This is a genomic window from Streptococcus dentiloxodontae (assembly GCF_053206925.1).
The window spans coordinates 1-56,888 of the sequence record NZ_JBRUHR010000008.1 but is presented as its reverse complement, the minus strand read 5'-3'; the positions used below and the strand labels follow the sequence as shown (position 1 = coordinate 56,888).

The following is a 56,888-nucleotide window of genomic DNA, read 5'->3' as shown; positions in this document are numbered from 1 at the left end:
CCAGTCCTGACGGTCAAATTGCTCAGCCAGTGACAGAATTTCCAAGAATGTCCCAGAATCCGCCAGAATTCCAAAGGAACCCGTCCAGTAGCGTCCGACGCCGTCTTCTGACACCTTGGCATCAGCAATGGCTCCGTCAGTAATCTCTTCAGCCAAGGTCTTATAGACCTCCTTTTGGGTGAATTTGTAAAGCTCAGCTGCTGCAAAAGCAACACCTGTGTAACCTGAAGTGAAGGCCCAAGGCGAAAAAGCCAGACTCAACTCGCGCGCTTCTTTCCAGCGGTAATTGATGTAGGGAAAAGCCGCCTCTGCATCCTGCAGGTACTGCTCATTTCCTGTGACCTGATAGAAATGAAGTAAAAAGTGAATAATGCCCGCAGAGCCTGAGTAGAGCGAAATCTCATCGAAATACGGATCGGAATTAGCAGAGCCTTCTAAAGAATACTTAATGCCATGCTTGGTTTCAACACGCTTTGACTGGATATACTGATAAGCCTGCTCTGCTGTCTGCAAGAGCTGCTCTGGGGCAATAACTGCTTTCGTAAGTGTTTCTGTCATAATAACATTCCTGCTTTCTAATCTTTATTGGTAACGGACACGGCGCAGAAAGGTCTGAATCCGTGAGTTTTCGGGATGGCGGAAAATAGCTTCGGGACTGCCCGAATCAATAATCTGCCCGTCTTCCATGAAGATCACCCTGTCTGAAATATCATGGGTAAACTGCATTTCGTGGGTGACGATAACGATGGTTTTATCCTGATTTTCCCGAGCAATCTCCTGAATCAAATCTAAAATATCACCGATAGTTTCGGGGTCAAGAGCTGATGTCGGCTCGTCAAAGAGAATCAAATCTGAGTCCAAGGCCAAAGCTCTAGCAATGCCGACACGCTGCTGCTGGCCGCCCGATAAACTATGAGGATAGGCATGGCGCTTATCGTAGAGCCCAACCTTCTCCAACAGGGATCGGGCAGTTTCCTGTGCTTCTTTACGGTCAATTTTTCTGGCAATGGTCAGGCCTTCAGTGACATTTTGCAAAACCGTTTTATTGATAAAAAGGGCGTATTGCTGAAAGACCATAGCTGTATTCTGCCGAATGGCTCTCAAGTCGTCACGGCTGACCTTGGGAAACTGGATAACCTTATCACCATAAGAAATGCCGCCGCTGTCTGGGATGTTTAATAGATTCAGGCAGCGAATCAAGGTCGTCTTGCCGGCACCGCTGGGGCCGATAATTGAGATGACCTCCCCTTTTGGCAAATTCAGCGACACATCCTTGAGAATCGTATTGCCTGAGATAGTTTGATTGAGGTGGCTTAGTTTAATCATGCGAAAATCCTCCCTGAAAAGAAAGCTGGGAAAGCTGCTTGAAAATAAAAGTAATCAGCAGGCAGATACCCCAATAGACAATAGCTGCCGCAATATAAGCTTCCAGATAGTTATAATTAATCTGGCTGGCAATCAGCACCGCATTTAACAAATCAACGACAGAAACCGCCGAAACCAAGGCTGACCCCTTAATCAGCGTGGTAATAATATTGCCAAAAACGGGAATACTGGCCTTAAAAGCCTGAGGCAGAACAATTCTAAAGAGGGTTTGCCGCTGGCTGAGACCGACAGATGCTGCAGCCTCCCACTGATTTTCAGGAACGGACAGGAGGCTGGCACGGATGGCTTCTGACACATAATTAACAGCGAAAATTCCCAAAACAGCAATGGCAATCCATTCCCTTGGAAAATTCTCAAAGCTCCACTTTTGACCTAAGAGACGGCCGGCTGCAGGCACCGCCGGAATAGTCAGCAGATAAACAATCGTCAGGGTCAATAAAAGCGGAATACTATTTGACAGATTGGTCAGCCATTCAAAGAGCCTGGACCAAAAGGGCAGCCGGTAAAAGCGAATCAGGGCGATAGGCACGCCAATAAGCAATCCCAAAGCAAAGGCAGCCAGGCTGATGTAAAGCGTGATGGGCGTATACTCCAAGGCTGTCTTAATGCACTTCCACACAAATTGATAATCCATAGAGACCTCCCCTCCTTATTCTGTATAATCGCCGCCGAGGTATTTTTCAGACAGCTTTTTTAAGGTGCCGTCTTTTTTAAATTGCTTCAGAACCTTGCTGACGGCCTTATTAAGCGCAGCCTCATTTTTATCATCTTTTCGGAAAAGATAGTAGGTTGACGACTGGTTGACAGCAGCTTCTGAGGCTTTATAGTCTGAACCCAGCTGCTTGTTGGTGTAATTGACAGTGTATTTAGTAGCCAGAGTGGCATCGACTGTTCCATTTTTGAAATTTTCCAAAAGTACCTGATCCGACCAGCTGCCATAGACAATCTCAAAAGCTCCTGGGTGCTCTTTCAGATAAGCTTCCAAAAGGGCTGGCGCATTGCCCCCAGCGATAGCGTAGACTTTTTTACCCTGAAGATCGTCCAAGGATTCATAGCCTCCTGTCAGTGACTGGATATGCAGGTCATAGTTGGTATAGCCGACTTCGCTGAAGTCGTATTCGGCGCGGCGTTCGTCATTAGATTCAATCTGATTGGCAACAATGTCAATCTTGCCATTTTCAAGTGCTGGGAAAAGATTTGAAAATTCATAATGATCAATTTGAAACTTATACTGAGGCAGTTCCTTATCAATGGCCTTAAGCAAGGCTATCTCATAACCCGTATCATTGCCTTCATCATCCTGATAGACAAAGGGACGAAAATTTGACCCTGTCCCGATTACAATGGTTTTGGCATCGGCATTGTTGCTGTCATCACCGCCTGAATCACTGTTGCCTGACAAACCGTAGTAGAGACCGCCTCCAATCAGGGCCAAAACCGCAAGACCGCTCAGACTTTTCTTCCAGTTCCATTTACTCATAGCTTAGTTCTCCTTTTTTAAATCCTTTTTCCGTATTTGAATATTTACCTGCTTCAACAACTTCGGTTTCTTCTTTTTCATGATAAAACTGTGTCTTAAAAGCAAGGTGAATAGCAATGCTTAAGATAATAAAAATAATAGCTGCGTCAATATTAGCCTCAATTTGGTGAGCCGTATTGGCTCCTACCAGCTGTGCTTTTCCCATAATATCGTAAATTCCCAGATAGGTCGCCAAAGAGGAATTCTGCAAGAGCGACACGATTGACAGCTCGATGTTGGGAATCATCTCTTTAACAGCCTGAGGAATAATATAATGGCGATAGGTCTGAACCTTGGTCATTCCCAGCGAGTAAGCTGCATCAAATTGGCTCTTAGGCACATTGGCAATGCTCGAGCGGATAATCTCACCCGTATAAACGGCCGAATTCAACCCGTAGGCAATATACATAAATGTCAGCTTGCTAATTCCTGAAGTATCAAGACCAAACAGAGATAAGAGGTAAGGCACTCCATAATAGACGATAAAGAGCTGTACGATAACTGGAGTCCCTTGAACAAAAGAGGTATAAACAATAGTCAGCTGATTTAAAACAGGAACCTTCTCTAATCGGATAACAGCCAGCAGCAAACCCAAAATCAAACCGACTGCCGTTGATACGACAACGATAAAAAACGTAATGGGAAAGGCTTTGATAATTTGAGGAAACAGACTCAGCAGATAATGAAAATCGAAAAACATATCTTCTCCTTTGCAGCTTGTCAAAAGTTTCGGACTGCTCATACGCTTTGGAAATCAAAAGGATGCGCCGCTGGAACGGTTTAGCCTTACTGCTTTTGATTTTTATGGCGTATCAGCATTTGCAGGCCGACAAGTCTATCCTTTCTGTATGTATTTGGAGAAGACAAAAAGCACCTTGTCCTTCCTTTGCTTGTCAGCAGGATAAGGACGAAAGTGCTTCTTCCGCGGTACCACCTTATTTGGACAATGACAGCTGCCCCTCTTTGCGGGCACTGCTTATTTTCATACAAATACAATCGGCTTCTTTTACAGAAAATCGGCAAAAGTACTCTTTAAGAAATACCCTGACCCTGTAACGGGAGTTCCCGGATGGGCTTCGCAAAACACTTGACCCACCTCGCTTCAAGACCATATTCAATCGGCTTCTGATTGCTGCTTCTCACCTAACAGCAGCTCTCTGATAATCTTCGCCTGATTTACTCATCTTTTTATCGCGCTTCATTTTATTTTACTTGTTGGAAGCTATTATAGCCTCAAAATATTTTCCTGACAAATCTATATTTTTTATAGCCCGTCATAATTTTTCCTTATGGGATGGACAAAGCAGCTTCTTCCTTGATGGTATACAAACGATGTCTGAGAAAGAGAAAGTAAGAGGCGAAGAAGAGAATCCACATAACGACAACAATCGTAGTGGCTAAACTAGCCTGTAAGGTAATAAGCGGAAACCATTTTAAGAAGACGGTGGCTAGAAGCAGAAGGGCAATGATAAGTATAATAGACAGCCTGTTGCCAATGAGGACCCGATGTGTCTCTTGACCACTCGCTGTAATGGTAATCGTTGGACTGGTAAAGCCCAAAATATCCGTCACATAGAGTTCATGCTCTCCTTCAGGAATAGGGATTTTCCTATCTGGGATAACCGTGAGACGTCCCTTTACTTTTTTCTTATCAAGAACCAAAAAGAGCCAGCCTCTGTCATTTAAAAAGCTTATTTTACGACGAATAAGTAAGTCTGCCATGGCGGTACCACCTTTCATTTTAATCTTACCTGTATGATAGCACTAACTTATCAGAAAGAGGATTACATTTTAATGACAAAATAGACTGCTGTTTTTGTAGACGGTATCGCTGCTAGCTCCTGTTAGTAAATAACTTTTAATAAGATTCCTCCTTGATGACTAACAAGTATCTATGATGATTATAAAAACCAAAACACCATGATGAAGTATATCATGGTGCTACCAATTTACAGTATTTATTCATTTTAGGTTAGTCCTTGAGGATAAATGATTTGTTTCAACTTTTCACCAAAAAAGCGTACCACTGCTGTGGCTTCTTAGCTTACATCTTTCTTCTGCTTTGCCCAACTGTTTTAAGACGGCTATCCAATAACTTGTTAAAGAGGGAGATGGTTTGTCCAATAAAAAGAGCAGAGGCAATGGTTCCAATGCCAAAGCCGATAAGCTGGCGACTAAAAATCCAAGATATGATGAGCGAAAGGCTGACCATACTGCAATCAAAAATCAATTTGATACGGCCAAATTCTCTGTGACTGACAAAAGCAATGGTATTGACAATGCCATCTGGCGGATTGAGGACTAAATTCATGGAAACGACCAAATAAGCACCAAAGGCTGTAATCACAATAGCCAGCGCTAGATAAACAAGGGACCAGAAAAGGTTGGTTGGCGTCAGCTGCAATAGTCCATCAAACACATCAACGATAAGCCCAAAGAGAAAGGAAAAAGGGAGCTGCAAGATAATTTTGAGGGTTAGTTTTTTGAGAAGCACAACCTGTACCAGAATGTAAAGTCCGTACATGATCATGGTAGCCTGTCCTAGAGTCAAAACTGTTAGTTCACTGACGACATAAGGCACCGATGAGATGGAGGACACACCCAGCAAAGTCTTGGTATTTAAAACAATGCCAAAGGCTAAGGTTAGAACACCCAAGCAAAATATCAGAATTCTTTTAAGCATCTGATCCCTTTCTAAAATAACTTATTGTTATGCTCATCCCAAGTTTTCTCCGTTTGAAGCAATGACTTTCTTGTACCAAGCGAAAGATTTTTTAGGGATACGTTTGAGACTGCCTTGCCCATCATTATCCTTATCAACATAGACAAAGCCATAACGTTTTTTCATTTCACCTGTTGAGGCTGAAACCAAATCCATCCAACCCCAAGGGGTATAGCCAATCAAGTCAACACCATCCAGATCAACCGCCTTGATCATCTCTTCAATATGACGACGCAGATAGTCAATACGGTAATCATCGTCAATACTACCGTCCGTCTTAACCTCGTCATTAGCACCTAATCCATTTTCCACAATGAAGAGCGGTTTTTGGTAACGATCGTAAAGAGCATTCATGGTAATGCGAAGTCCAACTGGGTCAATTTGCCAACCCCACTCACTGCGCTCCAAATAAGGATTTTTCAGCGTTGGAAAAACATTGCCGCTGGTTTCTTCAGTCTCTTGATTCAAAGTACCCGTTAAACGACTCGAATAGTAAGAAAAGCCAATAAAATCGACAGTATTTTCCTTAAGAACTTGCAAATCCTCATCTGTCATCTCTGGTGTGATGCCTTTTCGCTCCATAAATTTGAGAGCATAAGCCGGATACTGACCGCGTGATTGCACATCAATGAAAAAGAAATTCTTGCGGTTTTTATCCGCCGCATCCAAGACATCATTAGGGTGGCAGGTTTGCGCATAGTATTGCCCCGCCGCAATCATGCAGCCAACTTGATTAGCAGGATCAATTTCCTTGGCCAGCTTAGTCGCACGTGCGCTGGCAACCAATTCATGATGGGCAGCCTGATAAAGAACTTTCTCCCTATTTTCTCCTTCTTCAAAAGAAATAGCTGCGCCCATAAAAGGCAGGTGCAAGAGCATATTGATTTCATTGAAAGTCAGCCAATACTTGACCTTGCCTTTAAAACGCGTGAAAATGGCTTTGCAGTAGGTGACATAGGCATCAATCATTTTCCTGCTTTTCCAGGAACCGATAGTATCCACCAGATAAAGCGGTGCATCAAAATGACAAATGGTCACGACTGGCTCAATCTGATACTTAAGCAACTCATCAATAACCTTCTCATAGAAACGTAACCCGTCTTCATTAGGCTCTTTTTCAATGCCCTTCGGGAAAATACGCGCCCAAGACATGGAAAAACGATAAGCTTTGAAGCCCATTTCTGCCATGAGCTTAATGTCTTCCTTGTAATGATGGTAGAAATCAACCGCCTCACGCGCTGGGTAGTAGCTATCCGCTGGTAAGTCTTTATAAGACATCTCACCACGCATAACGGCCTTGCGGTAGTCTCCTTTTGGAATGACATCTACCGAAGATAAACCTTTTCCGCCTTCTAAGTAACCACCTTCAACTTGATTGGCAGCTGTCGCACCACCCCATAAAAAATCATCTCTCAATCGTGCCATGAAATCATCCTTTCTTTACTCATCACTACTTAAATATCAGAAACTTGAACTAAACCAGCTCGATTTTTTACTTAAAGAGTATTAGTCTTCTTTATACAAGAATAAGGTCAATACAAATGATGTTACTAAGGAAATCACCAAACCTGCAATGGCGATATAGAAATAGTAAAGTGTATTGTCACCGATGTAGCTGGCAATAGTCAAAAGGCCTGGTGAACCGCCTGAGAAGTTACGGGCATTAAAGATTCCGAGAAAGAAACCAGCAATACCACCTGAGACCATGGTACTAATCAAGGCTGCTTTATTTTGAAGAGTAATACCGTACAAGGCTGGCTCAGTAATCCCAAAGACTGCGGTAATCCCTGCGGATGATGCCAAAGCCTTTTTGTTGGTATTTTTTGTTTTGAAGGCAATGGCTAATGCCGCACCGCCTTGAGCAACGTTTGAAGCTAACATCCCCGGCTGAACAACAGTATCATATCCCAACGTCATACGGTTGTTGATACCAATAGAAACCAAGCCATAGTGAGTACCTGTCATAACCAAGAATGGTGATACCGTACCAACAATGGTAGGCACCACCCAAGGTCCGAAGTTTTCCAACCATTTGAAGAATTCACCCAACCAAGTCCCAACGACTGAACCAATTGGTCCCAAGACAAATAAGGTAACGAGTGAGCTAATCAAAACGGCAATCAAGGGAACTGAGAAGAACTTGATTGATTTTGGTGAAATCTTATCTGCCAGACGTTCCACGTAGGACATGAACCAAACACCGAGAATAACAGGGATAACGGTTGATGAATAAGAAGCCGCATAGATTGGCAAACCAAAGAGACTAATACTTCCGCCAGATTCCTTAACCGCTGTCACCATGGTCACAAACGTTGGGTGAATCAAGATAGCCCCGACTAGCATTCCAAGATAAGGATTGGCCTTAAATTGCTTGGCAGCTGTTCCACCAAGAAAGACTGGAAGGAAATAGAAAGCTGCATCACCAATGAAATTTAGAATTTGGTAGTTTTGGTCATCTGCTGTAACGACTTTAAAGACAACCAGCAAAGACAAAACGGCCTTAATCATACCAGCAGCTGTGATAACTGGCAAGATTGGTGTGAAGATACCAGAAATGGTCGCCATGAGCTTTTCAAGCCATGTTTTATGCCCTTCCACTTCCTCAGCTGGTGTTTGATCATCCGAACCAAGTCCTGCTGCTTCCACCAAAGGTTGGTAAACATTTGGAACGTCTGGTCCGATGATGACTTGATATTGGCCGCCATTTTGAACGGCACCCATGACACCTTCTAAAGCTTTAATCTCATCAGTTTTAGCCTTGCTTTCGTCTTTCAAAACAAAGCGCAAACGTGTCGCACAATGTGTCAAACTGGTAATGTTTTCTTGGCCGCCAACTAATTCCAAAATAGTCAGCGCTAATTTTTTGTTATCCATATGATACCTCGCTAATTTTTCTCTGGGATAATCCCTGCTTAGTTGTATCATAACACAGTCAGAATCTAAATGAAACCGCATTCATATATTTGAAAACACTGTTCACAATTTGTTAAAATAAAGGCAGCATTTTTTAGAACAGCGTTTTCAAAATAGCAATCAAAAATTTTTACAGAAGGAGACTAGACATGCTCATTCAGGAAAAATTAGACATCACTCCCTTTTCAAACAGCGAGCAAATTATTGTCGATTTTATTAAAAAAGAGAAATTCAATATTGAAAAACTCTCAACCACACAGATTGCCAAAGAGACCTTTAGCTCAAAATCAACTTTGGTCAAGCTTGCAAAGCGCCTAAATTTCAAAGGCTGGACAGACTTTAAGCAAGCTTATCTTGAGGAATTACACTATCTTGAAAAATCAAAAAACCAGATTGATGCCAACCTCCCCTTCAAAAAAAATGATCATCCCTTAACCATTGCCAATAACATTGCCAAGGTCAAACAAGAAGCCATTGAAGACACATTATCACTCTTAACCAATGACACCATTCAAAAAGCAGCTGATCTGTTAAACACAGCTGAGACTATTCATGTCATTGCTGTCACTAATAACCTTCTATTGGCCAATGAATTCAAATACAATATGAATCGTATCAAAAAGCATGTCTCGGTTCATTCTTTGCATGGAGAAGGCAGTCTTGCTGCTACTATGTCAACACCGAGAGATTGCGTGTTGGTTATCAGTTACTCAGGAGAGACAGGCAGTTTGCGACCAATGGTGACAAATTTTTATCGCAATCATGTCCCCATTATTCTCATTTCCAATTTTGGTGAGAGTTCCTTCTCAAAATTAGCTGATGTTCATATCAAGATGTCAACACGTGAAAAACTCTACTCTAAAATTGCCACCTTTGCTAATGATGCTTCTATCACTTACCTGCTTGATCTCCTTTATGGTCTCATCTTCGCTAAACACTATGAGGACAATCTTGATTACCGTACCAATCACTCTGAAAGATTTGAAGCAAGTCGGCAAACGAAAGGCAGCCATCTTAAACAATAACCATTTTTTACCAGATGTCAAACAGCTGATACCTTTGAAAATGAGACAAAAAGTTTCCTCAAATGAAAAAATAGAGACCCCATTTAGTGTGAGTCTCTATTTATTTTCGAGTCATTTTAACTTTAAAAGCTCTTGCCCACAAAACCAGCCAGCAATTCAACTGTTGCAGCATCGTGATGGTCTGCAAAAACGGTTGTGTTGGTATTGATTGTGGTGATTTTTGCCATGTCCTCATCTGACAGCTCAAAATCAAAGATGTCGAAATTTTGACGGACACGCTCAGGATTGGCAGATTTAGACAGGCTGACAATACCGCGCTGCAGTTGCCAGCGAAGCATAACTTGAGCAGTTGATTTGCCATACTTAGCTGCAATTTCTGTCAAAATAGGATTGTTGAAAATGTCAAACTGGCCTTCTGCAAAAGCTCCCCAGCTTTCCATTTGAATGCCTTTTGAAGTCAGATAGATTTTTTCCTCTTCTTTTTGGTTGAAAACATGGACTTCTACTTGATTGACTGCTGGAGTGATATCATTGAAAAGAGACAGATTAGCAATCTGGTCTGGTTTGAAGTTGGAAACACCAATAGCTCTGATTTTCCCTTCTTTGTAAAGTTCTTCCAGCGCACGCCATGCCCCAAAAGTATCGCCAACAGGCTGATGCAGGAGATAAAGGTCAAGGTATGCCAAGTCAAGCTTTTTCAGAGATTCTGCGAAAGCTTCCTTAGTCCCTTCATAGCTCATATGCTGAATAAAAACCTTGGTCGTGATGAAAAGCTCCTCACGCGGGACTCCTGATGCCTTGATGGCTTTTCCGACCGCTTCTTCATTTCCGTAGGCTTCAGCCGTGTCAATGAGGCGGTAGCCTGTCTTGATGGCTTCTTCCACCACCTTTTGGCACTGATCTTGGTCAGGAATTTGAAAAACACCAAAGCCAACCATAGGCATTTTGACACCGTTGTTTAAAGTTGTGTATTGCATTTTTCTTCCTCGCTTTCTTTGATGATTTTATTATAGCCCAAAGGCTGAGACTTGAAAATAACCTTTTTTTGTATCTTGAGGCTGGGATAAAAGTCCTCAGCCTCTCAATTTTCCAGTTAGATTTACAAGACGCAGTAGTTGGGACTCAAAACGTCCAGTGGACGATCTGAGATAACCGAGACTTTAGTCAACCTAGAATTTCCCTCTGCACAGTTCATCAGGTACTTTAGTACCTGATGAACAACTGCTGAGTGTGCTCTTAGACAAAAGCTACGCTTTTTTCTATTTCCAACCTCAACTAGTCAATCCCTGACTAAATGCTGCTTACAAAGCACCGACAACCTTATGTGGAAGGTATTTTTCGTCTAGATAGTGCATATCTTCTTTGGTCAGCTTGACATCAAAGGCACCCAGATAGTCATCCAAATATTTTTCTTTAGTGACACCCACAATAGGAGCGTCAATCCCTTTCTGCCAAAGCCAGGCCAGAGCAATCTGCGTCCTGCTGACTTCGTATTTCTCAGCTAAATCAGCGACGCGCTGAACGATAATGCGGTCTTGAGCCTGCGTTTCATCATATTTAAGTTTGGAAAATGAATCTGTCTTACTGCGCGCTGTATCGGCATCCCAGTCACGAATGACACGGCCAGCGGCAAAGGGACTGTAAGGAGCCAAACCAAGGCCTGAATCCTTGCAGAAAGGAATCATTTCCCGCTCATCTTCACGGTAAAGCAGATTATAATGGTTCTGCATAACAGAAAACTTAGTCCAGCCGTTCTTTTCAGCCACATACTGGGCCTTTTGAAATTGCCAAGTATACATGGCTGATGCTCCCAGATACCTCACCTTTCCGGAGCGCACCAAATCATTAAGCGCAGCCATTGTTTCCTCAATCGGGGTTTGGTAATCCCAACGATGGATATAGAGAATATCAATATAGTCTGTACCCAACCGCTTCAGACTGGCATTAGCCTGATTGAAAATCGCTTTGCGGGACAGGCCAGTCGTATTGGGAACTGAATCAGGACTATCGCCAAAAAACAGCTTAGTGGCCAGTACCACCTCATCACGGTTGGCAAAATCACGAAGAGCCCGGCCCATAAATTCTTCACTGGAGCCATAACCATAAGCATTGGCGGTATCAAAGAAATTAATTCCCACCTCCAAAGCTTTCTTAATGATGGTACGCGTTCTTTCTTCGTCCAAAATCCAGTCTTTGTGCATACCGCCTCGGCTGCTGTCGCCGAAACTCATTCCGCCAAGACAGACTTTTGATACCTCAAGGCCTGTATTTCCAAGTTTCGTGTATTCCATAAGTAACCTCCTTTTACGTTTTGCTGCATGCAATCGTTAAGCTAATTTTTCCAAGATACGGTTAACGATATTGTCAACAGTGATGCCATTATCAGCCATAACCTGATTAGCATCATAGCGGTCATGGTAGGCCTTATCAATACCGTAGTTTTGTACTTTGAGATCAGTATCACCAAGGTAGCTGGCAATGGTTTGACCATAACCGCCTTCAAGAATACCGTCTTCAAGCGTTACAATAAGCTGATGATTTTCCTTAAGACTGTCCAGCAAGTCAGTGTCCAAACCAGTAATAAAGCGCGGATTGACAACTGTTGCCGTAATACCATGTTGGTCTTTCAAGACTGCAGCCACTTCTTCTGCCAAGCCATAGAAATTTCCAAGACCAAAGAGAGCCACTTGACTGCCTTCTTGTGTCACTTGGTTTTTATTGAGCTGACTGTAATCCGTCGTATCAGCCTGTCCTGTTTCACGAAGAGAACCTACCGGCACACGGATAGCAACTGGGTGCTGGTCTTGATTGACCGCCCAATCCAGCATGGCGAGGTGCTCTTCTTTCGATGTTGGCGCCAAATAAACTATATTGGGAAGATGCGACAGGAATGGAATATCAAAGTAGCCCAAGTGACTTTCGTCATTCATGCCACGGATAGAAGCACTGTAAACCAAGATGGTCGCTGGTTGATTGTTGAGCGCCATGTCATGCGACAGCTGGTCATAAGTCCGCTGTAAGAAGGTTGAAAAAACAGGCCAAACAGGTTTAGCGCCATTTTTGGCAAGACCTGTTGCCATAGTTGCAGCTTGCTGCTCCGCAATACCCACATCCACAAACTGTTGACCAGCTTGTTTGCGCTGCTCTTGATTAAAAATAATCATCGGCACGCCAGCACTGAGAGTAATAACCGTTGGATCTTTAGCCATGGCATCTAAAAGATAGTCTGTGGTAATACTGTTATAGGTCGCTCCGCCATGACCAGATCTCAAATACTGACCTGTTTCTGGATTGTAAGGACCGCCTGCATGGAAAGCTTCGCGATTTTCTTCCATAAAGGGAACACCGTGCCCTTTCTCTGTATGAATGTGGAGTAAAACAGGGTGGTCGCTGTCCTTAACCTCTTGGAAAAGGGCAATGAGGGCTTGAAGATTGTTGCCTTCATCAAGATAATGGTAATCATAGCCTAGCGCCTTGAAGAGATTGTCGCTAGCCTGACCCTTGCTGCTGCGAAGACTGCGAAGGGCTGTATAAAGACCGCCAGTCGGATTGGCTGCAATGGATTGGTCATTATCATTGACGATAATAATCGTATTGGTATTTTCTGTGGCGATTTGATTAAGACCTTCGTAAGCCATGCCTCCAGAAAGGGAGCCATCACCGATAATAGCTACGACATTGTAAGCTTCCTTTTTCAAATCACGCGCCTTAGCCACACCTGACGCTAAAGAAAGACTGGTTGACGTGTGCCCCACCGTGAAAAGATCGTGCTCACTTTCCTTAGGATTGGTATAACCTGAGACATCATCATAGTGTGCCTCATCCAAGAAAGCCTGAGCACGTCCTGTCAGCATTTTATGCACATAAGATTGGTGAGAAACATCAAAAATAAACTTGTCCACTGGTGAATTGAAAACATAGTGGAGAGCTACTGTCATTTCAACAACCCCAAAATTAGGACCGTTGTGGCCGCCATGACGGCTGGTTTTTTCAAGCAGTGCTTGACGTGCTTCATTGACAAGCACTTGCAAGTCTTCAGCTGACAAGGCTTTGACATCAGCTGGTGATGTGATGGTTTCAAGTATCATATAGACCTCCTTTATTAGGGTACAGGGACCCTTTAACGATCTGCATTGATTATATGTTCGATAATGTCATTATAAAACTTAGATCTTGCTCTAAAGCAAGACTTTTCTCAGAACTTGTATTCATAAGAATTTTTGTGACAGTCTGCCTTAAGTGGTGGGGACAGCAGCGACCGACTGCGTCGTTCCATGCCTAATTTTCGAGCCTAATACTCTTTGAAAATCCCCACGATTGTTGCCCGAAACGGGCAACAATCTCATCACCACGGCGGCAACTGTCGTCTTAGCGACCTTTCGGTCGCTTTTTTTCTACCTATATCATTCAGATGAATTTTGTGAATACAGGTTCTCAAATTTTGTTAGAAACTGTTGGCAATAGCGGTGCTGCCAGGGTGGATTTCTATGATTTGTTTATAGGTTGATGGTTTATCCACGACCTCTGCCAGCACAGCGCCAACATCAGGAATTGGGATAGAAGTCGTGTCTTGAGTCTCTGTCGAAATAAGACCTGTTCCCGCTTCTTCCACCAAGATTCCAGGCTGGATGATGGTGTAATCCAGTGCAGTTTGATTGACCAGATAGTTGTCCGCAAAGAATTTAGCGATGTAATAATTCATCAAGCTGTCAGACCACTTTTCAGGCGTCAGTGTATAGAGAGCACTCAGCATCACAAAACGCTTAATACCAATCTTCTCAGCAGCCTGCATAAGCTTGACCGCTCCATAAGCATCGGTCTGCAAGAGGTCTTGCCCTCGTGATCCAGCTGTAAAAATCACCGCATCATGACCATTGATTAGATTTGCCAAGTCATTGACCGATCCGTGCAAATCCATCTGAACAGCCTTAAGACTCCCCATAGCAGCAATTGCTTCAGGCCGTCTAGCGCCAGCAGTGACTTCATGCCCTTTTGCCACTAAGACTTTCAATGTTTCACTAGCCACACGACCCGTGGCTCCTGCTACAAAAATTTTCATATCATGTCACTTCCTTTCTTCTATCCATTCCAACCAAAGAGGCGGCCAACCATACTCCTTCTGTAAGACCGAAATCAAAAACGGCAAAATTCTGAGCCATGCAATCCTTGTTAGCTTATTTGGAATGGCGCTAACACCTTCTTCCAGAATAAAGCGTCAGGGAACATGCTCCCGTATTCAAGGTGACAAATGCCATCCTATCTTTCCACTTTCTTGAGCCATTGGGAAATGGCAGAACTGCTATTAAGAACTGAGCCTGGCAGGATTTCACCTGCAGCATAGCTTGATAGAATTGGCTGCGCTTGGGCATAAGTCGAGCCACCTGAAGTTGAAAATGATGCCAAAATTTTACCAGTCAGCTCCAAATCATCCAAGACAGTCTGGATAATGCGGGGCGGCCGTCCCCACCAGGTTGGGTGACCAATGATGATGCGGTCATAGCTGGTGATGTCAGGTAAGATTCCAGCATAAGCAGGACGGGCAGTTTCATCCTCCTGCTCACGATTAGCACGGCTGGTCGGATTGGTCCAATCCAAATCAGCAGAACTATAATTCTGAGCTTCCTTAATCTCATAGAGGTCAGCGCTTAGTTGGCCCGCCAACTGCTGAGCCACCCTTGCGGTCGTTCCTGTTTTCGAAAAATAAAGGATCAAGGTTTTCATTAAAATACCTCACTCTCCAATAAAACTGCCTTGTCGTTTCAGGCAGTTTTGTTATTTTTATTGCAGACCCTAGAGTCCTCCCCAAGTCAAGCTTTATTTCGTGATATGAGCGACATAAGCTTGAGCTTTTTCAGCAATCTCCTCATCGGTCAGATTGAGCGCTCCTGTTATCACGAAAGCTTCTTTAAAGACCAAGCCTGTATGGTATTGGATGGTTTCGATGGGCTTCAAAAGCTCTGCTATAGTAGTATGAAAACGACCATCCAAAGTATAATCAGCAGCACCAGCACCAAAGGACGGTGCCAAGATGATTTCCTTGCCCTGAAGGGCTGTCCCCTTCGAGCCATAAGCCCAGCCGTATTGCAAAACGTCATCAAACCATTGTTTGAGCAGGGCAGGTGTTTGATACCAGTAAATGGGGTATTGAAGGACGATACGATTAGTTGCTTCAAGGATTTCTTGTTCTGCTTTAGCATCAATCTGAAAATCTGGATAAATGCTGTACATGTCACGTACTTCAAATTCTGCAGCAGCTGCTGCCTCTGCTAATGCTTTATTAACACGTGACTGACTATTCAAATGAGGGTGAAAAAGAAAAATAGTTGTTTTCATCGTTTCTTCTTTCTTATGTTTAAGTTCTGAAAAAGGGGAAACATCGGCAAATCATCTCGTCGCATTTTTCGCAGTTTCCAGATAGCGACGACGAGGAATAGACTGAAGTCTGGTAAGTCAAGACAACACAGCCAGAAACCGAATCAAGTTCAAATTTAGGCTTGGCCTTCCCAGCCGCCGCGTGTATCCACACCAGAGGCTGCTGCCATGGTTTCAAGTTCTGAAACTTCTTGAGTTGTCAATTGGATATCGGCTGATTTTGCCGCATCAAGGACTTGTTCCACTTTAGTCACACCGAGGATTGGCGTAGTGCCTCGTCCGATGGCCCAAGCTGTCGCAATTTGCGCTGGCGAAGCTTGGTACTTGTCTGCAAGGCTGCGCAAGCGATTCAGCAAATCTGCTAAAGCTGGAAACATAGGGTTATAAGTTTTACCGCGATTTGAATCTGCAGGCAATGGATGCTTCTCATCATATTTGCCTGATAAGGCACCTTGTTCTAAAACCATGTAAGAGAAAAATTGGATGTCATTTTCCTTACAGTAGTCCAGCAGACCATCTTCAATGGAACTGCGATAAAGCAGACTAAAATGATTTTGAACAGCTGATAGCTTAATACCGTGTGGTTTTAGAATTTCTTGGACGCGTTTGACTTGTTCTAAACTATGGTTAGACACGCCAACACGACCGACTTTCCCGGTTTTAACAGCATCTGCCAAAAGCGGTGTCCAGCGTTCCACGTCAGCTGAATTATGAATCCAATAAATATCAATACGATCTGTCCCAAGACGCTTCAAACTGCCTTCAAGCATATCTACAACTGGATTTTCAGCATCGTCATTTTGGACACCTGGAGTGAATTTATCTGAGATAAAAACTTGCTCACGGTCATAACTAGAAACTAATTCACCTAAGATACGTTCCGATTCGCCATTAGCATAAACATAGGCTGTATCAAAAAGATTCAATCCATTCTTAATAGCGGCATCAAATACATCTTTTAAATCTGCTGTATCTAAGCTATTTCCAAAAACGGCATTACCGCCAGCAGATCCTCCAGTTCCCCATGACCATGTCCCAAGGGCAATTTTTGCTTCTGTTTGTGTTGTCATTATTTTTTCCTCTTTTCTATATTAGAATTAGAACTTGTATTCATAAGAATTTTTGTGACAGTCTGCCTTAAGTGGTGGGGACGGCAGCGACCGACTGCGTCGTTCCATGCCTAATTTTCGAGCCTAAGGTCTCGAAAATCCCTACGATTCTTGCCTGAAACGGGCAACAATCTCATCACCACGGCGGCAACTGTCGTCTTAGCGACCTTTCGGTCGCTTTTTTCTGCCTATATCATTCAGATGAATTTTGTGAATACAGGTTCTTAATCTGTCCAGACTGTCTTAGCTAAGTTAAAGACAGCCCAAGCCCTAGGCCAGCCTGCATAAAAGGCAACATGTGTGATAACAGCAGATATTTCGTCCTTGGTCACTCCATGATTTTTGGCATTTTCAAGGTGATATTTTAAGGAATTATCTGTTATACCAGATGCCATCAAAGCTACCACTGTAACGATGCAGCGCGTCTTCAGGTCAATATCCTGATTGTTCCAATTTTCCCCAAAGAGCACATCATCATTATAATGGGCAAAGTCAGGAGCAAAATCTCCTAGTTGATTGCGGCCAGCTGTTTGTACTATTTTTTCCATAATGATACCTATCCTTTCTTAACCTGCAAATAAAATTCAGGGCAACTTATCCCTCATTAGCCTTTTGATAATCGGCTTCTGACACTGGTTCAAAGAATTGGCCTGAACCAGCAGTGATTGCAATGTGAGAGAACCAAGAATCCGCCTGTGCTCCGTGCCAGTGCTTTATACCTTCTTTGGTAATGACCACATCACCGCTTTTCAGATGCTTGGCAGGCTTGCCCTCTTCCTGATACAAGCCGTGGCCTCCTGTCACCAGCAAAATTTGGTAACCATCCTTATGGATATGCCAATTATTACGGCATCCCGGTTCGAAAGTTACCTGTCCAACTTGGAGAGAGCCATCTGGAGCCAAAGCCAAGGTATTGAGAAAAGATTCTCCGACGAAAAAGTCTTGATAATCTTGATTGCTGTCTCCTATTGCAAAGACTAAGTCCTTTAGTAATTCTTCTTTTGCAGTCATTTTGAGACCTCCTTTTATTGACCTTTATAATCTGTTATATTATCTGCGATAATATTAGCCTGAAATTCGTGGACCTCATAGCTGGCTAAATTAGGATAATAGGCATCTTGAGCGATGATGTCATCTAATTCAGCTCTGCTATTGGCCTGTGCCATGACCACTCCCGCCATTTTTCTGTCCTTATAAGGACCAACAACCAGAAAATATCCCGCTTGAGCTTGGGCACCAAACCAAGCGCGGTGAGCCGCCAGCAGACTTTCTGCTTTATCAACTGGTACTTGGTCAGCTTTGATGGTGATATGGATAAGATACATGATAAAACTCCTTTCATTTCAATAAAGTTAAGATATTGTTTTTGACGATTTGCTCGACAGACAGAAAAACATAGGGAACATTTGCCTGCTTCATAGCTTCTATTTGTTTTTCTGTGACCGTCGTATAGGGATAGATGCCGTACAAGAAAGGAAAGAAAGCATAAATAAAGCATTCAGTCTCCTCTTGACCGCTGGTCAGCTGAAACTTTTCAAGGATATCAGCCATCAGACTCAAAGAACGTCCGTAAACCTTTTTAAAAGCCGTTAGTTTTTCCATTCGGCTCTCACAGTCCAGCGAGCTCATATCTACCGCTAAAATCTTTAACATGGTCTGACGTTTCGCCAAACTGTCTGCCATAGACTGAGCAAATGCCTCTCTATTTAAGCTTTCCTGTACCAGCATGGTTTGTAAATCCTGTTCCCAAGCCAGATACTCTCGTTCCAAAAGTGCCAGAAAAATTTCTTCCTTATTGTCAAAATAAGTGTAAATCGCTGTGCGAGTAAAGCTGATACGGTTGCCGATTTCCTTTATATTAATCTCTTTGAAAGACATGTGCTGATAGAGCTCCGCACACACATCAATAATTTCTTCCTGCCTTTTCAGACCTTCCACTTTAGAAATACGAGCCATTCTCCAGCCAACTTTCTTTTTTATTGTGACACCGTGTCACTTTATATACTTTCATTATACTCTTTTATGACACAATGTCAAATAAAAATATTCAAATTAGCTGCTAAAAAGAAAAAACAGTATCAAAAATCCGCACAGTTGATTAGGATTGATGGAAGTGGGAAATAACTCAACAACTAACAAAAGAGGCAGGACTTTCCCAGCCTCATGTATTTTAGTTTAGTTCTTTCAATCACCTAGCCTAACCATAATTCTTAGTTGTCAGCTTTGAGGCCGACCTAAGACCCCCGAATAGTACCAGCTAGTTTTAATTTTTGGCGGTCAAATTAAACGGATTAGTCAATTCCGCTGGAATATCCATACCATCTGATAGTTTCAGACTAACAGCTCTTTTCTTGGAATTGTCTAACTCATAGAGAATATTGATAGCCCAGCTATCTTTATAGAAAACGTGTGACCAGAGAATCCTTTCCTCTAAGAAATGCTGAGCAATCTCCAGTGGTTTGGCTGTAAAAATAAGAACTTGTATTCATAAGAATTTTTGTGACAGTCTGCCTTAAGTGGTGGGGACGGCAGCGACCGACTACGCCGTTCCATGCCTAATTTTCGAGCCTAAGGTCTCGAAAATCCCCACGATTGTTGCCCGAAACGGGCAACAATCTCATCACCACGGCGGCTACTGTCGTCTTAGCGACCTTTCGGTCGCTTTTTTCTACCTATATCATTCAGATGAATTTTGTGAATACAGGTTCTTAGATTTTATCACACTTCCACTCCGACTTTTTTGGTCAGGGCTTTGGCGATTTAACAAATTACTTATTTTCATCAAATAAATTATTCTGAAAAAACTCACTCATCGGTTTCCAATATTCTCTATCATTAACGTCTTCTTTCCAAGTTGTATTATTGAAAAACAGACCAGCAACTTCTCCAGTATTATCTATTATAGGACGAACAAAAGCGAATTTTGCACCATTAGGATTGGTCATCTTATTCTCGGCCCACTCTCGTATTGCTTTAAACTTTGCTTCAGAGTAAGTATCAATATTTTGCTTGTTTCCACCTTTGGTCTCAACAATATAAGTTCTACCATCTGTGCCAAGAAAAATGTAGTCGGGGAAAAAGCCTTCTTTTTTCTGTCCATAGGCAACAGAGAAATAGTTATCCCCTCTGTCTTTACTTCGGTACCACCACTTCACTTGCTCGGTATTTTCAAGCCATTTTTCAAAAGCTTTTTCTGGTTTTGAGGTTGTGACCCAGTTATTTTTTCCATAACCCTTATAAATATTCTTGGAAAAAACTTCTTTTGTTTCATTTTTTAAAGCCTGATACATTTCTGTTTTAGGAATGGCAAAAGGTACAAGATCAAGTTCATCATGACTGATGCCATAGTCTAAGGATAATTGTTTATCAAATAGACCTTGTGCATCTGCCTTTTTAGCCGTATCACGAAGTAATTTATAATTATTGATAACGAATGCCATAAACTCAGAAGGTTTTAAACTTAAAAATCGTTTTTTTGGTTCTTCACTACGATTTGAAAATAATTCCAATAAAATATGGTTGACATCACTAGGCGTGTCACGGTAGAGATATTTCTGAATGGCTTGTTCAGCATTCAGCAAGTCCAAACGGTTATCGCGAGGATTAACTGGCATACCAATCTCATAAGTTTGTTGCTGTTCTGAAAGAATATCGCGTTCCAATTTATCCGATGTTGCTAATCGCTGATAAATTATTTTCCCAAATCGAAAGCCATAACTTTCAAGTTTTTCCTGATTCTGTTTTCCATTCTGTTCAATGAGACCATACTCTTTTTTTAACTGTTGTCGAAGAGAAGTCACAACCTCACTATTTGCCAACCCAGAACGTAGATTAGGTTTAACTGAGGTTAGCTGAAAATCAGGAATGTCTTCCTTTAGTTCATAAGTTGCAATATAGGCTCCCTCTCCCTTTCGCAAGACATCTGCAATATACTTTTGGTCGTTAGAATAAATAAAAGCATTGTCCAGTAAAGGATTATCATAATGCTTTTGCTGAGGCATTCTGCGAATACGTCCAATGGTTTGCAGGGTGAAGTTGGGGTCTGTGTTGAGACGTAATTTGACTAAAATCTTGGCACGCGGAGCATCCCAACCAGTGGATACAGCCTGTTTCATCAGTAGGTAGTTCACAGAACTATCTGCTTTTTCAATATCTGCAACATTGATTTTCTCATTAGCCAACCAAGTCGCTACTTTGCCATCTTCCTGACCAATTTCAGATAGATAAGCTCTAACCTGCTTAATTAAGTTATTGCGCTCGTCCTTATTGGCTTTTTTCTCATCAGGAAATTGAACAAGTACCAGAGGATTGATGGACAAACCCAACTTTTCATATTCCGATTTGATTTGCCGCCGTTTGTCATCTGCAAAATCCAAGAAATACTGTACCATATTATCAACAATATCCCCATCAACACCATCCGGATTGAGCTCTACATTACGTACAATAAGCCCCTGAGAAATGACATCTTCATCATTGACTTGCACATTATCATAGTCTGGTGAAGATGATTTAGGCGTTGCAGAAGCACGGATAATCTTGTCTGCTTCAAATTTATCGATAATTTTCTGAGCCTTCTCCGTTTGATCGCGGTGCTCCTCATCAATTATCAAAACAAAGTGCAGTCCCCTGTTTCTAGCCGATTTAATGATGTCATCAAGGTTTTTAGTTTCTCCTTCACGCAAGGCAATAGCTTTGTCATTTTTGACACGTTCCCAATTCAAAAAAGTTGCCGTATTCGCTTGAAAACCACCAGTCAAAGCTTCATCAAGAGTGATAGACTTGACAAACTTTCCGTAATTTTTTGATTTATTCCATGATTGCTCTTCCAGCTCACCATTCCCCGGTGTCAGCCAGACAAAGACATAATCATAAGGATTGGGATTATATTCTATGATTCTATCCATCAGATTGATTAACATAATTGTCTTTCCTGCTCCCGTAGGAGCATAAAAGACCGTTGTTTGTTTTGTAGAATAGAAGAATTTATCTTGCAGGGTTTGTACCGCCTGCTCTTGAAATGGAAATAATTTCATTATAGTCCTGCCTCGCTCATTTCTTTTGCAAAATAATATTCTGGCACATCAACCAGCTCAACACCTTCATATCTCAGCCTATCTTCTTTTTCCATCAAGGCATGGGAATGCTGGCGCACATAAACCGTTTTGATCCCTGTTAAATCAAGATTCCGAATTTCCGATAATGTAAAGGCAACAGCTTTATCACTTTCTTTTAAGTCAATAGCATGCTCCAGCTCAATCAAGGTCTTAACATTATTCAAAAGAGCATACTCTAAGTCTTCATCATCTTTATCAATGAATTGTGTTTTGAAGTACTTGAGATTATGAGGAAGCTCCTCTTGAATATTTGACAAACGCTTATAAGTCACCTCTTCACAGATATTATTTTCATTATTAGTACACAGGATATACTTGCGATTGCCACCGTCCTCTTTATTAAGCTGAGCTACCGCATGACCCGTCGTACCAGAACCAGCGAAGAAGTCGAGAATGGTGGAGTTTTTTGAAGATATATATCTTACTATTTGTTTTATAAAAACTGTCGGCTTAGGATAACTAAATTCACTATTATTCAGAATATTCTTTATTTCTAACGTTGCTGTTGAATTCATATACGCATTACCGGTGAATACTAGTGAATCTACAGGAAGAGTTTTAACTTCCATTTGTTCAGCATATCGTTTAAAAATAAAGCCTCTTTGATTTTCTTTATAGTCCGTTTTAAATTTTATTCTACCCATTTTTATGTATTTTTCTAAAGTACTCTTTGAAAAAGCCCAATATCTTCCTTTAGGAGGGTAATCTTTCCTCCCTGTATATGGATTTTTTATAGGAAAATAGGTTGATTCTCCGCCGCTTTTTGCACTAGGATCCGCTGGACACCAAATGCCATTGGGATCATTATCTGGATTACTATAGTTATCAAATGTTTTTTTCTCTCCATAAAAAAGAATCTTCCTTTTATTCTTAGCATATGATATCAAATATTCATGTTGAATATTTAATCCGTTTCCATCATCCCCTGTCATTGACTTCGTTTTTCTAAGAAAATTGCAAATAAAGTTCTCCTCCCCAAATATCTCATCACACAATAACTTCAACTGTGCCTGTTCATTATCATCAATAGAAATGAAAATAACACCTGTTTCACTCAAGAGTTCTTGTGCAATCTCAAGCCGTTTACTCATAAAAGATAGCCATTTAGAATGTGAAAAGGTATCTGTCTTATCCACAATCTTATCATTGTAGACAAAGTCCTTATTGCCTGTATTATAAGGCGGGTCAATGTAAATTACATCAATCATTCCTTTGTGGGTCTTTTGAAGAAGGTGCAAGCTGTGAAGATTATCTCCCTCAAGCAAGAAATTATAATCAGTTGAATCTGGATTGCCATGAATTTTTCTGATCTCGTCCTCGATGAAAACAGGTATCTTTGTTTTCATCTCTTCCTCGACCAATTCAGCATGTTCTTCCCAGACCAAACCGTAACGCTTTGAATCAATAAGTTCTATCAATTTCTCCAATTTAGAAAGGTCTTCATGGTTCGACTCTTTCCTTGCCTGCTCCATTAAATGTCTCACATAAGCAAGCGCCTCTGCCTTTTCATTTTGATGGGGGCGTTCGTTAAATGTCGCAGGCATTAGAAAACACCTCCAATCTCAACGATTGAAAGTGTTTTTGAGTATACTGAAAAAAAGGTATTAATTACCTGTGCTGTGCTGTGCTGTGCTGTGCTGTGCTGTGCTGTGCTGTGCTCATAGATTATACTCCTATGGTTTTACTTATCAACTATTTTTATAATAAAATATCATGATTATTATAGCATACCTATTGCTTTAAAGGTATTCTATAACGATTGATTAATAATAATTAGTAAAAAATCAACTTATATTTCCCATCTATTCAAACAGACATCTACTTTAGCAAATGAATACTTTTGCATCTTAAAAGGACCATCTGCCAAAGCAGACGATCCATTATCGATTTAAATCCCCTTAACCGCGAAATGCTGTCCGCTTGGACTGGCGAAATTAAAATTGGCAAAAGGCTCCTGCTGGATAGGGCTGACTGTATCTGTAGTGGCTGCCACTTTTTCATGCAGGCTCTCCAAATCTTCGGCCTCAAAGAGCAGGCTCGGCTGCATGTCCAAGACTTCCGGCGATACCTGACGGATAAAGTCCTTGGCATAGACGGTAAATGCAACGGTGCTGTCCCTGTGCGGTGTCATGTCAAAAGTCGGATAGCCCATGACCTCGGACTCAGACAGAATCTCAAATCCAATAGAAGACCAAAAGTCGCGCTCAGCTGCCACATCATCCACGTAGAGCATGATAGTCAATTGTTTAGAAAACATGGTTTCTCCTTTAAATATCAATGTATGTGTCAGTCTATCAGAGCCTGACAGGGCTGTCAAATGAATAGGCTTTAAATGCGTTTGATTGGTAGAAAATACGACTGTCAGGTAAGGAAAATGCCAAACCTTTGAAAATAAATCTATTCCTGTCATTAATTTTTTTAGAATTTCTCTTGACAAGTGAGTGATCACTCACTATAATAAGTTTGTTCAATAAAAAGTGAGTATTCACTCACTCGTTTTAGAGAGGTTAGTTTATGGAAAATATCATTGCATTACAGAACCTTCAGAAAGTCTATTCTGAACAGGTTGTTTTAAATGATGTCACACTTGAAGTAAAAAAGGGACAGATTATCGGTCTAATTGGTCCCTCTGGTGCTGGAAAATCAACGATGATAAAGACCATGCTTGGCATGGAAAAGGCAGACAGCGGTTCTGCTCTTATCCTTGGTACCCAAATGCCTAACCGTCTGATACTGAGACAAATTGGCTATATGGCACAGTCAGATGCACTCTATGAGACACTGACTGGATTGGAGAATCTCGAGTTTTTTGGACAGATGAAAGGGATTCCGAGAAAAGAATTAACGATGCAAATTCATCATCTTGCGCATGTGGTCGATTTGAAAGAACACCTCAATAAATATGTTTCCGACTATTCTGGAGGAATGAAGAGACGGCTTTCCCTTGCCATTGCCCTTCTTGGAAATCCTCAGCTCCTTGTTTTGGATGAGCCAACGGTCGGTATCGATCCCTCACTTCGTCGCAAAGTCTGGGCTGAATTGGAACTTATTCGTCAGGAAGGACGCTCCATTTTCATTACAACTCATGTCATGGATGAGGCAGAGCATGCGGATAAAGTCGCTCTGCTATTACACGGAGAGATTATCGCCTTCAATTCGCCACAAGGACTCAAAGAGCAATTTGGTGTGTTAAGTATTGAAGATGCCTTCTTAAAGGCCGAAGGAGAAGAATAATATGAGAACTTTAGCAATTTCTAAAAAGGTTTTAAAAGAACTATTGCGCGACAAACGGACGCTTGCCATGATGTTTATCGCTCCCATCATGATTATGTGGCTTGTCAGTATTATGTTTTCAGCCACCACTACAACTTCGGCTAGAATTGCTGCGGTTCATGTTGATACTGACCTTGTTACTTCCTTAGACAAGATCAAGCATATCTCAGTAAAGGAATATACAAACAAAACAGCAGCAAAAAAAGCATTGGATAAGCAAAAGGTTGATGCCATTCTCGTTAAGAATCAAAATCGTTATAGCATTACCTACGCTAATACTGATGCTTCAAAGACAGCACTCACACGGCAAGCTGTAAAGCCTCTATTGACCAGCTCTCAAAACCAACAAATCCTTGAAAAGATTAAAAAGGCTGCTGCCGCCAACCCAAGCCTAAGCAAACTCCTAGTCAATACAAGTCAAACAAGCAGCAAAATTAAGGAATACTACAATTACGGCGACTCTAATACTGACTTCTTTACCAAGATTATTCCTATTATTATGGGCTTTATCGTTTTCTTCTTTGTCTTTCTTATTTCAGGTATGGCTTTACTTAATGAGCGTACGACAGGAACGTTAGAAAGATTACTGGCAACACCTGTAAAACGCAGTGACCTCGTTTTTGGTTACATGATCTCCTATGGCATCTTAGCTATTATCCAGACCGTGGTTATCGTCTTTTCAACTATCTGGTTATTAGATATAGAAGTCGTTGGAAATATTGCTAATGTGATACTGGTAAACTTTATCTTGGCTTTAGTAGCACTCTCCTTCGGAATTCTCCTATCTACCTTTGCCAAATCAGAATTTCAAATGATGCAATTTATCCCAGTTGTTGTTCTGCCACAAATTTTTTTCTCAGGCATCGTGCCTTTAGAAGGAATGGGCAGCTGGGGACAAGCCATTGGAAAGATTTTACCCTTATCCTACTCAGGTGAGGCCTTAACCAAGATAGTGATGTACGGAAAAGGCATTACTGACATCTCTTTTGATATTCTCATTTTGTTAGTGTTCTTAATCCTCCTAACCATCGCTAATATTATCGGACTAAAACGCTATCGGAAAGTATGATATAATGAAAAACAACATCGTGTGATAAAAGGAGCGCTTATGTCTGACAACAGTCTTATTCTATCCATTGAAGAACGGCTAGCCACTACAAAAATGCCCGCAGGAAAACGTAAAACCTTATTAGCTGCCATTACATTATTTGCCCAGCATGGCTTCCATGGAACATCTACTGCTCAGCTTGCCCAAGCAGCTGGAGTCAGTCAAGCGACAGTCTTTAAATACTTCAAGACAAAGGAAGAACTCCTAGCAGCTGTCATAAGACCAATGACCGAAATCATTGGACAGGATTTTATCTCTCAACTCTCTGCTTTTAAAACTAAAGAGGAACTCATTCACTTTATTGTCCGTGACCGCTACGCCTTTGTAAAGGCCAATCAAAACTTAGTCAAGATTCTTCTCCAAGAACTTTTGACCAATCCAAAAGCAAAAGTCATTCTAAAAGAACAGGTTGCCAAAAACATTGATCTGTTTATGACTGCCATTGCTCCACTCAGGCAAAATCCAAAATTGTCAGAAACTGACTTCATCCGTCGCTTGGATGCCCCCTTAGTTACCTTGGTTCTCCAAGAAATTATCTTCGATCTTCCTATTCAGGACGAAGAAAAAGCGCTTCAACAAGTTGAAAAGGATATTCTAAGATTAATAGAATAGATGATAGGTTTATGTCAGCTCCTGTTTCAAAATAAGAAATGATTGCCAAACATTTGGCTGAGTTGATTTGTTATTGCCTTTTGTCAAGCAACATTTGAACATATTTTTTTATTTCAGCCATTTGTCTTCCAACATTTGGCTGTATTTTTTTGTTTCAGTCGTTTGTCTTCCAACATTTGACTGTATTTTTTTATTTTCAGTCGTTTGTCTTCCAACATTTGGCTGAAAATAAATTTTTCATGCTATTGACAACCAACTAAATCATATTTACAAAAAAATATGAAGAAATTTTTGACAGAGTACAAAAATAAGGACAGTCCATAGTGTCTGACCTTATTTTGGGATAAATTAGGATATTTAATATTCGTTACGAACTGCTGCTTCCCGATACTGACTGATAGTCTGGCCTGTCCATTTTTTAAAGGCACGGGAGAATGAGGAAACCTCTGAGTAGCCGACCAGATAGGCGACTTCGTCTGTGGATAGCTGTGAATCTTTTAAATAATTGAGGGCTAAGAGTTTTTGAACGGTTTGGAGTTCCTGATTGAACTTCGTTCCTTCGCTGCTGAGATTGCGCTGCAAGGTACGGCTGCTGATGCCAAGGCTGGCAGCGATATCCTCAATTGAAAAAGCGCCGCTGGGAATGGCTTGATAGAGCTTTTGCTGGACAACACCTGTAAAGCTTTCGCCTGAAATATTCTCTGCCAAACGTTCCTTGAGCTGGGGCTCTAGGTAGTCCAGCATGATGTTGTTAGCCGTGATAAAGGGCAGTTCTAAATCTTCTTTGCGAAAGACTATTTCATTGCCGTCCATTTGTTCAATGTGACAGCCAAAGGCTTCTATGACTTCTTTGCTGTAGTCAAATGGTGTTCCTATGCGCACAGGTTTAATCTCTTGTCCTGTTCCTGTTCGGATCATATCCAGCAAGAGATATTGCTCGTTGAGCACCGCAAAGCGCGGCAGATCGAGTCCGGCATAATCGTAACGATAAGTCACGCGCACCAAGTCATCAAACATCTCCATATCGACAATAATCGGACCTGTGATTTTCTTAAATTTGCCAAAGTGCTGGATAGCTGATAGTCCGTCTTTGGAAGACAGCGCCGCAAAGAAGGGCGGCATAAACATTTGAATGTCTTTCAGGCGGCTCATGGCTAAAATCTGCTCATCGCTCAGCCATTTATCAAAAGCCACTAAAAGATGGTAATAGTCCAAGGTGGAGAGTTTCAGCTCGGTCTGCCAAGTCCCATCAGGAAGACCTGCTGTTTCTAAAAGGGTTTGAAAATCCACACCGATACTTTCCAGAAACTGGAAATACTGAGGGCTCATTTGTAATTTCATGGTTGCTCCTTAACTAGCATTTTTCATGATTTTGTCGAAGAGACGTGTTGGCAAGATGGCATGGAGAAAGACCAAAGGTTTGGCTCCAAAGCCAATCAGATAGCGAGCTTTGGGACGGCGACTGTTGACTGCCTTAGAGATAGCACGAGAGATGATCTTAGGATCAGACATCATGTTACCTGAATATTGCTTACGCATGCCGGTTGCAGCCTCGGTTGCTTGTGCTTCATAGGCACCGCCCTTAGCAGAGGCTTCCAATTTATCAGCTGCAAGAAAGCCCCAATCCGTCTTGATACCGCCAGGTTCGATGATAGAGACATCAATACCAAAATCAGCTGTTTCCATACGAAGGGCGTCAGAGAAAGCTTCAACAGCATATTTTGTGGCATGATACCAAGCCCCAAGATAGCTGGTCAAACGACCACCCATAGAAGAAACGTTAACAATACGCCCAGAACCTTGCTGGCGCATGTAAGGCAAGACCAACTGCGTCAAGCGAGCCAAGCCAAAAACATTGACCTCAAACTGCGCCTTGGCTTCCTCCATAGTCACATCTTCGATAGCACCATAGGAACCATAACCGGCATTATTAACCAAGACATCGATTCGGCCTTCTTGCTTGATGATGGTGTCAAGTGCAGCATTGATAGAAGCTTCATCTGTAATATCCAAGCGAAGTGCTTTAACACCTTTAGCTTTCAAAGGTTCCATCGCATCTACACGACGAGCAGCCCCGTAAACAATATGGCCTTGACTAGCGAGTTCTTCTGCTGTTTGGTAGCCAATCCCACTGCTGGCTCCTGTGATTAAAATGACTTTTGACATGTTGTTACCTCTTTTGATTTATTTGATGTTATTATTATACCCCATCAAAGGAAAAACACCACAACAATAGACGCCATGGTGTTGATAATTTGTGACAGATTTTAGATAAAATAAATTTCATGGTCATCTTTCGATACCTTGTGCTGCTTGAGGTAGAAGCGGATAAAGGTTAGCCAGATGAGGAAGATGACTGCGGTGGTGATGTAGATGACCAGATTGCTAGAAGCAGCAAAGGTCAAGCTCAGGACTAGTCCAAGCACAAAAAGCGCAGCTGTTTTCAGTAGATAGTCTTTTGTCCATTGATAAGCGGGCTTGTTGTAGCTGCCATTTAAGAGCACAGCTATTAAAAATAGAAAAAGACCTATATAAAGAAAGCCAACAGCAAAGAGATGATTAACCTCGTTTTCCGACAAGAAAGTCATGGAGACGGTCATCATCAGCAAGCCTGTAAAAATCAAGTAATGGCTGTAAATAAGCCGCATACCTAAGGTCTTTTTACTTTCATCAAGGGCATGATCAAATTCTCCAAAGTAAAAAAGGAAAAGAAAGACGACTATGAAGAGGTAGCAAATTGAGTTAAAACTAAAGGTGGCAGGCGTGAAGAAATTAGCCACCCCCATAATCATTTCCCCAAAGGTAATAATAACCAAAAGCGAAATCCGCTCCACTAAGTGAGGGAAGTTGATGGGCACCTGATTCATCTTCTTGCTAAAAAAGAGAGGCATAACAAAGGAGATGAAGATTGCCGCAAAATAGACCCAGATAGCTATATCATAAGGCAGCAGGGCACTGAGAAAAACGCCACCTGATCGTATTCCTAGGATGTAAAAGAAGCCTTTTATCATCTCCTTGTCCTCTGGGCTGCTGCTAGGCTGCCTATACTGTACCCCATATTGCAGGAGAAGCGTCAAGGACAGAATCCCCAGCACCCAAGCAAAGAAATAAAAGTTACTCTGCCAATGAAGGGTGAACATATTGGACAAGAGCATGAGCAGACCCATATCCGCAAACATGGTTAGCATGTTAAAGAGAGAATTCTTCCCGTAGCGATTGGTAAACATGGTCTGCAACATCCAAGTATTGACCAGTACGATAAGACAGGTCAAAAAGGTAAGAAATGCTAAGGGAGCCAGAACGCCACCATGCAAATGATGAATGAGACCTGTCGTTTTAGAAATCGCATAAACAAAAACCAAGTCATAAAAGAGTTCCGTAAACTCAACCCGCTTATGTTCAATCAGTGATGTCACTTGTAAAATCAATCCTTTCTGTTAATGATTGTCATTATACCATATTTATAGCCTGCTGCCTCTTCCTTTGACCCACGAGGTTTTTAGTCACTGGAAATAATGACAGTATCTGAAGCAACAAAAAGCCGGAAAATGAACTGAATAGGTTACACTAATACTCAAAGAAAATCAAAATTAGACGAGGCAACGTCTTAAGAAAATCCGCTAATGCTGGATTTTCTACGCCAAGCTCTATGGAGCTGGCTAAAAACCTTACTAGCTCGTTGGTGAAATAATATCGATTTCACCTCCTCGCGTCGCAACAAAGCGCAGGCTGTACTGGAGTACGGCAAGCTGAAGTCAACAAAGTATAGTTTTGATTTTCAAAGAGTATAAACTAGACAAAATCTCTTAGAACCTGTATTCACAAAATTCATCTGAATGATATAGGTAGAAAAAAGCGACCGAAAGGTCGCTAAGACGACAGTTGCCGCCGTGGTGATGAGATTGTTGCCCGTTTCGGGCAGCAATCGTGGGGATTTTCGAGACCTTAGGCTCGAAAATTAGGCATGGAACGATGTAGTCGGCCGCTGCCGTCCCCACCACTTAAGGCAGACTGTCACAAAAATTCTTATGAATACAAGTTCTTAAGATGTTAGCCAGTTTGATTATTATGACTTGACTGTCACCTTACGTCATCCTTTATACTGTCAGATATAGGAGGAAAATAAAATGACCATTCATATCATTCGTTCAGATAAGGTTTATCGTGATTTGCTGCAAATGCCTGTGGCAGAAAGAAGATCTTATTTTAAAGAACAAGTACTTGCACCTTTTAAACCAAAATTCTACAAACAGGGGATTCCTTATGAGGCTAAGCAGGCTGGCGGTTTTGACATCATGCTGCTGCTTTCTTGGATGCACCTCATGCCTGAAACGCTGACAGATCAGCATCAAGTTTGCATTGACCGCTTGGATGATGACTTTTGGGAAAAATGTGCTCAAGCTATCCAAGACAGTTTGGCAAGATTTAATGCTTTTCAGCTGCCAGTCCAAGACTATACCTTTACGGCTTTACTGGCCAATCCAACTGCCCCCATGCTGCAGATTAATGATGGTTACAGCGGAGATGGCGGCATTCCCGGCTATATTTTCTTGTCTTTAGTGCCTAATTGTGATACGTTAAATCGTGTCCAGTCTGCGCTGGCTCACGAAATCAATCATAACGTCCGCTATCAATTTATCGACTGGGATGGTGGTTCTCTGAAGGAAATGATTGTAGCTGAAGGTCTAGCAGAGAATTTTGCTGTTCAGATGTATGGCGAAGAAAACCTAGGACCTTGGGTAGCTAAGACAGATTGGGAGACGCTCAATCAAGTGATTAAGCCTTTCCTGCATGAACACCTTGATGTGAGAGGGATGCAGAAGATCACTGCCTATCTCTATGGTGATGAGATTGCTGCTATGATGGGGCAAGACAGGGTTGGCATGCCTTATTGTGCAGGTTACGCCTGCGGTTATTATTTGGTAAAATACTATTTAGCAAAAACGGGTCAATCCATTGAAGAAGCAACGCTTTTGCCAGCTTCAGAAATCTTAGCGGAGGTAGAAGAATTTTGGACAGAGACTATACCCTAAAAGAAATCATGATCATTACGGGTCTGACCAAGCGAACATTGCACTATTACGACCAAATCGGTCTCCTGCCAGCTGGGAAGTTGGCAAATGGTTACCGCACTTACAGTCAGCAGGATTTGATTGACTTGCAGCGCATCCTTTTTCTCAAAGCCTTGGATTTTTCTATCAAAGAAATCCAGTCCTTACTCAAACTCAGTGATGAGGACTTGCGTCCGATTTTAGAGGAGCAGCAGACAAACTTGGCACAAAAAATTCAGGATTTACAAAAAAAGAAGGCAGAACTGGAAAACTTTCTGGCTGGAGCGCCGCTGATTGATCTTGCTGTCTTTGAAAAACCATTGAACTCCCAATATCAGGCTGAAGCAGAGCTCCGCTATGGAGGAACATTAGCCTATCAAACTTATCAAGACCGGCAGGCACAGCTTGATTCTGTTGAAAAGACTCAGTATGCTCAAAAAATGAATCAGCAGTTTGACCAAGTCTTCCAAGAATTTAAGCGAGTCAGTCACTTACCGCTTTCGGCAGCAGAAGTAGCGGCAGCTGTTGAACAGTGGAAAACAGCCTTACTGATGGTCAGTGATTTTTCAGATGAAGTTTTGATTTATATTGCAAAGTCCTATGTCTGCGATTCACGTTTTAAAGCGTATTTTGCTAAGTATGGCAATCCTGGACTGACAAGATTCATTTCTGCCGCTGTTGCTTACCATTTGCAATAAGTACCAAAATCAAAACGCTCCTTTAATTTTTTCATTCATTATTCTCCTTAAAACAGAAAAAGATGAACAGCTTAATCGTCTGTTCATCTTTTGACTTACTCTGAAACAAGAATCAGAGATTTAATAGCTTCACGTTTGTCCATAGCATCATAAGCCGCTTGAATATCATCCAAAGCAAAACGCTTAGTAAAGACCTTACCAGGATTAATTTCACCCGATAAAACAGCATCTAGGAGAATTTCCTTATCTGGACCAGTAACAGATGCTATACCTCCACGTAGCCCAACATTTCTAAAGAAAAGCTGATTGGTATCCATATTGGCATCTTCAGGAACACCTACACGTCCGATAACAGCACCCGGACGTGCTGCTTTGACTGCTGTATCAACCGACTGCTCCGTCCCGACGCATTCAAGAATAGCATCAGCCCCAGCATTATTAGTCAGTTCCAAGATTTTGGCCACTGCTTCATCACCACGTTCAGCGATAATATCTGTTGCTCCAAATTCGAGCGCCAGTTTTTGACGTTCTTCATATCGGCTCATAGCGATAATACGCTCAGCTCCCAGCAATTTAGCTCCGATAACACCGCAAAGACCAACAGCACCATCACCCATGATAACGACCGTATCACCTTTCTTAACTTCTGCTGTTTTAGCAGCATGATAACCAGTTGCCATAACATCAGACAGACTCAAAAAAGAGTTTAACTGAGCATCTGAATAATCTGATGGCTGACCAGGGATCTTGACAAGAGCCCAATTGGCGTTTTTAAAGCGTAAATATTCGGCTTGGTAGCCAATAGGCTCACCGCCCCACTGGTAGTTTTGACAGGAACCATCAAAACCAGCTTTGCAGGCAGCGCAGTATCCACAGCCATGCGTAAAAGGAGCAATTACAAAATCTCCTGCTTGAATATCGGTCACTTCAGATCCGACTTCTTCGACAATTCCAATCGCTTCATGTCCTGCAAAAGTCCCTGACTTTTTATCTTGCTGACCGCGATACCACCAGAGATCTGAGCCACAGACACAAGCACGAACGACACGAATAACTGCATCTGTCGGCTGCTCAATTTTTGATTTTTCTGTTTCTGCAATAACCATTTGTCCCGGTTCAATAAATGTGGCTACTTTCATAATTTATTCTCCTTCTTAAAAATCACTGTGACTAGATTAAATAACTTTTACTCATTTGTCAATTTCTGCGCTCAAATAAAGAAGCCATTGCTGAGAAAGATGTCTACAGCAGGGTTAAAGCCATCAATTCAGTGACCAATTTATCAGCAATAAGCGTGCTTTGCTCATCAAATATGTGATTAAAAAGCGCCGCCATATCCTCCTCAAAATCAGCCGGCAAGAGCCTGCAGCAGCGCTTAGCATAGGTCAGCATGCGTTTCTCGCCGGGGTGCGCAAGCTCATTGACCGCAAAAAGCAGCTCAAAATAAGAAGCCAAAAATTCTGCCGTCCGATGGTTGACCGCCACTAAATCTCCCCGCTGCAAGGCCTTCTTCATCTGATGAGGAAAGGCAGGCATATGTGTTTGAAGCAAAGCCTGCTGCCGCTCGATAATCGCTTCTTTCAGTCCCTTAGGATAAGGCAGATCAAAGTCCTTCTGCAGCTTTTCATAGCGCTGGTTACGGTCAAAAATGATTTTACTGTTGAGCAGATTGTACCACATGGCTGTCGTATAGGCATTGTAAACCTGAAAATCCCTGACAACTGAGGCAATCTCTCCAGTAAAGTCATCTAGATTGCGGTAGATAAATTCGATGGCAATGCCATTGTTCAGCAGGCCATCATCTTCTAACTCCCAAAAACTGTTGCCGTACTCTATGTAGGAACAGTGCTTTTCAAAAATACGCTGCCTCACGGCTTGGTCAAACGGCTCTGTCAGATAAACATAGACATCATAGTCTGACTGCTCATCATAGTCCTGACCTGCTCGTGAACCTCCCAAAACAATGGCTTCCACTGATTCCAGCCGGGCTAGTTCATCAAATATCTCTTGCGGCATAAGCGTCTCCCTTCATTTTTTGACATCATTATAATATATTTAGACAAGCTGGACTTCCAAGACCTGTTGTGATTTTTTTCAAAAGTTTGTTTTATAAAGAGTTTTTTATGTGAGCAGTATTTATCGTGCTTTCCACTCTGTTGGCTGCCTTGGCATTTTATCTTGGCAAAAAGCATTAATTCCAATCTGGCAATAGCCATACGGACAGCTGTCCTTGTTCTGCTGGCTTGAGGAATTATAGCGCTATAATAGCCACAGTGGGCAATTTCACGGCTTAAATAAAACCTGCATAAAACTCAAAAAAAGGCTTTCGCCTTATTTTTTTATAGTCTTAACTCATTATCCAATGGAACTCTAGCCAAATTGAGGTCAACATGGCAATAGCCCCCAGGATTTTTCTCCAGATAATCCTGATGGTATTCTTCTGCCTCAATGAAATGTTTAAGCGGTGCCAGTTCAACGGCTAATGGTCTATTATGATAGTTGCGACTGATTTGATTCATCACAGTTTCAGCGACAGCTCTGTCAGCGTCATCTGTGTAATAGATACCTGTACGGTATTGACGACCAATGTCATTGCCCTGCTTATTAACAGAAAAAGGATCAATGATGCGAAAATAATGCTGTAAGAGCTCTTCTAAAGTGATAATGGAGGGGTCATAGGTGATAGAGAGGGTTTCGGCATGATCTGTGATACTAATGATAGCATAATTTGTGATAGCGGAGCGGCCATTAGCATAACCAACTGTCGTATCAACAACGCCCTCAATCAGGTCAAAGTAGCCCTCAACACCCCAAAAGCAACCGCCTGCTAGGTAAATCGTTTTCATATTATCCTCCTTTTAAGCATACCCTATAGAAAAGAAAATGATTCTGTCAATTGGTAAAGGCTATTCCGATTTGAAAAGATTCTTATAATCAGCATATCCTTTTTCCTCTAGTTCATCGTAAGGAATGAACTCTAGCGCAGCCGAATTGATGCAGTAGCGAAGTCCACCAGCCTCTTTTGGCCCATCAGGAAAGACATGCCCCAGATGTGAATTGGCTTGACGACTACGAACCTCCGTGCGGCGCATAAAAAAGGAGCGATCCTCATGATTAGTCACCATGTCATTTTCAATCGGTTTTGTAAAGGCCGGCCAGCCACAACCAGAATCATACTTATCTAGCGATGAAAAGAGAGGCTCCCCACTGACAATGTCAACGTAAATGCCTTTGTCAAAGAAGTGATCATATTGGCCTGTAAAAGCTCGTTCCGTTGCATTATGTTGCGTGACTTCATAGGCCAAATCACCGATGCGAGCCTGCAATTCTTCTTTACTTTCAGTCATAAGTATTCCTCCTTTATTTCTTATGATGAGCTATCCTACTTTTTTCCTAAAAAGGACAAAGATATAGCTCACACTCATAAAGTCGTCTAGTTTTAGAGTTGAGTGACCAACCAGTTTTGGTAGCCAATGCTTTCAATCAAGTTGAGCTGATTTTCTGTCCAGTAGAGATTCTCTTCTTCGTCTTTATAGTAGTCTTTGAAAAGATCATAGGTTGTAAGGTCTGAGGCCAAAGCTTTCGGGATATCAGCCAAAGCAGCAAAACCATCTTTAGATGCTTGGTAGTCAGCCTTAAGCCATTCCAAAGGTGCTGTCGGAATTGTTTCGCCTTCAGTGGCTGTCAGTGATAATTGGCCACCCAGATCTAGAATGCGATTAGCAAATTGTTGCGCAAAATCACGTTCTTCATTAGCGTGATCCTGATATTTCTTTTCTAGTTTTGAAAAGCCTTGTGCACCGAATTGAATCGCAACTAATTGATGAATATTAGCTTGGCGGAACATATCATTGACCAGTTCTTGTAAAAATGCGATAATTTGAGATTTGTTCATTGTGTGACCTCTTCTTTCTATAAAATAAAGTTCCATAGGAACCAAAAATGATGATGACAGTAATCCTACTCCCCTCTTATAAGAATGTCAACTAATTAAACTTAGATTTTATACTATACGTCGTTGACTTCAGCTTGCCGTACTTTTTGAGGAAAGGCAAGCTTTCCTTATTGCCATAACCTCAAAAGCTCCCCAGACCTTTTGAGCTACCTGCGGCTCGTTGCGACGCGAGGAGGTGAAATCGATATTATTTCACCAACGAGCTAGTAAGGTCTTTAGCCAGCTCCATGGAGCTTGGCGTAGAAAATCCAGCATTAGCGGATTTTCTTAAGACGTTGCCTAGTCTGATTTTGATTTTCTTTGAGTATTAGTTAAAACAAGTTTTTGAAGGACGATAAAATCTAAAACCTAAAAAAGACAAACCTCAAAAAGAAGTTTGTCTCAGGACTGAAGCAAAGATATTTTCGCTTCTTATCATTTTTAATGCCTAAAATGACTTACCCCTGTAAAGACCATAGCAATGCTGTGTTTATCCGCAAAATGAGTCAGAGTTCTATTGTTCCAGATTCCTGATTTTTGCCATCCGAAATTTTTTGTCTCAGCCTCAAGCTATCTGCGGCCAGTTACGACATGAAGAGGAGAAGCTAATGGAGCAAAACTAAGAGGCTGAGCAAAAAGCCCAACCTCAGACAAATCATAGCTCCAACGAGATAGTGCCAAAGATCGTGATTATAATGGCAAGCACCAAGTGAAGAAGAGACTAGATAAAATGAAAAGAGATAAAACCTAACCAACGGTCAAAAAGAAAGGAATTGCAGAAGGATCTTCAAGGTCAGCTTTTTTAGGAGTATCACTTGGACTAAGACATAAAAGGCAGATGATATCATCGTTGTTTGTCCCAAGGTTAAAAAGCTGATCTCACTGAGTACAAAAGATACAGAAGATATTAAAGAAACTCCCAGTTTTGTTTTCATATTGAGTACTATTTCTAAATCCAAGATAAATACATCTAGGCAAGAAATCATCAAGCGTTTAAACCCATCTTCCCTTTTTAACCTTCCCCGCAGGATCGTTGTTATGATAAGATGACGTCTAGTTATTCCTTTAACAAATAATCATCAATTGCTTGGGCACAGCCGCCGCTATCGTTATCTGAGACAAGGACATCCGCTGTATCCCTAATCATGGCATTGGCATTTCCCATGGCAATCCCTAAGCCAGCCTCACGAATCATGCTTTCATCATTATTTGCATCACCAACGGCAATGATTTGTGACAAAGGAATAGCAAGCTGCTGAGCTAAGAAGGCTAGACCCTGTCCTTTTTCAACACCTTTTGCAGTGATTTCAAGGCCGCTTTCTTCTGCCTTAACGACAGCGATGTTTTCTGTACTTAGCTCATCATAGGCACGGTCACGCTCATCAGCCCTTAGATAATACATATCTATTTTGGCAAAATTATCTCTTTCTTTGGTGAGCAGCTCATAGATATCATCTACTAAAACAGCTGTTTGCTGGTAAAGCGGTGCATAATCTTCCATGTGGTAGTCCGCAATTGCCTCTAGGTGAGAACGCTGAAGGTAGCCTTGGCCATCAATCATTCCCATGACCATCACATTTTCTGGCTCTGCTATTGCCCTAATCTTATCGATAATCCGACTAGGCAACATCTGCTGAGATAGAATCTGCTCTTTTTCAAAATCATACACAAGAGCCCCGCTTGCAAGAACGCCATAACGAATGCCTTCGAGCTGCTCTTTATAGATAGCCAGTTCTGAGAGAAAACGCCCTGTTGACAGAGCTACCTGTTTACGAGCTGCATGTGCGCGTTTTATAGCTTCTAAACTGCTTGGGGCAATCGTCTTTTGACTGGTCAAAAGCGTCCCATCCATATCAAATGCAATAAGTTGGTACATCATAGTCACTCCTTTTTACTCATCCATGGGCAGGTAAATGATAAACTGAGTCTCTGCCGCTGTTGACACTACTTCAATCTTTCCGCCGTGGCGCTCAACGATATCCTTGGTCATGGCCAGCCCAATCCCGAAATTCCCGCCTGCTCCTTTGTAGAAGCGCTCAAAGATGTGGTTGCGATCTTCTGGAGAAATGGCTGCGCCATCATTAGCAATGGTGATTTGCAGCTGATGACCGACCCTTTTGGTGGAAACTTTAATCAGGGTTTTGGCATAACGCAGCGCATTGGATAAAAGATTAGTCAAGGCGCGCTCAATCAGCTCACGGATGTTCTTCTCGTCATCAGCAACATAAACTTTAGCCATAGGACTCCTTTCTTTTTGGACAGCCAATTTTCTTCTACTATCATAACATAAACACAGGAGAAAACGACAGCCAATGACCAACTGCCGTCAAAAAGTATTATAACTAAAGCCTGTTCCGATTTCTCGGTCAATCTGCGAGAAAGCTGCGGCAGAACTGTGGCAAAAAATATTTCGGATATTGAAAAAGGCCAATGCCTCATTTTATCACAGAAACTTCTGCTATTGATTGCTTCACAAGAAAAACTGAAAATGCTTTATCTGCCGGCAGATGTCATGCGCTAGCAGTTCTGGCTCAATATCCAGATCCTTTTGCAAATGATAATTTAAAATATTCCAGCAGCCACCCGTCGTTAAGAGTAAAACCAATCGCTCATCGTCAGGAGACCGATGCCAAGCAAGGTCTGAAGTCTCAAGAAAAGCCAGCATTTTCTGACTATAAAGATCCAAGGCGAAAGTCAGCAAATGCTGCTGTCTCAGTAAACAAACAAACTGCTCCTGTGCCTTCCAAAAACTGAAATAAACCACCAAGAGCTGCTCAAAATTACGGGGCTGCTGTTTTTCTAACTCCAGCAGATAAGCTTCAAGCAGCTGATTAAAAAAGTAAGCCAGCAGATCATACTTATCCTTGAAATGCCTGTAAAACGTATTTCTGGAACAGCCGGCATCAGCCGCAATTTCAGCTATAGTAATCTCTCTGAAACTGTCTTTAGCCAGCTTGGTGATAAAAACTTGTGCCAAGCGATTTTTCGTATCAGTCGTTCTTTGAGTCATTCTTCACCTTTCCGTGACAGATCGGCCAATCTGTCCTCTTTGCTTGATTCCTCTTGAACACTGCTGTTCAAAGGTTTAGACTGATTGTAGCAAAAAAAGAAATTTTCACAAAGGAGAAATGTCATGTCCATACTTTTTGATTACTGGATGCTGCCCATTCTTTTTATCCTGCATGATTTTGAGGAGATCATAATGGTCTCTGATTGGAAGAAACGCCAACGGACGCGAAGCTTTTCCAAAAATTACTTCGGACAAACAAGCCATACAGCCGCTTTTTCCATCGCCGTGCTGGAGGAATTCATTATCTTACTGTTCCTCTCAGGAATCAGCCAATTGTCTCACTTGTCGCTGCTTTATTTAGCTGTTTGTCTGGCTTATACCAGTCACTTTTTAATGCATTATGTCATGTGCTGGCGGTTCAAAGGCTACGTGCCAGGAGTACTGAGTGCAGCCTTGCAGCTTCCTGTCATGTATCTGATTATCAGCCATTACTGGCAAAGCAGCTGGGAGACGCTTTTTTACTTCCTTCCTGTCTTTTTGCTGACTTACCTCAATCTCATCATGCTGCACAAAATGATGGCCAAATTTGAGCAGTATTTAGCTGCCTATGCAAAAAGATGATTGGCACACAGCCAATCATCCATTTATTTTTAAGAATAGCACAATGAATCAAAATAGAGACAAAAAATCGAAATAAACTTGCTATTTGTTAGCAGCTGAGCTGTCTGTGGCTACTGTATCATTGGCATACAGAGTATGCCACATGTCATCGGTTACACCGTATTTGGTGTAGATGGCCTCAACTGATTTTTCAGTTGTTTCATACTGAGTATACAAATCTGAAGCAGCATTGTCAAAAGCTGTCAGTTGTGCTGAGTAGGTTGAATCAACTTGAGCAGCTTCCTTAAGATCGGTAGTCAAGGCAGATTTTTCAGCATCTGTCAGACTGGTTGATTCATTGATTTGTTTAGTCCAATAGGCCGTATCGTCTTCATTGCTTGAGGAATTGCTATCTGATGACGCATTATCTGAAGTCTTGTCATCAGTGTCTGACAGAGAGTTGTCAAATTTGTTCCAAGTGCTTTCATTATCCGAAAAGGCAGCGTCATAAGCCTTGTTGTAATCTGACAAATACTGATTTTCAAGCTGAGTCAGTTGGCTGTTCAGGCTGTCAAAGGTATTGTCATACTGTGCGGCTTCATTTGTTGCCTTAGTAAAAGCTGTTTTTTGATCTTCTGTCAAGTTCTTAGAAGAGCTGACTGCTGATAAGATTTCTTGTCTTTCTTGCGCGGCAGTGTAGTTTTCTTCACTAGTCGAACTTGCTGTCGTCTCAGTTGCGGATTCTGCACTGACCTGCTGGCTGCCCAGAAAAGCTGTTCCGCCAGCGGCTAACCCAAGCCCCAATGCACCCAGTACAAGAGCTGATTTAAGATTGAATGATTTTGTGTTTTCCATAAGAGTTACCTCTCTTCTAAAATTTTCCAAAATCACTTAACTTCTTCATGCTCGTATTATAGCGCAGCTTTTTCCCAAAATCTCGGTGATTTTATGAGAATACTGAGGCAGATTTGAGGCAGAAACTGCGGTAATTTATACTGCAGCAGCAAAGGCATCAAAACAACATAAAAAGGATCCAGTCCTGTGCAATACAGAAACTTTTTACTAAATTTTCCCAGGCGCAGCTCACATCCAGTCAGCTTTCCTATAGATTTTCCAAGATAACCCGCGTTTGAATACCGTCGCTGTCTTCCAGCCAAAACTCCCTTTCTGAGGATTCAAGCACTGTCAGGCCATAAAGCACCGCCTTTTTCAAAACCGCCTTAAAGAAAAGCTCATCAGCAAGATAGACGGTCAGATAGTTAAGACCTGGCAACCCTTTCCGGCGTTTAGCCAAATGAGACCCCGCCCACTGGTTAAAGGCCAGCTGGTGGTGATAATTCCCAGAGGCGATCCAAGAAGCCGACAGGATAGTCATCTTGTCACCCAAATCAAAGACACGCTGATAAAGCTTGGACGAAGCGATAGCATTTTTGACACTCAAGTGCACATGCCCGATGACGGTCCCCTCGCTCAGAGTGAACGAATCGCAGTCCGGAGCTTCTGCCAGAACCCCATCAGCATCCAGCTCCTCGGTCACACCAATAATGCGCCCGTCCTCACGAATATCCCATTCTGCCATTGGCTTATCACGATAAATCTCGATGCCATTGCCTTCTGGGTCGTTTAGGTAAATAGCTTCGCTGTAGCCATGATCAGCACCGCCGGTCAGCGGCAGGCCGTTCGTTACTAAATGTTTCAGTGCCGCTCCAAGGCTGAGACGGTCAGGCACCAGAATAGCCGTGTGGTAAAGACCATAATTATCTTCAGCCGGCAAAGCTGTTTTGACCAGTCGCATGAGAACCTCATCTGAGCCAGCCAAGCCTAGATAAGCCGCTTCTCCTGTCTGCTTCAAGACTTTAAAACCGATACCGTCACTGTAAAAAGCCACCTGCTTTTCCAAATCATGAACGTTAAGAACAACTTCTCCCAGACGGATTTTGGAATCATATGCGTAAACCATTGCGCCTCCTTAATCTAAAACGGCAAAGCCGCCAGTCCATGAAATCTTTTCCTGTGCTGCCAATGAAATTTGCAGGAAGCCAAACGCTTCTAATTCGCGTGCCCGTTTCAAACCGCCCACATCAAGCATACCAACGCCGCTGCCTGCCAGAGCCTCTGCCACTGCTGCTTTTGCCTCTTCATCATCTGAGGCCAGCATGACACGTGCTGTCTCTTTGCCTGCCACCTGACCTGTTACCAGACTTGCAGCAAAATTCGTGTTAAAACCTTTGACCCAACGAACATCTGGTGCTGCTTTTGCCAATTCTGCTGTCGCAGAACTGTCGGACGGTACAACTAAATTATCAAAAGTCTCAAAATCAACAGGATTGGTAATATCAACAACGACCTTCCCCTCAAACCCCTTACCGTAATTTTCTAAGATTCCTGCAACAGCCGGATAGGGCACTGCCAGCACCACTAAATCACCAACAGCAGCTTCCTTATCCTCTGATCCAATGTAAGAAACCGCATGACCTGCCTTTTCAAACAGACCTCCGATGGCTGTTCCCATATTTCCTTTACCAAAAATTGTAACCTTTGACATAATGTCTTCCTCCTTAAAAAATCAACGTTGTAACTATATAAGTTACATTTTATAAAGCATATTATACTAGTTAGTGATAAAATAGCAAGATATTTGACTTAGGAATTAAAAAAACTGGATAATTGAATATCCAGAATGATTTTAATTTATATTGAAGAGGAAATTTATTATCGCCTCTTCCAAAGTTGGCTGCACAGCGATTTTTTCAAGAACCATTGAAAAATGTCAAACTGCCTAACAACTGACGCAGCCTTAAGGCATCCCAAGCCATATGTTCAGCTATAGTAAGACCGACTAAATCGGCACTTTCATCAATGACCCTAAAAACATTCGCAAGATCCTGCAAGGTCAATTGACCCACAGCAGCTGGAAAATCGGCTGCATCTAAGCCTGGTTCTGCTGGATAGATGGATCTGAAATCTTCAGGGGTCAAAACATCTAAATCAAAATGCACAGCTACCTTGTCAAAGCCCTGACTTTCCAGCCACTGACCCAGTTTTTCTGGATTTTGCTGAAGTTCTTGAGCTGTCAGCAGCTCCAGCTTAAAGTTATAGACATTTTGGTCTATCGGCCGCAAATCTTCTTTGATTAAGCCTGCCATTAAAACCTGCCGAGAAGAAAGAGTATTTGCGATACGGTCATTAAAAGCTTTTGCCCCTTGTTTCATCAGTGTACTGACAACCATTTCATGTAAATGGTGTGATTGACCCTCACCTGAGACATCTGGATGAGCATCCAGCCAAATAAGACCAAGCTTATCACCATAACGTCCATTTAGATAGTCAAACGGGGCTAAACTAACGGCACAGTCGCCCCCAATTGTAAGCACTCTTTGGGGCTGCTTTTCATTCAATACTTGCTGAAAATAAACGATTTGCTGATGCAGGCTTTCACTCGCATCAATACCATTTTTTCTCTCAAGCAGGTCAGAACCATCCTGCATAGCCACAGGTATCTCAACCCTTTCAATAGCACTGCTATTAGGAACAATGAGATCCATTAGTTGCGCACCTAAAATATAATTGGGGTTAACACCACCCTGCCACTGTGGAAAAACGGCTTTTAAGATATTAGTCATTTGTCTGTCTCACTCCCTTCTATCAGACTTAGTATAGCACAAGCATTCACTGTTTTGAAGGGTTTGACCAATTAGCAGTCTGAAACTAGGACAAAAGTATCCAATTCCTTATACCTTTGTCACTTTACTTGCAAGTATCAAAAACAGTTCACTGGACTGTTTCAGGTCAGCAACTAAAAAACTAGGGCATGCTGAGAAATCAATTTCTCCGAAATCCCGATTTTTGTCTCATGCTCATCTTTAAAATATATAAGTTAGATGGGTCTTTTTATCTTACAGTTTTTTAGAATGATTTTTCCACCAAGATGACAGAATCGATCCTGAAATGTTATGCCAAATACTAAAAATAGTTGATGGAATAGCTGCCTGCGGGACAAAATACTTCATAGCCAACGTTGCACCAAGACTGGAATCCTGCATACCAACTTCAAATGTAATGGCTTTTTGTTGATCCTCTTTTAAGCGCAGCAATTTTGAAAAAGTGAAACCAAGCAGATAACCGCAAAGGTTGTGAAGCATGACAACTGGGATAACAAGAGCCGTTGCTGCAGTAAAAATATTGGCATGATTGGCAGAAACAACCGCCCCTACTATCAAAAGAATAGCTATCTGAGAAATAAGAGGCATAATACGGATAACAGCATCTATTTTCTTTCCAAAAATACTATGAATAATAACCCCCAAAATAATTGGAACAACAACGATACGCAAAGTACTAAGAAAAAGACTGGCTGCTGGAACACTAACATACTGGCCAGCAAGAAATGATAGAAGAGTCGGAATCATAACCGGCGCTAAGAGCGTTGACAAGGTTTCAATGGAAACATCCAAGGCTACATCACCGCCAGATAAAAAGGCCATGACACTTGATGAAGTCCCGCTAGGGCAAGAACCGACGAGAATAACACCTGCTGCTGTTGCACCTTTTAAATGAAAAATAAGGCAAAGCAGCCAAGCTAAGCCTGGCATAATAATGTAATGGGCAACTGTCCCTAAAACCACTGGAACAGGTTTTTTAGCAATGCGTTTAAAGTCTTCTGCTGTCAGCGTTAACCCCATACCAAACAGAATTAAACCAAGCAGATAAGACGTATTGGGAATAACCCAGCTGCTGGTTGTGGGTAAAAGATAATTAAAAATTGCCCAAAGAACAACAGCTACAGTAAACCATTTACTTAACCATTTGCTGAATGATACTAATGTTTCCATAAAGAAACCTTCTTTCTATACTATTTTCAAAAACAGTATAGCACTTTCAATTTGATTTTCAAGGCTGTTTTCAAAATTTTCTGGAAATTTTCGTTCAACAGCAGCTAAGCTACGCCTGCTTGTACATTTAATTGGACAAATTGGTTACGAACCACCCACATTGTAACGCACCAAGCAAAGAAATCTGCAACTGGAGCTGCCAGCATTATATAATTAATCCCCAAAAGATGCACAAAAAGGATAAGCAAAGGCAAAATAAAGAACAGCTGCTTGGTCAGAGCCAGAAAAGCCCCAATCTTTGCCTTTCCAATAGATGAAAAGAAAGTTGTTGACGATATGGTCATGCCGTTGACAAATACCAAGGCTAGAAACAGTCGCAGATAACGCACACCATATTCCAGATAAAGTGCGCTCTCAGAACCAAATAGCTGAATAATCTGCGGTGCAAAGAATTCAAAAATCAAAAAGGCTAAAACAGACACCGCTGTGGAGACAGCAACAACGAGGCGATAGGTTTCACGCACACGGTTGAGTTTTTGGGCTCCAAAATTAAAGCCCAAAATAGGTTGAGAACCTTGTGTAATTCCTAAAATAATAGACGTATAAACCGTATTGATTTTAGTAACAATGCCTGCAACTGCAATAGCAATATCACTGCCGTAAATGGACTCTCCGCCATAGCTGCGCAGCAGATTATTCGTTATAATTTGCACAATAGTTACCGACAGCTGATTAAACATTGGCGTCAAACCTAGAGCTGTAAAATCCCGAATAACTCCAAAGTCTGGGAGGAAGTCTAATTTTTCAAGACTAACCGACCTAAAACGAAAAAGATAAGCAAAAACCATACAGCCTGAGATAACCTGACTGATAACCGTTGCCCAAGCAGAACCCGCAATCCCCCAATGAAAAATGAAGATAAACAGCGGATTAAATATAATATTTAAAACCGCGCCTGTGACAATAGCTGCCATGGAATATTTAGCTGAGCCATCCCCTCTTACCAAACTGGCACCGCCCGATGAGACCAAAAGAAACGGAATTCCAATTGAGGTAATGGACGTGTAGGTCATAGCATAATTGAGGATTTGTTCAGTTGCACCAAAAGCCAGCATAAGAGGCTCCAGAAAAAGGCGGATAAGCGTCACCATAAATAATCCAACAACCACAAATGAGGTGAAAGCATTGCCTACAATCTTACGGGCACGCGCCGTATTCCCCTTACCCATTTCAATATTGAAACTTGACGAAGCTCCAATACCAAAAAGCAAGGCTGTCGCTGTGCAAATGGTAGTTATGGGAAAGGCAATATTGGTTGCAGCATTGCCCAGATAACCCACACCTTGTCCGATAAAAATCTGATCAACAATATTATAAAGAGCATTAACCAGATTAGCGATAATAGCAGGGATAGCAAAGCTTCTCAGCAGCCCTGCAATTTTGCTCTGCCCAAGATTAACAGCGTCCTTTGTCATTTTCTGTCTCCCTCATCAAAACGCCAAGGGGTGTCATAAGAAAACCAGCGATTAGCACTGTGATCTGCCAAACGTGTGAAAGGATAGAGGTTCTTTCCATCCTTTTTTAGCATATCTTCCAGATAATCCCGCAGCATCCAAACATGTCCTGGCTGCGGATTGGCCATCAGCAAAATAGCCTCCACCTGTGCCGCATTTAAGCGAACATCTTTTGCCACTTGCTCCATTGGGTAGCCTAAACGTTTAAAATTTTCCTGTAATTCCTGCGCTGTATTGGCGCATTCTTTAGCTGTTAGCATGTTTTCCTCCTAGTAATTTTTGTAAACAATAGCTGAGCTGCTCTTTTTCAAGACTGCTAAGAGCCTGTGTGAACTGCTCATCCATGTCCTGTCCCAGCGCCAGCAATTTTTCTCGAAAGCCCAAAGCCTTGTCCGTCAGAGCAATAACCTTGCTCCTTGCATCCGCAGGATTGGGCTGGCGATAAAGATAACCTTTTTTTTCAAGATTTTGCAAAACACCCGTTACCGTCGGATTGGTCATGGAAAAATAAATTTCCAGCTCTTTTTGTGTAACAGTTAGAACTGGCTTACGGTAAAGATATTTTAAAATTTTAAACTGAGTATTGCTCAATTGGTAAACCTGCAGATACTGATTGGCAAATTTATCAAAATCCAGGCTGGCTCGTTTGAGTAAAACTGAAAGTGTTTCGTCTGTCATCGCAACTCCTTTACATAGCTTCCTATTCATTTTAACATAGGAAGCTATGTATTTCAAGAATGTTGATTCAGGAATAATTGTGTTGGGGATAAAAATAACCGCCCAATCATATTAGGCGGCAGTTGTCTTTATTTCTCATAACCCACTTGGATGGCGGGATAGTGTCCTTGGAGATAATTAAAGAAAGATTGGAGATCTTCTTCTGTTATTTGTCCAATATTATTAATCGTGACATGCTTATCTTTTCCGACATTATCAGTGATAACCAGAAAAGAATGTGCTTTTTCTGGAACTCCTTTTGTGTTATGCGGCTGAAAAATCTGATGGTAAATTTTAGTGGCATTTGCTAAATCTACAGCGAAAAAACCGTTGCAATAAGCCATCAAATGATGCCGATAAACAAAAAAACGCAGATTGTCATCCCAGTAACTAGCATTGTCTCTAGCTGTTTGCAAATTGCCAACCAACTCTGGATAAATGCTAAAAATATCTCCGTGAAGATAATCATTGTGACGCTTTTGTACGAAGCCCGAAACTATATGCAGCAGCCCTATCCCAGCCAGAACAGGCCCAACAATATAACCTAGCCGCACCTCACTGCTGCGGGTTAAAATAGCACAGGTAAGAAAGACGAGTCCCAGCAAAACAGTGATTCCGCCAATGATGATACTTCCCGTAAATCCAGCTTTTCTATTTTCTGTCAGCATACTCCCTCCTTTTTTCCTAACTAATGTGTTTCATTTTACCATACTTTAAAAGTCAAAATACAAAGTTACAGACTTGTAAAGGAAAAGTTGTTTCCCTGTCTTTTAATTGTCACGCTTAATTTGAGATAATAAAAATCACTTTTCATATCACTATTCTAGCTCTTTTAATAGGATGCTCAAAAGAAGAAAGGACAAAACATGTATAAAGAATTTGCTTTTTACCGATACCGAACGATGCTTATCTTCATGGTTTGCTTCGGCCTTGTATTTGCCGGAATGGCCTTCTTTTTTCTGACAGTTTTTTCTGCTGTGGCCAGTATGGAATCAGATGGCGGCACCGCACAGCAAAATATCCTCTTGCTGCTGATCCCTTGGCTTTTTATTTGTATCGGGCTTAGCGTCAGTGTTTATGGCTTCATTTGGCTGGTCAGCAACAAACCCATTTTGTCAGGAAATATGTTTGAACTTAGACTGCAAAAAAATTTCTTCAAGAGCTATCATGTCCCTTGGGAAGATATTGCAAATTTGACTTATACCGTTCATTATAGAACGTTCCACGGAATACGCAGCTATCGTTACCTAACCGTTAATCTTAAAACAGGCAGCTCTTTGAGAATTTCTCTAAACAGTGTAAAAGAAACTCAACACACAATCGCTGAGGCCATCAAGCAAACAGCACCAGAAATTATTTGGATTGTTGATAATCCTTTGGACAATGTGTTTGACTTTTAATGTAACACCCTGCCATTCTACAAATCTTCTCGAAACTGTCTTTTGCTCTCTCTTTTTTAGCTACAAGCTTTGTCAATCATATTGCCTTAAAATAAACCAAGCCACTCAACTTTCATTCATTGGGCGGCTTTTAATTTTATTGCTGATAGTCTACGTTAATAAAAGGACAATTGAATCTAAGAAAATCAAAGAAAGGTTGAAGACTGGCATCAGCTTCACGATTTATCAGGAACCTATGACCATGCTGTTGACCGAGGACACTTGATTGCCTATGCCTTGGCAGGCAGTCTTAAGGGGTTTGACGCTTCAACCAGCAATCCAGCAAATATTGCTGTTCAGACCGCCTGGTTCAATCAAGCAAACAGTGATGATTCTACTGGTCAAAATTACTACGAAACCCAAATCCGACGGGCTTTGGACAGTAAGAAACGGGTTCGCTATCGGGTAACTCTCGTCTATGCGGACAATGACGATTTGGTGGCTGTCGGCCGTCAGCTGGAAGCTAAATCTTCAGATGGCAGTTTGGAATTTAATGTCTTTATTCCCAATGTTCAGACAGGTCTCAGTATCAATTACCATACAGGTAAAATCAGCGTGAACTAGGTGTCGCGCTTTTTTTGCAGACTTTATAGAACTGCCGGAACCCCGTATATCTATTTTTTAAACTGCAGGCGTGCGGCGCGGATGAGATAATAAAGCGATGACAAAGCAAAGATGACTGGACAGGGAATAAGGAAAAGAGCGGTCAACGGGAAAAACAATAAATCAAACAGATTAGAAAAGTCCCATTTTTCAGGAGCCAGCAGATCGAAAAAGTTCATGGAAAAACTGCAGTAAACAAGAAGGAAACAGCAGAGTCCTTGCTCCCAAGCGTAATTGCAAAATCGCTTAATCATCATCTTTTCAGACTCTTCATCTGAAAAAATTTCTTCTGAGCCTCCATCACCCATCTGCTGAAAATATTGGATCCCGCCCCAACGGCTGCCAGCAATGTGCTTCCAGCCACTGTCTTCAAAAAGAGTCAGATAATCCACAAACTTATCATGGCTGATATAATCTTTGAAATCTAATCGTACAATCGGCGGCTCTTTAGCCGTTTTTTCAAAGGTATAAAGCGGCAGCCATGAACTGACTTTGGTCAGGCGATAACCTCGACTTTGAATGCTGTTAATCCATTTTTCCTGACTAGCAATACTAGATAGGAATACTTTAAATTTTTTCATAATAGCCTCCTATAAATGGTAGTTCTCAGCCAGCTGACTGAGTTTGCGGATGCGTTCTGTCTCCAGCTGCAGTATCTGACGGCCGGAATCAGTAATAGCATAAACTTTACGGCGTTTATCGTCACTGGGCACGGCCTCTATCCATTTGAGCTTAAGCAGATTTTCAATAGCTCCGTACATGGTGCCGGCAGCGATTCGGACATCACCGTCGCTTATTTCCTCGACCTTTTGCATAATACGGTAGCCGTGGGCCGGTTCAAGCAGAGCTATAAGGATGTAGTAAGTGGTTTCGGTCAAAGGCAAATACTTGCTGCGTTTCAAAACAGTTCCTCCTTTTCTTTTTAGAACAAGGTTACGGCCAAGACGTTGTGCAGAATATGGATGGCAATCGGAAGTTCTAGGCGCTTGGTTTTATAGTAGGTAAAGGCCAGAACAAACCCTATGCCGCTGTAAATGAACCAGCTAAAGAGATTGGTCGGCATGTGGACAGCACCGAAAATCAATGAGCTCAGAATCAGGCCAAGGACTGGCTTTTTGCCGCAGACGTAGGTCATTATTCCTGCCCGAAAAATAATTTCTTCCATAATGGGGTTGAAAACAGCTATGATAAGAAAGCTAACAGGAAAGGAAAAGCCTCCGAAGATCTGATTGAGTGCCTGATCGTTGGCAGTGCTCTTGATATTAAAATAGTTAAGACCAAGCATGCCCAGATGAACGATACACTTGCTGGCTGCCAGAGCAAGGAAAATGGTTAGGGCATCTTTTTTCTTCCAGCGTTTAAAATCCCAATTCAAAAATTTAGCCTCTCTGGCCAGCCAGATGAGGAAGGCCAGACTGATTAAAACAGTCAGCAGGACAATTAACTGTTCTGCCAAATTAGGCCTGAAAGGCTGGCCGGTCAGAATCTCCCGGCTTCCTAAAACACCGAGGACAATCCCCCAGCTTTGAGAAATAATAAAGAAAATAAAAAGATAGAGTGATTTTCCGAGTGTTTTCGTGAAGGTCTCCTTTTGTGATATTTAAATATATCGTTTAACTTTATAAATACATTATATACAGTCAGACTATATATGTCAACTGTATATATAAAAAATTAAGGATCCGCTATTTTTCGCATAAAAAAGAGTTTGGGACAAAAGTCTCAAACTCCTTCAATCTGTACAATATAAAATGTTTGACGCAGTGGTTTATTAGAAGTCCTTATCCCTTGCTAGGCAAGATACAAAGAGCGTTAAGAAAGCGAGAAGAAAATAGGAGCCTAACGTCATGCGCTTTGCGCATAAGGCAGGCTATCTTTTTCTCGACGCTTTTAGCTCGTGTTCAATTATCAAGATACAAAGAGCGTTCGCGGATAAAGTCAAAATAGGGATTTCAACAACGAGTCGTTAAGCGACTCTAGGCGAAATCATCTTTTTGACACAATCCACAGCTCGTGTTCAATTATGCAAGTGATAGTTCCAACAGTTTGGGGAACTGTTGGAGGTTATCTAATTCTATGAGCGCTAGTTCATATCAATCTCTAATAAACTGTGCGGAGGTGGGACAACAAAATCGAAATTGTCATTTCATGACGATTTACCAATTTTTTATACGTAATCTTCACGATTACACTCTTCTGTGGGTGATTGCACAACAATCATCATGGTTTGTCCCACTCTCCTTTAAGAATACAAGACTCTATTAGAACATATCAATCAAGAGCTGTTTCATTTCTGCAATGTATGGTTGACGTGGATTAGCTGGTGTACATTGGTCATCATAAGCCAAGCTTGCCAACTTATCAACAGCTGCATCAAAGGCTTTCTTGGTTACTCCGTTAGCTGACAGACTTGGCTCTACGTCAACAGCGTGCATTAATTTATCAATACGGGCGCAGAGAGCTTCAACCAATTCAGCATCGTCTTTACCTTTAAGACCAAGGGCGCGAGCAATGTCTGCATAGTCTCGTTGACCACGGTATTCTTCATAACGTGGGTAAACAGAACGTTTGACATTTCCTGCAACACCATTGTAGCGAATAACGTGTTGCATAGCAATCGAGATAGCAAGACCATGTTGAAGACCAAATTCACCACCAGTCTTGTGAGCGATTGAGTGGTTAATGCCGAGGAAGGCATTTGAGAAGGCCATACCTGCTAGAGTTGCTGCATAATGCATGTTTTCACGCGCCTGTTCACCGCGAAGCGTTGGATTTTTAGGATCATAGTTATAAGAGTCTTCCAAGTTTTCGATAACCAAGCGAATAGCTTCAATAGACCATGGACGTGTAAAGTCAGACGCCATAACTGATACGTAAGATTCAAGGGCATGTGATAAAGTATCAAGTCCTGAAAGAGCTACTGTGCGTTTAGGTACTGTCATAACAAATTCTGGGTCAACAATAGCCACTTGCGGTGTCAATTCATAGTCAGTCAATGGGTATTTTACGTGTGTGAAATCATCTGTAATAACAGCATAAGGTGTCACTTCTGAACCAGTACCAGATGTCGTTGGGATACAGAAGAGACGAGTTACGGTTTGATGTTTGAAACGAACAATCCGTTTACGAATATCAATGAATTTTTGTTGCAATTCAAGGAAGAGCTCACTGACTTTTTCATAACTATCAAGGAAATCCGCTTCTTGATCTAATGAGTATTCGTAGATATAGCGTGCAATTTTAGCAGCATCAAGGGCAGAACCACCACCGACTGCGATAACGGTATCTGGTTTGAAATCACGCATTTGTTTTGCAATTTCAATCGTTTGACCGAGTGTTGGGTCTGGTTTGATGGTACCATAGATTGAAGTTGCAACTTTTTCATCACGAAGGGATAACTGAGCAAGAACCGTATCAACAAAACCAAATTGCAGCATACCTGGGTCGGCAACAATAATAGCACGCGTCATTATTTCAGTTTCATCTTGTAAGTATGAAATAGCATTCTTTTCGTAATAAGTTTTTTCTGGTAAACGAACCCATTGAGGACGGTTACGACGTTTCGCAACAGTTTTCACGTTCAAGAGGTCGCCAGTAGATAAATTGTGTGACAATGAATTTTTCCCCCATGACCCTGTTCCAAGAGTTAAGCTGGCTTCTAATGCGTCTGTATAAACATCACCGATACCACCGACTGAATCTGGTTGGTTAACCAAAACACGAGACGAATTAAGGGCATCTCCATATTCAGCAACGAATGGATCAGCTTGTGAACCAATTTGGATAGCACAGTTGTGACCAGCACCTTGATAATCAAGAAGAGCTGCTACAATGTCAATACCTTCTTGACGATCTTTGGCTTTATAAACTGAAAGGAGCGGAGAAAGTTTTTCTGATGATAATTTTTCACCAATCTTTTTCTTGTCCAATTCAAACAAGAGAACATCTTTACCTTCTGGCAATTTCACGCCAGCTTGTTCACAAATCCAAGCAGCTGACATACCAGCAACTGGTCCGTTAACCCCGTGGTTGTCATTGAAGACAAAATCTTCAAATTTCTTATAGTCTTTCTTAGGAACAAGGTAAGCGCCTTTTTCCTGCATTTTAGCAAGCCATTCTTTGTAAATTGGTGCTTCTACAACTGCTGAGTTTTCAGTTGCACAAATCATACCATTATCAAAACGTTTAGAAAGAAGAAGATCTTCTACTGCACGTTCAAGATTAGCAGTTGCATCCACATAAACAGCACCATTACCTGCACCAACACCCATTGATGGATTACCAGATTTGAGGGCGGCATTGACCATTCCAGGTCCACCAGTCGCAAGGATTGAAGCAATACTAGGATTTGAAATCAGAGCACCTGTATTTGCGATAGATGGCGTTTCAATCCATTGAACAATGTTTTCAGGAGCGCCAGCTTTGACTGCTGCATCGTACAAGATTTGAGCGGCATGAGCAGAACATTTTTGAGCCGCTGGGTGGAAGGCAAAGACGATAGCGTTACGTGTCTTCAAAGCGACTAAGATTTTAAACATAGTAGTTGATGTTGGGTTAGTGGTTGGCACAATACCCGCTAAAACACCAAGAGGTGCTGCAATTTGAATACTGCCAGAGACCTTGTCTTCGCCAATAATACCTACCGTCTTTTCATTTTTAATGCGTTCATACACATACTCTGTTGCAAAGTGGTTTTTCGTATCTTTATCTTCGACAACACCACGACCTGTTTCTGCGTGAGCTTCTTTAGCTAATTCTAAGGAAGCTTCTGAACCTGCCAAGGCCATTGCCGCAACAATTTTGTCAACTTGTTCTTGCGTGTAAGTCGCATAAATTTCTTCAGCCTTGAGTGCCTTATCAACCAGCTTTCCTGTATATTCCTGAGCTAGTTCTTCTGGTGTAAGCTCTTTGGTTTTCGCATCTTTTTTTGCCATTAAAAGTTCCTCCTTGATAAATAAAGCAATAACGTTTACAAAGAAAATAGAAAAAGATTATCAAAATCTGAATAAAAAAGTCTATCAGCTTATTTGTGATAACTTTCACTAATTATGATACCGTTTTCTTTTTTGACTGTCAAGTTTTTTTGTTAATTATTTCACAAAAAAATCAAAAAGAACTATATACAAAAAACACGTTCATACGAACGTGCTGTAAAACAAATTAAAGGTCCTTAAGCAGGTCGAATCTAAAATACGAATTAAACAGACCTGCACAGTTCCTTGTTCAAAGCTTAACCAATAAAGTCCCGAATATCATCTTCAGAAAGTGATGAGTCGCAGACAACTTTAGCTGTGCCATTTTCAGCAACAAAAAGTCCTGGAACAGTCGCAATACCATAACGGCTGCGAAAGGCTTGGATATCTTCTAACTGGCTAGCATCTTCACTGTTGATATAAAAGACGGTATCCGACAGGCCTGCTGCAACTGCCGCTAATTTAGGGGCAAAGCGCTGACAATAAGGGCAAGTTGGACGCCCAATGAAAAGAACAAATTTTTTATCCGATGCCACACGCTGGCGCGCTTCTGTTACTGTAATAGCCTCAAAATGGTTTACGGCTTCTTCAAAAGCTGACATAAAAATTACCTCACTTATTTGATAGCCTTATCATATCCAATTTTGAAGGAAAACTCAATTTTCTGCTACGGCATTTCATTTTCCAGCCATTGTTTAAGTAATAGCAAAGCTTTCTTCCCGACTTCTTCTGCTGATAAGCCGTCGGTCTGTAAAAAACTGACATTGTCCTTTCCTGCAAACCATTGTCTTTTCAGGGGAAGTAGCTTTTCAAGCTGAAAATCAAAGAAGTTGCGACTGCGTGTCTTATTAGCAGCTTTGCGTTGTCTGAGCGTCTCTGGCTTCGCCTCTAAAAATAAGACATGGTCTGGCAAGCACTGTCTCAGCTCTGCTATTTCTGCCTGCAAGGCAGCAGACACATCCCAATCTTCGCCTAAAGCCTGCGGGTAATTGAAGGTGTAAAAGTCAATCTCCTCCGCGCCAAAATCCATGAGCACTAGAGGTAAATCCTTCACCTTGTGATAGCGCTGAATCTCGTGCTTTATCCAGAGCTTTTGGATCTCCAGATAATCTTCAAACTTGTTCTTATCCAGCTGCCTCGCTCTCATCTCAGCAACTACCGGTGCCACATCTTCATAACTGACAATAGCCTCAGGCAGAGCCTGCTGAAGATAGCCTACTAGCGTAGTCTTCCCGACCGCCATTGATCCTTGAATAGCGATAATCATAAGTCCCTCCTAGTCCGATAAAAAGTCTGCTAGTTCCGTTAAATTAGCTAAAGTAACATCTGCTTGTTCAGCCTCAAAAATGACAGGAGCATACTGTCCAAATCCTCTCATCAAGCGGACTGTTTTCATGACTAGTTTCTTGGCGGGTGCGATGTCATTGTCCAGCCAATCACCAATCATAACCGCCCGCTCTGGCTGACACTCAGTCAGTTCAAGAGCCTTTTGGAAAATAGCTGGCGCTGGTTTGGCAACACCAAGGTCTGCTTGTTCATCTGGAATCTCTTTGCCAGTGACTTTACGAGCGGCTTCAAGGATTTGAAGATTTGAAAATCCAGTGGAAGAGCCAAGGTTGAAGGCAGTTGACGGATTGCCTTCACGACTGAATTCTTTGAACTGATTGAAGACCATTTGAACGGTGTCAATCAGGCATTCTTGACCGTCTTCAGAACCTTTCTCAAATAAAAAGCTTACATCATCAACGCCCTTGAGTTGCCTTATTCCAATGCTAAATTGGAAGCGACCAACAAGCTCATCAAGGACATCAAGCGCCAAGCTTTTGGTTTTCGAAACTTCAAAAAGATAAAACTAAAATTCTCATCGCTTTGAACATACAAAAAGAGAGAACCAATCTGATTCTCTCTCGTGCTTAGTTATAAGGGCTCTATAATATCTGTAGTGGGTAAATCTCATTCAGATATTATAGGGCTTTTTGGGTGTATACACAAAAAGTCCCATATGACTTATAATGAAAAGCGATCAAACTATCATTAGAAAGACTCATATGGAACTTCTTAAGAATACCACAGATTTAATCGGATTGAAAGACAAAAATATCAAAATCTTGTTTGTTTTACAACACCAAACCCACATTGAAATACAAGCTAAGCTGGACTATCAAGCGCCTGACTGTCCTTACTGTCAGGGAAAAATGATTAAATACGACTTTCAGAAAGCTTCAACTATCCCACTTCTTGATATCCAAGGGATGCCTACCCTTCTAAAGCTCAAAAAGCGTCGCTTTCAGTGCAAAGCCTGCAAGAAAGTTGTTGTATCTGAGACCGATGTTGTGCAGAAAAACGGACAGATTTCCAAAC

The 56,888-nt window shown here is 41.8% G+C and carries 61 protein-coding genes, 2 pseudogenes and 1 other annotated feature (1 of these 64 running past the window's edge); of the genes and pseudogenes, 11 read left to right on the top strand and 52 right to left on the bottom strand.

Annotation, left to right across the window (positions count from 1 at the left end):
- The 9 genes from ACVRZ8_RS05855 to ACVRZ8_RS05815 all read right to left on the bottom strand — a co-directional run.
- On the bottom strand, positions 1–558 hold the beginning of the coding sequence (locus tag ACVRZ8_RS05855; RefSeq protein WP_447448381.1) for a lanthionine synthetase LanC family protein. Its footprint begins 777 nt before the window's first position; 558 of the gene's 1,335 nt are visible here — the first part of the coding sequence; the start codon lies at positions 556–558; the stop codon falls past the left edge of the window.
- 24 nt (positions 559–582) lie between these two features.
- Positions 583–1,326 carry an amino acid ABC transporter ATP-binding protein gene (locus ACVRZ8_RS05850; protein ID WP_447448380.1) on the bottom strand — a complete coding sequence of 248 codons (744 nt, stop codon included), beginning with the start codon at positions 1,324–1,326 and terminating at the stop codon, positions 583–585.
- Positions 1,319–2,020 (bottom strand): amino acid ABC transporter permease, encoded by a 702-nt coding sequence (locus tag ACVRZ8_RS05845; RefSeq protein WP_447448379.1) that lies wholly within the window; start codon positions 2,018–2,020, stop codon positions 1,319–1,321. Before ACVRZ8_RS05845 ends, ACVRZ8_RS05850 begins: the two co-directional genes overlap by 8 nt.
- 15 nt (positions 2,021–2,035) lie before the next feature.
- Positions 2,036–2,866, bottom strand: coding sequence for a transporter substrate-binding domain-containing protein (locus ACVRZ8_RS05840; RefSeq protein WP_447448378.1), 831 nt, complete (start codon positions 2,864–2,866; stop codon positions 2,036–2,038).
- Positions 2,859–3,605 (bottom strand): amino acid ABC transporter permease, encoded by a 747-nt coding sequence (locus ACVRZ8_RS05835; RefSeq protein WP_447448377.1) that lies wholly within the window; start codon positions 3,603–3,605, stop codon positions 2,859–2,861. Before ACVRZ8_RS05835 ends, ACVRZ8_RS05840 begins: the two co-directional genes overlap by 8 nt.
- Before the next feature lie 200 nt (positions 3,606–3,805).
- Positions 3,806–4,106 (bottom strand) — a binding site (T-box leader).
- 86 nt (positions 4,107–4,192) lie between these two features.
- A complete protein-coding gene (locus ACVRZ8_RS05830; RefSeq protein WP_447448376.1) occupies positions 4,193–4,627 on the bottom strand; it encodes a hypothetical protein in 435 nt (144 codons plus the stop codon).
- A 322-nt stretch (positions 4,628–4,949) separates the two neighbouring features.
- Positions 4,950–5,588, bottom strand: a complete 639-nt coding sequence (locus ACVRZ8_RS05825) for a YczE/YyaS/YitT family protein (RefSeq protein ID WP_447448375.1) — start codon at positions 5,586–5,588, stop codon at positions 4,950–4,952.
- Between the two features lie 33 nt (positions 5,589–5,621).
- A complete protein-coding gene (locus ACVRZ8_RS05820; protein WP_447448374.1) occupies positions 5,622–7,052 on the bottom strand; it encodes a 6-phospho-beta-glucosidase in 1,431 nt (476 codons plus the stop codon).
- A gap of 81 nt (positions 7,053–7,133) precedes the next feature.
- On the bottom strand, positions 7,134–8,501 hold the full coding sequence (locus tag ACVRZ8_RS05815) for a PTS transporter subunit EIIC (protein ID WP_447448373.1): 1,368 nt from the start codon (positions 8,499–8,501) through the stop codon (positions 7,134–7,136).
- 188 nt (positions 8,502–8,689) lie between these two features.
- On the opposite strand from ACVRZ8_RS05815, the gene ACVRZ8_RS05810 reads away from it, so the two are divergent.
- Complete coding sequence (locus ACVRZ8_RS05810; protein WP_447448372.1) at positions 8,690–9,565, top strand: MurR/RpiR family transcriptional regulator; 876 nt, start codon at positions 8,690–8,692, stop codon at positions 9,563–9,565.
- Between the two features lie 122 nt (positions 9,566–9,687).
- On the opposite strand, the gene ACVRZ8_RS05805 is transcribed toward ACVRZ8_RS05810, so the two are convergent.
- From ACVRZ8_RS05805 to ACVRZ8_RS05735, 15 genes and pseudogenes are all read right to left on the bottom strand, one after another.
- Complete coding sequence (locus ACVRZ8_RS05805; RefSeq protein WP_447448371.1) at positions 9,688–10,542, bottom strand: aldo/keto reductase; 855 nt, start codon at positions 10,540–10,542, stop codon at positions 9,688–9,690.
- Between the two features lie 324 nt (positions 10,543–10,866).
- A complete protein-coding gene (locus ACVRZ8_RS05800; protein WP_447448370.1) occupies positions 10,867–11,856 on the bottom strand; it encodes an aldo/keto reductase in 990 nt (329 codons plus the stop codon).
- 36 nt (positions 11,857–11,892) lie between these two features.
- Positions 11,893–13,650 carry a 1-deoxy-D-xylulose-5-phosphate synthase gene (locus ACVRZ8_RS05795; protein WP_447448407.1) on the bottom strand — a complete coding sequence of 586 codons (1,758 nt, stop codon included), beginning with the start codon at positions 13,648–13,650 and terminating at the stop codon, positions 11,893–11,895.
- 359 nt (positions 13,651–14,009) lie between these two features.
- A complete protein-coding gene (locus ACVRZ8_RS05790) occupies positions 14,010–14,624 on the bottom strand; it encodes an SDR family oxidoreductase (protein WP_447448369.1) in 615 nt (204 codons plus the stop codon).
- A 197-nt stretch (positions 14,625–14,821) separates the two neighbouring features.
- Positions 14,822–15,286 (bottom strand): flavodoxin, encoded by a 465-nt coding sequence (locus tag ACVRZ8_RS05785; RefSeq protein ID WP_447448368.1) that lies wholly within the window; start codon positions 15,284–15,286, stop codon positions 14,822–14,824.
- Positions 15,287–15,379: 93 nt separating this feature from the next.
- Positions 15,380–15,898: an NAD(P)H-dependent oxidoreductase gene (locus ACVRZ8_RS05780; protein WP_447448367.1), complete on the bottom strand. Its 519-nt coding sequence runs from the start codon at positions 15,896–15,898 to the stop codon at positions 15,380–15,382.
- A 155-nt stretch (positions 15,899–16,053) separates the two neighbouring features.
- The gene (locus tag ACVRZ8_RS05775; protein WP_447448366.1) at positions 16,054–17,007 is read right to left on the bottom strand and encodes an aldo/keto reductase; all 954 of its coding nucleotides are present in this window, start codon (positions 17,005–17,007) and stop codon (positions 16,054–16,056) included.
- Positions 17,008–17,270: 263 nt separating this feature from the next.
- Positions 17,271–17,594: a carboxymuconolactone decarboxylase family protein gene (locus tag ACVRZ8_RS05770; protein WP_447448365.1), complete on the bottom strand. Its 324-nt coding sequence runs from the start codon at positions 17,592–17,594 to the stop codon at positions 17,271–17,273.
- 46 nt (positions 17,595–17,640) lie between these two features.
- The gene (locus ACVRZ8_RS05765; RefSeq protein WP_447448364.1) at positions 17,641–18,057 is read right to left on the bottom strand and encodes a cupin domain-containing protein; all 417 of its coding nucleotides are present in this window, start codon (positions 18,055–18,057) and stop codon (positions 17,641–17,643) included.
- Positions 18,058–18,071: 14 nt separating this feature from the next.
- On the bottom strand, positions 18,072–18,371 hold the full coding sequence (locus ACVRZ8_RS05760; RefSeq protein ID WP_447448363.1) for a YciI family protein: 300 nt from the start codon (positions 18,369–18,371) through the stop codon (positions 18,072–18,074).
- Between the two features lie 13 nt (positions 18,372–18,384).
- Positions 18,385–19,002: a TetR/AcrR family transcriptional regulator gene (locus ACVRZ8_RS05755; RefSeq protein ID WP_447448362.1), complete on the bottom strand. Its 618-nt coding sequence runs from the start codon at positions 19,000–19,002 to the stop codon at positions 18,385–18,387.
- 278 nt (positions 19,003–19,280) lie between these two features.
- A pseudogene (locus ACVRZ8_RS05750) lies at positions 19,281–19,522 on the bottom strand (DUF8821 family protein); the annotation flags it as partial.
- Positions 19,523–19,814: 292 nt separating this feature from the next.
- Complete coding sequence (locus ACVRZ8_RS05745; RefSeq protein WP_447448361.1) at positions 19,815–22,082, bottom strand: DEAD/DEAH box helicase; 2,268 nt, start codon at positions 22,080–22,082, stop codon at positions 19,815–19,817.
- Complete coding sequence (locus ACVRZ8_RS05740; RefSeq protein ID WP_447448360.1) at positions 22,082–23,707, bottom strand: site-specific DNA-methyltransferase; 1,626 nt, start codon at positions 23,705–23,707, stop codon at positions 22,082–22,084. The genes ACVRZ8_RS05745 and ACVRZ8_RS05740 overlap by 1 nt, the downstream gene beginning before the upstream one ends.
- A gap of 344 nt (positions 23,708–24,051) precedes the next feature.
- A complete protein-coding gene (locus ACVRZ8_RS05735) occupies positions 24,052–24,420 on the bottom strand; it encodes a VOC family protein (protein WP_447448406.1) in 369 nt (122 codons plus the stop codon).
- Between the two features lie 257 nt (positions 24,421–24,677).
- On the opposite strand from ACVRZ8_RS05735, the gene ACVRZ8_RS05730 reads away from it, so the two are divergent.
- Genes ACVRZ8_RS05730 through ACVRZ8_RS05720 form a run of 3 tightly spaced genes read left to right on the top strand, consistent with a single transcriptional unit; the run spans position 24,678 to position 27,156 of the window.
- Complete coding sequence (locus ACVRZ8_RS05730) at positions 24,678–25,397, top strand: ABC transporter ATP-binding protein (protein ID WP_447448359.1); 720 nt, start codon at positions 24,678–24,680, stop codon at positions 25,395–25,397.
- Between the two features lies 1 nt (position 25,398).
- Positions 25,399–26,505, top strand: a complete 1,107-nt coding sequence (locus ACVRZ8_RS05725; protein ID WP_447448358.1) for an ABC transporter permease — start codon at positions 25,399–25,401, stop codon at positions 26,503–26,505.
- A 39-nt stretch (positions 26,506–26,544) separates the two neighbouring features.
- Positions 26,545–27,156 carry a TetR/AcrR family transcriptional regulator gene (locus ACVRZ8_RS05720; protein WP_447448356.1) on the top strand — a complete coding sequence of 204 codons (612 nt, stop codon included), beginning with the start codon at positions 26,545–26,547 and terminating at the stop codon, positions 27,154–27,156.
- Between the two features lie 357 nt (positions 27,157–27,513).
- On the opposite strand, the gene ACVRZ8_RS05715 is transcribed toward ACVRZ8_RS05720, so the two are convergent.
- The 3 genes from ACVRZ8_RS05715 to ACVRZ8_RS05705 all read right to left on the bottom strand — a co-directional run bounded on the left by ACVRZ8_RS05715 (position 27,514) and on the right by ACVRZ8_RS05705 (position 30,572).
- Positions 27,514–28,497, bottom strand: a complete 984-nt coding sequence (locus ACVRZ8_RS05715) for a helix-turn-helix domain-containing protein (protein WP_447448355.1) — start codon at positions 28,495–28,497, stop codon at positions 27,514–27,516.
- 9 nt (positions 28,498–28,506) lie between these two features.
- Positions 28,507–29,322 (bottom strand): oxidoreductase, encoded by an 816-nt coding sequence (locus tag ACVRZ8_RS05710; RefSeq protein ID WP_447448353.1) that lies wholly within the window; start codon positions 29,320–29,322, stop codon positions 28,507–28,509.
- Between the two features lie 101 nt (positions 29,323–29,423).
- Positions 29,424–30,572 (bottom strand): low temperature requirement protein A, encoded by a 1,149-nt coding sequence (locus ACVRZ8_RS05705; RefSeq protein WP_447448352.1) that lies wholly within the window; start codon positions 30,570–30,572, stop codon positions 29,424–29,426.
- 711 nt (positions 30,573–31,283) lie between these two features.
- Here ACVRZ8_RS05705 and ACVRZ8_RS05700 point away from each other — a divergent pair.
- Complete coding sequence (locus tag ACVRZ8_RS05700; protein WP_447448351.1) at positions 31,284–32,189, top strand: DUF2268 domain-containing putative Zn-dependent protease; 906 nt, start codon at positions 31,284–31,286, stop codon at positions 32,187–32,189.
- Between the two features lie 8 nt (positions 32,190–32,197).
- Positions 32,198–32,905 carry a MerR family transcriptional regulator gene (locus tag ACVRZ8_RS05695; RefSeq protein ID WP_447448350.1) on the top strand — a complete coding sequence of 236 codons (708 nt, stop codon included), beginning with the start codon at positions 32,198–32,200 and terminating at the stop codon, positions 32,903–32,905.
- 95 nt (positions 32,906–33,000) lie between these two features.
- Here ACVRZ8_RS05695 and ACVRZ8_RS05690 read toward each other — a convergent pair whose 3' ends face one another.
- From ACVRZ8_RS05690 to ACVRZ8_RS05655, 9 genes are all read right to left on the bottom strand, one after another.
- Positions 33,001–34,044, bottom strand: a complete 1,044-nt coding sequence (locus ACVRZ8_RS05690) for a zinc-dependent alcohol dehydrogenase family protein (RefSeq protein WP_447448349.1) — start codon at positions 34,042–34,044, stop codon at positions 33,001–33,003.
- Positions 34,045–34,147: 103 nt separating this feature from the next.
- On the bottom strand, positions 34,148–34,921 hold the full coding sequence (locus tag ACVRZ8_RS05685; protein ID WP_447448348.1) for a nucleotidyltransferase domain-containing protein: 774 nt from the start codon (positions 34,919–34,921) through the stop codon (positions 34,148–34,150).
- Positions 34,922–35,244: 323 nt separating this feature from the next.
- On the bottom strand, positions 35,245–35,751 hold the full coding sequence (msrA, locus tag ACVRZ8_RS05680) for a peptide-methionine (S)-S-oxide reductase MsrA (RefSeq protein WP_447448346.1): 507 nt from the start codon (positions 35,749–35,751) through the stop codon (positions 35,245–35,247).
- Between the two features lie 60 nt (positions 35,752–35,811).
- Positions 35,812–36,252, bottom strand: coding sequence for a peptide-methionine (R)-S-oxide reductase MsrB (gene msrB / locus ACVRZ8_RS05675; protein ID WP_447448345.1), 441 nt, complete (start codon positions 36,250–36,252; stop codon positions 35,812–35,814).
- Between the two features lie 92 nt (positions 36,253–36,344).
- On the bottom strand, positions 36,345–36,800 hold the full coding sequence (locus tag ACVRZ8_RS05670; RefSeq protein WP_447448344.1) for a ferritin-like domain-containing protein: 456 nt from the start codon (positions 36,798–36,800) through the stop codon (positions 36,345–36,347).
- 797 nt (positions 36,801–37,597) lie between these two features.
- Positions 37,598–37,825, bottom strand: a complete 228-nt coding sequence (locus ACVRZ8_RS10800) for a DUF6198 family protein (RefSeq protein ID WP_522732254.1) — start codon at positions 37,823–37,825, stop codon at positions 37,598–37,600.
- A 71-nt stretch (positions 37,826–37,896) separates the two neighbouring features.
- Positions 37,897–38,715 (bottom strand): Cof-type HAD-IIB family hydrolase, encoded by an 819-nt coding sequence (locus tag ACVRZ8_RS05665; protein ID WP_447448405.1) that lies wholly within the window; start codon positions 38,713–38,715, stop codon positions 37,897–37,899.
- A 15-nt stretch (positions 38,716–38,730) separates the two neighbouring features.
- Positions 38,731–39,078, bottom strand: a complete 348-nt coding sequence (locus ACVRZ8_RS05660; RefSeq protein WP_447448343.1) for a sensor histidine kinase — start codon at positions 39,076–39,078, stop codon at positions 38,731–38,733.
- A gap of 231 nt (positions 39,079–39,309) precedes the next feature.
- The gene (locus tag ACVRZ8_RS05655; protein ID WP_447448342.1) at positions 39,310–39,849 is read right to left on the bottom strand and encodes a TetR/AcrR family transcriptional regulator; all 540 of its coding nucleotides are present in this window, start codon (positions 39,847–39,849) and stop codon (positions 39,310–39,312) included.
- A gap of 123 nt (positions 39,850–39,972) precedes the next feature.
- Between ACVRZ8_RS05655 and ACVRZ8_RS05650 the strand changes: the two genes are divergently transcribed.
- The gene (locus ACVRZ8_RS05650; protein WP_447448341.1) at positions 39,973–40,470 is read left to right on the top strand and encodes an HXXEE domain-containing protein; all 498 of its coding nucleotides are present in this window, start codon (positions 39,973–39,975) and stop codon (positions 40,468–40,470) included.
- A gap of 81 nt (positions 40,471–40,551) precedes the next feature.
- Here the strand turns inward: ACVRZ8_RS05650 and ACVRZ8_RS05645 are convergent, their stop codons facing one another.
- The 9 genes from ACVRZ8_RS05645 to ACVRZ8_RS05605 form a co-directional block, all read right to left on the bottom strand.
- Positions 40,552–41,304, bottom strand: coding sequence for a hypothetical protein (locus tag ACVRZ8_RS05645; protein WP_447448340.1), 753 nt, complete (start codon positions 41,302–41,304; stop codon positions 40,552–40,554).
- A gap of 247 nt (positions 41,305–41,551) precedes the next feature.
- Positions 41,552–42,409: a VOC family protein gene (locus ACVRZ8_RS05640; protein ID WP_447448339.1), complete on the bottom strand. Its 858-nt coding sequence runs from the start codon at positions 42,407–42,409 to the stop codon at positions 41,552–41,554.
- 9 nt (positions 42,410–42,418) lie between these two features.
- On the bottom strand, positions 42,419–42,994 hold the full coding sequence (locus ACVRZ8_RS05635) for an NADPH-dependent F420 reductase (protein ID WP_447448338.1): 576 nt from the start codon (positions 42,992–42,994) through the stop codon (positions 42,419–42,421).
- A gap of 205 nt (positions 42,995–43,199) precedes the next feature.
- The gene (locus ACVRZ8_RS05630) at positions 43,200–44,072 is read right to left on the bottom strand and encodes an arginase family protein (RefSeq protein WP_447448337.1); all 873 of its coding nucleotides are present in this window, start codon (positions 44,070–44,072) and stop codon (positions 43,200–43,202) included.
- Between the two features lie 273 nt (positions 44,073–44,345).
- Complete coding sequence (locus ACVRZ8_RS05625) at positions 44,346–45,281, bottom strand: bile acid:sodium symporter family protein (RefSeq protein ID WP_447448336.1); 936 nt, start codon at positions 45,279–45,281, stop codon at positions 44,346–44,348.
- Positions 45,282–45,385: 104 nt separating this feature from the next.
- Entirely contained in the window at positions 45,386–46,756 is a 1,371-nt protein-coding gene (locus ACVRZ8_RS05620; protein ID WP_447448335.1) for an MATE family efflux transporter, read from the bottom strand.
- The gene (locus ACVRZ8_RS05615; RefSeq protein ID WP_447448334.1) at positions 46,753–47,055 is read right to left on the bottom strand and encodes a DUF2316 family protein; all 303 of its coding nucleotides are present in this window, start codon (positions 47,053–47,055) and stop codon (positions 46,753–46,755) included. The genes ACVRZ8_RS05620 and ACVRZ8_RS05615 overlap by 4 nt, the downstream gene beginning before the upstream one ends.
- Complete coding sequence (locus ACVRZ8_RS05610; RefSeq protein ID WP_447448333.1) at positions 47,042–47,473, bottom strand: MarR family winged helix-turn-helix transcriptional regulator; 432 nt, start codon at positions 47,471–47,473, stop codon at positions 47,042–47,044. Before ACVRZ8_RS05610 ends, ACVRZ8_RS05615 begins: the two co-directional genes overlap by 14 nt.
- Positions 47,474–47,601: 128 nt before the next feature.
- On the bottom strand, positions 47,602–48,180 hold the full coding sequence (locus ACVRZ8_RS05605) for a hypothetical protein (protein ID WP_447448332.1): 579 nt from the start codon (positions 48,178–48,180) through the stop codon (positions 47,602–47,604).
- A gap of 198 nt (positions 48,181–48,378) precedes the next feature.
- On the opposite strand from ACVRZ8_RS05605, the gene ACVRZ8_RS05600 reads away from it, so the two are divergent.
- Positions 48,379–48,912 carry a hypothetical protein gene (locus ACVRZ8_RS05600; protein ID WP_447448331.1) on the top strand — a complete coding sequence of 178 codons (534 nt, stop codon included), beginning with the start codon at positions 48,379–48,381 and terminating at the stop codon, positions 48,910–48,912.
- Between the two features lie 204 nt (positions 48,913–49,116).
- Positions 49,117–49,515, top strand: a pseudogene (locus ACVRZ8_RS05595) (DNA/RNA non-specific endonuclease); the annotation flags it as partial.
- 50 nt (positions 49,516–49,565) lie between these two features.
- Here ACVRZ8_RS05595 and ACVRZ8_RS05590 read toward each other — a convergent pair.
- From ACVRZ8_RS05590 to ACVRZ8_RS05560, 7 genes are all read right to left on the bottom strand, one after another.
- Positions 49,566–50,135: a DUF2812 domain-containing protein gene (locus ACVRZ8_RS05590; protein WP_447448330.1), complete on the bottom strand. Its 570-nt coding sequence runs from the start codon at positions 50,133–50,135 to the stop codon at positions 49,566–49,568.
- Between the two features lie 9 nt (positions 50,136–50,144).
- Positions 50,145–50,456, bottom strand: a complete 312-nt coding sequence (locus tag ACVRZ8_RS05585) for a PadR family transcriptional regulator (protein WP_447448329.1) — start codon at positions 50,454–50,456, stop codon at positions 50,145–50,147.
- A 20-nt stretch (positions 50,457–50,476) separates the two neighbouring features.
- Positions 50,477–51,010, bottom strand: a complete 534-nt coding sequence (locus ACVRZ8_RS05580) for a CPBP family intramembrane glutamic endopeptidase (RefSeq protein WP_447448328.1) — start codon at positions 51,008–51,010, stop codon at positions 50,477–50,479.
- An 805-nt stretch (positions 51,011–51,815) separates the two neighbouring features.
- Entirely contained in the window at positions 51,816–54,488 is a 2,673-nt protein-coding gene (gene adhE, locus ACVRZ8_RS05575) for a bifunctional acetaldehyde-CoA/alcohol dehydrogenase (RefSeq protein WP_447448327.1), read from the bottom strand.
- A 296-nt stretch (positions 54,489–54,784) separates the two neighbouring features.
- Entirely contained in the window at positions 54,785–55,129 is a 345-nt protein-coding gene (locus ACVRZ8_RS05570; RefSeq protein WP_447448326.1) for a DUF6568 family protein, read from the bottom strand.
- 65 nt (positions 55,130–55,194) lie between these two features.
- A complete protein-coding gene (locus ACVRZ8_RS05565) occupies positions 55,195–55,794 on the bottom strand; it encodes an AAA family ATPase (protein ID WP_447448325.1) in 600 nt (199 codons plus the stop codon).
- Between the two features lie 9 nt (positions 55,795–55,803).
- A complete protein-coding gene (locus tag ACVRZ8_RS05560) occupies positions 55,804–56,346 on the bottom strand; it encodes an HAD family hydrolase (protein ID WP_522732253.1) in 543 nt (180 codons plus the stop codon).
- Here ACVRZ8_RS05560 and ACVRZ8_RS10795 point away from each other — a divergent pair.
- Positions 56,305–56,400 carry a transposase gene (locus ACVRZ8_RS10795; RefSeq protein ID WP_522732252.1) on the top strand — a complete coding sequence of 32 codons (96 nt, stop codon included), beginning with the start codon at positions 56,305–56,307 and terminating at the stop codon, positions 56,398–56,400. The two genes, ACVRZ8_RS05560 and ACVRZ8_RS10795, sit on opposite strands and share 42 nt — an antisense overlap.
- Before the next feature lie 175 nt (positions 56,401–56,575).
- Positions 56,576–56,888: transposase family protein (locus tag ACVRZ8_RS05550; RefSeq protein ID WP_447448404.1), on the top strand; the 313-nt coding region annotated here is incomplete at its 3' end.

Bases quoted from the DNA above. Each gene is read 5' to 3' on its own strand.
- ACVRZ8_RS05850 (WP_447448380.1), bottom strand. From the start codon at position 1,326: ATGATTAAACTAAGCCACCTCAATCAAACTATCTCAGGCAATACGATT.
- ACVRZ8_RS05845 (WP_447448379.1), bottom strand. From the start codon at position 2,020: ATGGATTATCAATTTGTGTGGAAGTGCATTAAGACAGCCTTGGAGTAT.
- ACVRZ8_RS05840 (WP_447448378.1), bottom strand. From the start codon at position 2,866: ATGAGTAAATGGAACTGGAAGAAAAGTCTGAGCGGTCTTGCGGTTTTG.
- ACVRZ8_RS05835 (WP_447448377.1), bottom strand. From the start codon at position 3,605: ATGTTTTTCGATTTTCATTATCTGCTGAGTCTGTTTCCTCAAATTATC.
- ACVRZ8_RS05830 (WP_447448376.1), bottom strand. From the start codon at position 4,627: ATGGCAGACTTACTTATTCGTCGTAAAATAAGCTTTTTAAATGACAGA.
- ACVRZ8_RS05825 (WP_447448375.1), bottom strand. From the start codon at position 5,588: ATGCTTAAAAGAATTCTGATATTTTGCTTGGGTGTTCTAACCTTAGCC.
- ACVRZ8_RS05820 (WP_447448374.1), bottom strand. From the start codon at position 7,052: ATGGCACGATTGAGAGATGATTTTTTATGGGGTGGTGCGACAGCTGCC.
- ACVRZ8_RS05815 (WP_447448373.1), bottom strand. From the start codon at position 8,501: ATGGATAACAAAAAATTAGCGCTGACTATTTTGGAATTAGTTGGCGGC.
- ACVRZ8_RS05810 (WP_447448372.1), top strand. From the start codon at position 8,690: ATGCTCATTCAGGAAAAATTAGACATCACTCCCTTTTCAAACAGCGAG.
- ACVRZ8_RS05805 (WP_447448371.1), bottom strand. From the start codon at position 10,542: ATGCAATACACAACTTTAAACAACGGTGTCAAAATGCCTATGGTTGGC.
- ACVRZ8_RS05800 (WP_447448370.1), bottom strand. From the start codon at position 11,856: ATGGAATACACGAAACTTGGAAATACAGGCCTTGAGGTATCAAAAGTC.
- ACVRZ8_RS05790 (WP_447448369.1), bottom strand. From the start codon at position 14,624: ATGAAAATTTTTGTAGCAGGAGCCACGGGTCGTGTGGCTAGTGAAACA.
- ACVRZ8_RS05785 (WP_447448368.1), bottom strand. From the start codon at position 15,286: ATGAAAACCTTGATCCTTTATTTTTCGAAAACAGGAACGACCGCAAGG.
- ACVRZ8_RS05780 (WP_447448367.1), bottom strand. From the start codon at position 15,898: ATGAAAACAACTATTTTTCTTTTTCACCCTCATTTGAATAGTCAGTCA.
- ACVRZ8_RS05775 (WP_447448366.1), bottom strand. From the start codon at position 17,007: ATGACAACACAAACAGAAGCAAAAATTGCCCTTGGGACATGGTCATGG.
- ACVRZ8_RS05770 (WP_447448365.1), bottom strand. From the start codon at position 17,594: ATGGAAAAAATAGTACAAACAGCTGGCCGCAATCAACTAGGAGATTTT.
- ACVRZ8_RS05765 (WP_447448364.1), bottom strand. From the start codon at position 18,057: ATGACTGCAAAAGAAGAATTACTAAAGGACTTAGTCTTTGCAATAGGA.
- ACVRZ8_RS05760 (WP_447448363.1), bottom strand. From the start codon at position 18,371: ATGTATCTTATCCATATCACCATCAAAGCTGACCAAGTACCAGTTGAT.
- ACVRZ8_RS05755 (WP_447448362.1), bottom strand. From the start codon at position 19,002: ATGGCTCGTATTTCTAAAGTGGAAGGTCTGAAAAGGCAGGAAGAAATT.
- ACVRZ8_RS05745 (WP_447448361.1), bottom strand. From the start codon at position 22,082: ATGAAATTATTTCCATTTCAAGAGCAGGCGGTACAAACCCTGCAAGAT.
- ACVRZ8_RS05740 (WP_447448360.1), bottom strand. From the start codon at position 23,707: ATGCCTGCGACATTTAACGAACGCCCCCATCAAAATGAAAAGGCAGAG.
- ACVRZ8_RS05735 (WP_447448406.1), bottom strand. From the start codon at position 24,420: ATGTTTTCTAAACAATTGACTATCATGCTCTACGTGGATGATGTGGCA.
- ACVRZ8_RS05730 (WP_447448359.1), top strand. From the start codon at position 24,678: ATGGAAAATATCATTGCATTACAGAACCTTCAGAAAGTCTATTCTGAA.
- ACVRZ8_RS05725 (WP_447448358.1), top strand. From the start codon at position 25,399: ATGAGAACTTTAGCAATTTCTAAAAAGGTTTTAAAAGAACTATTGCGC.
- ACVRZ8_RS05720 (WP_447448356.1), top strand. From the start codon at position 26,545: ATGTCTGACAACAGTCTTATTCTATCCATTGAAGAACGGCTAGCCACT.
- ACVRZ8_RS05715 (WP_447448355.1), bottom strand. From the start codon at position 28,497: ATGAAATTACAAATGAGCCCTCAGTATTTCCAGTTTCTGGAAAGTATC.
- ACVRZ8_RS05710 (WP_447448353.1), bottom strand. From the start codon at position 29,322: ATGTCAAAAGTCATTTTAATCACAGGAGCCAGCAGTGGGATTGGCTAC.
- ACVRZ8_RS05700 (WP_447448351.1), top strand. From the start codon at position 31,284: ATGACCATTCATATCATTCGTTCAGATAAGGTTTATCGTGATTTGCTG.
- ACVRZ8_RS05695 (WP_447448350.1), top strand. From the start codon at position 32,198: ATGATCATTACGGGTCTGACCAAGCGAACATTGCACTATTACGACCAA.
- ACVRZ8_RS05690 (WP_447448349.1), bottom strand. From the start codon at position 34,044: ATGAAAGTAGCCACATTTATTGAACCGGGACAAATGGTTATTGCAGAA.
- ACVRZ8_RS05685 (WP_447448348.1), bottom strand. From the start codon at position 34,921: ATGCCGCAAGAGATATTTGATGAACTAGCCCGGCTGGAATCAGTGGAA.
- msrA (WP_447448346.1), bottom strand. From the start codon at position 35,751: ATGAAAACGATTTACCTAGCAGGCGGTTGCTTTTGGGGTGTTGAGGGC.
- msrB (WP_447448345.1), bottom strand. From the start codon at position 36,252: ATGACTGAAAGTAAAGAAGAATTGCAGGCTCGCATCGGTGATTTGGCC.
- ACVRZ8_RS05670 (WP_447448344.1), bottom strand. From the start codon at position 36,800: ATGAACAAATCTCAAATTATCGCATTTTTACAAGAACTGGTCAATGAT.
- ACVRZ8_RS10800 (WP_522732254.1), bottom strand. From the start codon at position 37,825: ATGATTTCTTGCCTAGATGTATTTATCTTGGATTTAGAAATAGTACTC.
- ACVRZ8_RS05665 (WP_447448405.1), bottom strand. From the start codon at position 38,715: ATGTACCAACTTATTGCATTTGATATGGATGGGACGCTTTTGACCAGT.
- ACVRZ8_RS05660 (WP_447448343.1), bottom strand. From the start codon at position 39,078: ATGGCTAAAGTTTATGTTGCTGATGACGAGAAGAACATCCGTGAGCTG.
- ACVRZ8_RS05655 (WP_447448342.1), bottom strand. From the start codon at position 39,849: ATGACTCAAAGAACGACTGATACGAAAAATCGCTTGGCACAAGTTTTT.
- ACVRZ8_RS05650 (WP_447448341.1), top strand. From the start codon at position 39,973: ATGTCCATACTTTTTGATTACTGGATGCTGCCCATTCTTTTTATCCTG.
- ACVRZ8_RS05645 (WP_447448340.1), bottom strand. From the start codon at position 41,304: ATGGAAAACACAAAATCATTCAATCTTAAATCAGCTCTTGTACTGGGT.
- ACVRZ8_RS05640 (WP_447448339.1), bottom strand. From the start codon at position 42,409: ATGGTTTACGCATATGATTCCAAAATCCGTCTGGGAGAAGTTGTTCTT.
- ACVRZ8_RS05635 (WP_447448338.1), bottom strand. From the start codon at position 42,994: ATGTCAAAGGTTACAATTTTTGGTAAAGGAAATATGGGAACAGCCATC.
- ACVRZ8_RS05630 (WP_447448337.1), bottom strand. From the start codon at position 44,072: ATGACTAATATCTTAAAAGCCGTTTTTCCACAGTGGCAGGGTGGTGTT.
- ACVRZ8_RS05625 (WP_447448336.1), bottom strand. From the start codon at position 45,281: ATGGAAACATTAGTATCATTCAGCAAATGGTTAAGTAAATGGTTTACT.
- ACVRZ8_RS05620 (WP_447448335.1), bottom strand. From the start codon at position 46,756: ATGACAAAGGACGCTGTTAATCTTGGGCAGAGCAAAATTGCAGGGCTG.
- ACVRZ8_RS05615 (WP_447448334.1), bottom strand. From the start codon at position 47,055: ATGCTAACAGCTAAAGAATGCGCCAATACAGCGCAGGAATTACAGGAA.
- ACVRZ8_RS05610 (WP_447448333.1), bottom strand. From the start codon at position 47,473: ATGACAGACGAAACACTTTCAGTTTTACTCAAACGAGCCAGCCTGGAT.
- ACVRZ8_RS05605 (WP_447448332.1), bottom strand. From the start codon at position 48,180: ATGCTGACAGAAAATAGAAAAGCTGGATTTACGGGAAGTATCATCATT.
- ACVRZ8_RS05600 (WP_447448331.1), top strand. From the start codon at position 48,379: ATGTATAAAGAATTTGCTTTTTACCGATACCGAACGATGCTTATCTTC.
- ACVRZ8_RS05590 (WP_447448330.1), bottom strand. From the start codon at position 50,135: ATGAAAAAATTTAAAGTATTCCTATCTAGTATTGCTAGTCAGGAAAAA.
- adhE (WP_447448327.1), bottom strand. From the start codon at position 54,488: ATGGCAAAAAAAGATGCGAAAACCAAAGAGCTTACACCAGAAGAACTA.
- ACVRZ8_RS05570 (WP_447448326.1), bottom strand. From the start codon at position 55,129: ATGTCAGCTTTTGAAGAAGCCGTAAACCATTTTGAGGCTATTACAGTA.
- ACVRZ8_RS05565 (WP_447448325.1), bottom strand. From the start codon at position 55,794: ATGATTATCGCTATTCAAGGATCAATGGCGGTCGGGAAGACTACGCTA.